The sequence below is a fragment of the Vibrio sp. 10N.261.52.C11 genome (assembly GCF_041471405.1).
GTDB classification, from domain to species: Bacteria; Pseudomonadota; Gammaproteobacteria; order Enterobacterales; family Vibrionaceae; genus Vibrio; species Vibrio crassostreae_C.
Genome location: NZ_JBFROI010000024.1, coordinates 126,040 through 183,710, shown reverse-complemented (window position 1 = coordinate 183,710; position 57,671 = coordinate 126,040). Strand labels below are relative to the sequence as shown.

The 57,671-nt window shown below is 44.4% G+C and carries 45 protein-coding genes and 2 pseudogenes (1 of these 47 running past the window's edge); 24 read left to right on the top strand and 23 right to left on the bottom strand.

Features of this window, described 5'->3' with window-relative positions; translation table 11 throughout:
• The 3 genes from AB4323_RS10140 to AB4323_RS10130 all read left to right on the top strand — a co-directional run.
• Nucleotides 1–2 carry a 2-nt sliver of a hypothetical protein gene (locus AB4323_RS10140; protein WP_102428589.1) on the top strand. 451 nt of this gene lie to the left of the window's left edge, so a 2-nt sliver of its 453-nt coding sequence is all that appears in the window; the start codon falls outside the window, past its left edge; the stop codon is cut by the window's left edge — 2 of its three bases fall inside, at nt 1–2.
• Nucleotides 3–103: 101 nt separating this feature from the next.
• Entirely contained in the window at nt 104–2,131 is a 2,028-nt protein-coding gene (locus AB4323_RS10135; protein WP_372152311.1) for an alkaline phosphatase family protein, read from the top strand.
• 153 nt (nt 2,132–2,284) lie between these two features.
• Nucleotides 2,285–2,734 (top strand): TerB family tellurite resistance protein, encoded by a 450-nt coding sequence (locus AB4323_RS10130; protein WP_372152308.1) that lies wholly within the window; start codon nt 2,285–2,287, stop codon nt 2,732–2,734.
• Nucleotides 2,735–2,856: 122 nt separating this feature from the next.
• On the opposite strand, the gene AB4323_RS10125 is transcribed toward AB4323_RS10130, so the two are convergent.
• Nucleotides 2,857–3,387 carry a 3'-5' exonuclease gene (locus AB4323_RS10125; RefSeq protein WP_017060438.1) on the bottom strand — a complete coding sequence of 177 codons (531 nt, stop codon included), beginning with the start codon at nt 3,385–3,387 and terminating at the stop codon, nt 2,857–2,859.
• Between the two features lie 87 nt (nt 3,388–3,474).
• Nucleotides 3,475–5,013, bottom strand: a complete 1,539-nt coding sequence (locus AB4323_RS10120) for a sensor domain-containing diguanylate cyclase (protein WP_102428586.1) — start codon at nt 5,011–5,013, stop codon at nt 3,475–3,477.
• A 350-nt stretch (nt 5,014–5,363) separates the two neighbouring features.
• Here AB4323_RS10120 and AB4323_RS10115 point away from each other — a divergent pair, with 350 nt between their 5' ends.
• The 3 genes from AB4323_RS10115 (at nt 5,364) to AB4323_RS10105 (ending at nt 10,948) form a co-directional block, all read left to right on the top strand.
• Nucleotides 5,364–5,996, top strand: a complete 633-nt coding sequence (locus AB4323_RS10115) for a DUF2760 domain-containing protein (RefSeq protein WP_017091262.1) — start codon at nt 5,364–5,366, stop codon at nt 5,994–5,996.
• Nucleotides 5,996–7,954: an Hsp70 family protein gene (locus AB4323_RS10110; protein ID WP_372152306.1), complete on the top strand. Its 1,959-nt coding sequence runs from the start codon at nt 5,996–5,998 to the stop codon at nt 7,952–7,954. The genes AB4323_RS10115 and AB4323_RS10110 overlap by 1 nt, the downstream gene beginning before the upstream one ends.
• Nucleotides 7,955–8,107: 153 nt before the next feature.
• Nucleotides 8,108–10,948, top strand: a complete 2,841-nt coding sequence (locus AB4323_RS10105; RefSeq protein ID WP_372152302.1) for an Hsp70 family protein — start codon at nt 8,108–8,110, stop codon at nt 10,946–10,948.
• Nucleotides 10,949–11,105: 157 nt separating this feature from the next.
• On the opposite strand, the gene AB4323_RS10100 is transcribed toward AB4323_RS10105, so the two are convergent.
• From AB4323_RS10100 to AB4323_RS10065, 8 genes are all read right to left on the bottom strand, one after another.
• Nucleotides 11,106–11,321 carry a hypothetical protein gene (locus tag AB4323_RS10100; RefSeq protein WP_105059341.1) on the bottom strand — a complete coding sequence of 72 codons (216 nt, stop codon included), beginning with the start codon at nt 11,319–11,321 and terminating at the stop codon, nt 11,106–11,108.
• Nucleotides 11,322–11,589: 268 nt separating this feature from the next.
• A complete protein-coding gene (locus tag AB4323_RS10095) occupies nt 11,590–12,063 on the bottom strand; it encodes a DUF2947 domain-containing protein (protein ID WP_017060433.1) in 474 nt (157 codons plus the stop codon).
• A gap of 152 nt (nt 12,064–12,215) precedes the next feature.
• Nucleotides 12,216–12,803 (bottom strand): ribosomal protein S5-alanine N-acetyltransferase, encoded by a 588-nt coding sequence (rimJ, locus tag AB4323_RS10090; RefSeq protein WP_065584184.1) that lies wholly within the window; start codon nt 12,801–12,803, stop codon nt 12,216–12,218.
• A gap of 18 nt (nt 12,804–12,821) precedes the next feature.
• Nucleotides 12,822–14,366 carry a transcriptional regulator TyrR gene (tyrR, locus tag AB4323_RS10085; protein WP_372152299.1) on the bottom strand — a complete coding sequence of 515 codons (1,545 nt, stop codon included), beginning with the start codon at nt 14,364–14,366 and terminating at the stop codon, nt 12,822–12,824.
• Nucleotides 14,367–14,489: 123 nt separating this feature from the next.
• A complete protein-coding gene (locus AB4323_RS10080; protein WP_372152297.1) occupies nt 14,490–15,542 on the bottom strand; it encodes a YcjF family protein in 1,053 nt (350 codons plus the stop codon).
• 14 nt (nt 15,543–15,556) lie between these two features.
• Complete coding sequence (locus tag AB4323_RS10075; protein ID WP_372051713.1) at nt 15,557–16,930, bottom strand: YcjX family protein; 1,374 nt, start codon at nt 16,928–16,930, stop codon at nt 15,557–15,559.
• A 199-nt stretch (nt 16,931–17,129) separates the two neighbouring features.
• Nucleotides 17,130–17,315 carry a hypothetical protein gene (locus tag AB4323_RS10070; protein ID WP_004734731.1) on the bottom strand — a complete coding sequence of 62 codons (186 nt, stop codon included), beginning with the start codon at nt 17,313–17,315 and terminating at the stop codon, nt 17,130–17,132.
• 164 nt (nt 17,316–17,479) lie between these two features.
• On the bottom strand, nt 17,480–18,997 hold the full coding sequence (locus tag AB4323_RS10065) for a fumarate hydratase (RefSeq protein WP_017068776.1): 1,518 nt from the start codon (nt 18,995–18,997) through the stop codon (nt 17,480–17,482).
• Nucleotides 18,998–19,251: 254 nt separating this feature from the next.
• Between AB4323_RS10065 and pabB the strand changes: the two genes are divergently transcribed.
• On the top strand, nt 19,252–20,631 hold the full coding sequence (pabB, locus tag AB4323_RS10060; protein WP_017065426.1) for an aminodeoxychorismate synthase component I: 1,380 nt from the start codon (nt 19,252–19,254) through the stop codon (nt 20,629–20,631).
• A 162-nt stretch (nt 20,632–20,793) separates the two neighbouring features.
• Here pabB and AB4323_RS10055 read toward each other — a convergent pair whose 3' ends face one another.
• Together AB4323_RS10055 and AB4323_RS10050 are read right to left on the bottom strand one after the other, a co-directional pair.
• Nucleotides 20,794–22,512, bottom strand: a complete 1,719-nt coding sequence (locus AB4323_RS10055; RefSeq protein ID WP_102428579.1) for an ATP-binding protein — start codon at nt 22,510–22,512, stop codon at nt 20,794–20,796.
• A gap of 1 nt (nt 22,513) precedes the next feature.
• On the bottom strand, nt 22,514–23,056 hold the full coding sequence (locus tag AB4323_RS10050; RefSeq protein WP_065584176.1) for a heme NO-binding domain-containing protein: 543 nt from the start codon (nt 23,054–23,056) through the stop codon (nt 22,514–22,516).
• Nucleotides 23,057–23,359: 303 nt separating this feature from the next.
• On the opposite strand from AB4323_RS10050, the gene AB4323_RS10045 reads away from it, so the two are divergent.
• The 3 genes from AB4323_RS10045 (at nt 23,360) to AB4323_RS10035 (ending at nt 27,004) form a co-directional block, all read left to right on the top strand.
• On the top strand, nt 23,360–23,959 hold the full coding sequence (locus AB4323_RS10045) for a CoA pyrophosphatase (RefSeq protein WP_372058516.1): 600 nt from the start codon (nt 23,360–23,362) through the stop codon (nt 23,957–23,959).
• Nucleotides 23,960–24,268: 309 nt separating this feature from the next.
• A complete protein-coding gene (locus AB4323_RS10040; protein WP_102320452.1) occupies nt 24,269–25,522 on the top strand; it encodes an aromatic amino acid transport family protein in 1,254 nt (417 codons plus the stop codon).
• Between the two features lie 120 nt (nt 25,523–25,642).
• Complete coding sequence (locus AB4323_RS10035; protein WP_017060420.1) at nt 25,643–27,004, top strand: L-serine ammonia-lyase; 1,362 nt, start codon at nt 25,643–25,645, stop codon at nt 27,002–27,004.
• Nucleotides 27,005–27,123: 119 nt separating this feature from the next.
• On the opposite strand, the gene AB4323_RS10030 is transcribed toward AB4323_RS10035, so the two are convergent.
• Nucleotides 27,124–28,266, bottom strand: a complete 1,143-nt coding sequence (locus tag AB4323_RS10030; protein ID WP_017060419.1) for an amino acid permease — start codon at nt 28,264–28,266, stop codon at nt 27,124–27,126.
• Nucleotides 28,267–28,347: 81 nt separating this feature from the next.
• On the bottom strand, nt 28,348–28,545 hold the full coding sequence (locus AB4323_RS10025; RefSeq protein ID WP_048611631.1) for a hypothetical protein: 198 nt from the start codon (nt 28,543–28,545) through the stop codon (nt 28,348–28,350).
• Between the two features lie 501 nt (nt 28,546–29,046).
• Here AB4323_RS10025 and AB4323_RS10020 point away from each other — a divergent pair.
• Entirely contained in the window at nt 29,047–30,669 is a 1,623-nt protein-coding gene (locus AB4323_RS10020; RefSeq protein WP_017068771.1) for a methyl-accepting chemotaxis protein, read from the top strand.
• 94 nt (nt 30,670–30,763) lie between these two features.
• Here AB4323_RS10020 and AB4323_RS10015 read toward each other — a convergent pair whose 3' ends face one another.
• A complete protein-coding gene (locus AB4323_RS10015; protein WP_372058517.1) occupies nt 30,764–32,254 on the bottom strand; it encodes a SulP family inorganic anion transporter in 1,491 nt (496 codons plus the stop codon).
• 557 nt (nt 32,255–32,811) lie between these two features.
• On the opposite strand from AB4323_RS10015, the gene asnS reads away from it, so the two are divergent.
• Nucleotides 32,812–34,212, top strand: coding sequence for an asparagine--tRNA ligase (gene asnS / locus AB4323_RS10010; RefSeq protein WP_017060416.1), 1,401 nt, complete (start codon nt 32,812–32,814; stop codon nt 34,210–34,212).
• A gap of 133 nt (nt 34,213–34,345) precedes the next feature.
• Here asnS and AB4323_RS10005 read toward each other — a convergent pair whose 3' ends face one another.
• Both AB4323_RS10005 and AB4323_RS10000 read right to left on the bottom strand, forming a co-directional pair.
• Nucleotides 34,346–34,552: a hypothetical protein gene (locus AB4323_RS10005; protein ID WP_004734707.1), complete on the bottom strand. Its 207-nt coding sequence runs from the start codon at nt 34,550–34,552 to the stop codon at nt 34,346–34,348.
• Between the two features lie 127 nt (nt 34,553–34,679).
• Nucleotides 34,680–36,083: a PLP-dependent aminotransferase family protein gene (locus AB4323_RS10000; RefSeq protein WP_372058518.1), complete on the bottom strand. Its 1,404-nt coding sequence runs from the start codon at nt 36,081–36,083 to the stop codon at nt 34,680–34,682.
• Nucleotides 36,084–36,301: 218 nt separating this feature from the next.
• Between AB4323_RS10000 and AB4323_RS09995 the strand changes: the two genes are divergently transcribed.
• From AB4323_RS09995 to AB4323_RS09985, 3 genes are all read left to right on the top strand, one after another.
• Nucleotides 36,302–36,601 carry a hypothetical protein gene (locus AB4323_RS09995; RefSeq protein WP_017060414.1) on the top strand — a complete coding sequence of 100 codons (300 nt, stop codon included), beginning with the start codon at nt 36,302–36,304 and terminating at the stop codon, nt 36,599–36,601.
• A 249-nt stretch (nt 36,602–36,850) separates the two neighbouring features.
• Nucleotides 36,851–38,392, top strand: coding sequence for an HD-GYP domain-containing protein (locus tag AB4323_RS09990; RefSeq protein ID WP_372152294.1), 1,542 nt, complete (start codon nt 36,851–36,853; stop codon nt 38,390–38,392).
• Between the two features lie 202 nt (nt 38,393–38,594).
• Complete coding sequence (locus tag AB4323_RS09985; RefSeq protein WP_019822582.1) at nt 38,595–39,785, top strand: amino acid aminotransferase; 1,191 nt, start codon at nt 38,595–38,597, stop codon at nt 39,783–39,785.
• A 123-nt stretch (nt 39,786–39,908) separates the two neighbouring features.
• Here AB4323_RS09985 and AB4323_RS09980 read toward each other — a convergent pair whose 3' ends face one another.
• The gene (locus AB4323_RS09980; RefSeq protein ID WP_052878179.1) at nt 39,909–40,550 is read right to left on the bottom strand and encodes an outer membrane beta-barrel protein; all 642 of its coding nucleotides are present in this window, start codon (nt 40,548–40,550) and stop codon (nt 39,909–39,911) included.
• A 150-nt stretch (nt 40,551–40,700) separates the two neighbouring features.
• On the opposite strand from AB4323_RS09980, the gene AB4323_RS09975 reads away from it, so the two are divergent.
• Together AB4323_RS09975 and AB4323_RS09970 are read left to right on the top strand one after the other, a co-directional pair.
• The gene (locus tag AB4323_RS09975; protein WP_048609207.1) at nt 40,701–42,590 is read left to right on the top strand and encodes a DUF294 nucleotidyltransferase-like domain-containing protein; all 1,890 of its coding nucleotides are present in this window, start codon (nt 40,701–40,703) and stop codon (nt 42,588–42,590) included.
• A gap of 5 nt (nt 42,591–42,595) precedes the next feature.
• The gene (locus tag AB4323_RS09970; RefSeq protein WP_017060409.1) at nt 42,596–43,312 is read left to right on the top strand and encodes a 3'-5' exonuclease; all 717 of its coding nucleotides are present in this window, start codon (nt 42,596–42,598) and stop codon (nt 43,310–43,312) included.
• A 210-nt stretch (nt 43,313–43,522) separates the two neighbouring features.
• Here AB4323_RS09970 and AB4323_RS09965 read toward each other — a convergent pair.
• From AB4323_RS09965 to AB4323_RS09950, 4 genes and pseudogenes are all read right to left on the bottom strand, one after another.
• Nucleotides 43,523–45,247: pseudogene (locus AB4323_RS09965) on the bottom strand (GGDEF domain-containing protein); the annotation flags it as partial.
• Nucleotides 45,246–45,590: pseudogene (locus AB4323_RS09960) on the bottom strand (maltose/maltodextrin-binding protein); the annotation flags it as partial. The pseudogenes AB4323_RS09960 and AB4323_RS09965, both read right to left, overlap by 2 nt.
• Before the next feature lie 351 nt (nt 45,591–45,941).
• Entirely contained in the window at nt 45,942–47,036 is a 1,095-nt protein-coding gene (serC, locus tag AB4323_RS09955) for a 3-phosphoserine/phosphohydroxythreonine transaminase (RefSeq protein WP_017065411.1), read from the bottom strand.
• 163 nt (nt 47,037–47,199) lie between these two features.
• Nucleotides 47,200–48,462 carry a DUF945 family protein gene (locus AB4323_RS09950; RefSeq protein ID WP_372152291.1) on the bottom strand — a complete coding sequence of 421 codons (1,263 nt, stop codon included), beginning with the start codon at nt 48,460–48,462 and terminating at the stop codon, nt 47,200–47,202.
• A 183-nt stretch (nt 48,463–48,645) separates the two neighbouring features.
• Here AB4323_RS09950 and AB4323_RS09945 point away from each other — a divergent pair, with 183 nt between their 5' ends.
• From AB4323_RS09945 to AB4323_RS09935, 3 genes are all read left to right on the top strand, one after another.
• A complete protein-coding gene (locus tag AB4323_RS09945) occupies nt 48,646–50,589 on the top strand; it encodes an ATP-binding protein (protein ID WP_017060404.1) in 1,944 nt (647 codons plus the stop codon).
• Nucleotides 50,582–51,079 carry a response regulator gene (locus tag AB4323_RS09940; protein WP_017065410.1) on the top strand — a complete coding sequence of 166 codons (498 nt, stop codon included), beginning with the start codon at nt 50,582–50,584 and terminating at the stop codon, nt 51,077–51,079. The genes AB4323_RS09945 and AB4323_RS09940 overlap by 8 nt, the downstream gene beginning before the upstream one ends.
• Nucleotides 51,080–51,365: 286 nt before the next feature.
• Complete coding sequence (locus AB4323_RS09935; protein WP_017065409.1) at nt 51,366–51,908, top strand: hypothetical protein; 543 nt, start codon at nt 51,366–51,368, stop codon at nt 51,906–51,908.
• A 149-nt stretch (nt 51,909–52,057) separates the two neighbouring features.
• Here AB4323_RS09935 and AB4323_RS09930 read toward each other — a convergent pair whose 3' ends face one another.
• Entirely contained in the window at nt 52,058–52,639 is a 582-nt protein-coding gene (locus AB4323_RS09930) for a TfoX/Sxy family DNA transformation protein (protein WP_017060401.1), read from the bottom strand.
• Between the two features lie 358 nt (nt 52,640–52,997).
• Between AB4323_RS09930 and AB4323_RS09925 the strand changes: the two genes are divergently transcribed.
• From AB4323_RS09925 to panP, 4 genes are all read left to right on the top strand, one after another.
• Nucleotides 52,998–53,918, top strand: a complete 921-nt coding sequence (locus tag AB4323_RS09925) for an HDOD domain-containing protein (RefSeq protein ID WP_017066065.1) — start codon at nt 52,998–53,000, stop codon at nt 53,916–53,918.
• A gap of 54 nt (nt 53,919–53,972) precedes the next feature.
• On the top strand, nt 53,973–54,878 hold the full coding sequence (locus AB4323_RS09920) for a lysine exporter LysO family protein (protein ID WP_017071961.1): 906 nt from the start codon (nt 53,973–53,975) through the stop codon (nt 54,876–54,878).
• 174 nt (nt 54,879–55,052) lie between these two features.
• The gene (locus AB4323_RS09915; RefSeq protein WP_017066066.1) at nt 55,053–55,580 is read left to right on the top strand and encodes a hypothetical protein; all 528 of its coding nucleotides are present in this window, start codon (nt 55,053–55,055) and stop codon (nt 55,578–55,580) included.
• A 118-nt stretch (nt 55,581–55,698) separates the two neighbouring features.
• Nucleotides 55,699–57,342 (top strand): pyridoxal-dependent aspartate 1-decarboxylase PanP, encoded by a 1,644-nt coding sequence (gene panP, locus AB4323_RS09910; RefSeq protein ID WP_017060397.1) that lies wholly within the window; start codon nt 55,699–55,701, stop codon nt 57,340–57,342.
• Nucleotides 57,343–57,671: the final 329 nt, after the last annotated feature.

Genomic DNA, 57,671 nt, shown 5'->3' with positions numbered 1-57,671 from the left:
AGAATTTGAAGCATCAACGCTTGGAACCACAAAGCCAGACACGAACAAGCTCGAAACAAAAGAACACCACGACGACTAGCCACCAACGATTTTAGGTACCGTATTGAAACCCTCTACGACATCATCTCTTCCCCTGTTACTCGCCGGACCCATTTTAAGAAAAACCACCGCGACTGAAGTAGTACTTTGGTTAGCCACCAGCTCGCCTCTTACAGGCAGAGCCGAGCTTCATACTCAAGAAATAGACGATTCTGAAGCAGCACAAGACCAGCCGTTTTATACCTCATCGCTTGAAGAACATGATTCGATTCAAATCGGTACACATGCGTGGATAACGCTAATTCGCTTACAAGGTGAGTTTCCGACTAATACGCTGCTTGAATATGACATTCACACAGAGTCAGGTTCACTAAAAGAGCTCGCCCCTCACCTTGTTTACAACGGTAAATCTCGCGTTGAGTTTAAGATATCGACCTCAGCTGATTACATTCTTCATGGCTCTTGCCGCAACCCGCATCATCCAAGCAAAGACAGCCTAGTTGCAGCCGATAACAAGATGGCCGATCAAACCGTCGCTGAAAGACCCGACATGCTGATGATGAGCGGCGATCAGATCTACGCCGACCATGTGGCAGGCCCAACACTTGATGCTATTCAACAAGTGATTCACCTGCTTGGCCTTGTAGGCGAAAGCTTACCGACTGACTCGCAAATTAAACAAATCAACAACAGTGACGCTCTGTATAACAGTGAATACCACTTATACCAGCGTCATCACTATTTGCCGCACCACACAGCTTCAGAATCCATGCTCGATAAGTTATTCCCGAACCGTGGCGTGCCGATTTTTAGCTCTACCGATTGTGAAAACCACTTGGTCACGCTGTCTGAGTTTATCGCGATGTACTTATTGGTTTGGTCTCCGACACTGTGGCAATGCGTCAATCGAGAGCGTTTAATTGAGAATAACTTCACTCAAGGTGGACGCCAATTAACACCGACTGAGCAGCAACAATGGCGTGATGAAAGCGTCATCATGGATGATTTCATTGCTGGCTTACCGCAAGTGCAACGTCTGTTCGCGCATATTCCAACGTACATGATCTTCGATGATCACGATGTGACGGATGATTGGAACCTTACCGTGGGTTGGGAGCATGCCGTCGACCAAAACCAGTTCGCGACCCAAGTCATTGGTAACGGCCTTGCGGCTTACTGGATGTGTCAAGGTTGGGGTAACAAACCGGAGAGCTTCGATGAAACGTTTATCGAGCAAGCAAAACAGCTTTTTGTCGCTCAACCGCTCATTACTAAACAACCGCGCATTAGTAAACAAACTCATAATGAAGCCGGCAATGCAGCGACTACTCACTCTATTGGCAACATCGAGCCAGACAAGCATCAAGCCTTCATTGAGATGTTAAGTCGCTTTGAAGGTTGGCATTACACAATAGATAGCTCACCTAAAGTCATTGTGTTGGATACTCGTACGCGTCGTTGGCGTTCAGAGTCACGCATGAATAAACCTTCAGGTTTGATGGACTGGGAAGCCCTGATTGAGTTTCAACATCAGTTAATGAATCAAGATAAAGTGGTGATCGTTTCTGCTGCACCGATGTTTGGCGTGAAGTTTATTGAAACACTGCAAAAGATGGCGACCACAATCGGCAAGCCATTAGTGATAGATGCTGAAAACTGGATGGCACATCCGGGCAGTGCGAATACGCTGATCAGTATCTTTACACATACCAAAACACCAACCAACTTTGTGGTACTTTCTGGTGACGTTCACTACTCCTTCGCTTATGACATCAAGCTTAGGTATCGTCGCAACAGCCCGAACATCTATCAAATCACCTGCAGTGGCATTAAAAATCAGTTCCCTGCTCCGCTGCTTAAATTCTGCGATGTATGGGACCGTCTGTTATACAGCCCTCGCTCAGTTTTGAACTACTTCACTAAGCGTAAACGCTTGAAGATCGAAAAGCGAAGCCCTGACAATCAGACCTTCTATCGCCTTTCAAACCGCAGTGCGATTGGAGAATTGAGGCTAGACACTGATGGGAAACCGCAATCGATCACGACACTCAGTGGCGACGGTAAAATTACCCGTTTCCCAGAGCCCGATTGATAAAATGCTCCTTATCGCTCGCGTATCCGTAATGTCAGTTTTTAGTAAAGACGCTTGCGATCACACTCTGTAGACCCAATAGTTATGCTTATGGTTATAGTTGATAGCTATCAGCGTTACGGAACTCGATACAAATTTTAACTGGAGCTCGTTATGTTCAATTCTCTCACATCAATGTTTAAACAATTGATTGAAGGCCAGGACCTAAGCAAAAACCAAGGCACATCACCTAATATCGCCATCGCGAGTTTGTTGTGTGAAGTCGCGGGTGCCGACCATCAGATCAATGAATCAGAAAGAGTCGCTAAGCTACGCCTTCTGCAGCGTTTGCTGGATTTAGATGAAGAACAAGCAAAGGTACTGCTCGCGCAAGCAGAGCCGAAAGTAGAGCAATCAGTATCGCTGTATGACTTTACATCGCAACTCAGAGACCTATCTCAGCCAGTGCGAATCGACTTAATCAAAGCGATGTGGGAAGTAGCGCATGCCGACGGGGAAATTGACCCTATCGAAGATTCTGTGATCCGTAAAACAGCAGAACTGCTCTACGTCGACCACTGTGACTTCATCAAGAGTAAGTTAAGTGTTTTAGGCGAAAATTAGTGCCTGAAATAATGAATTGGAAACTGAAATAAATAAAAGCGACGGGTTAAGAAACCGGTCGCTTTTTTGAATCGGTAAACTGAAAGCTGACTAAACAGGGCTGAGAGGAGCTAAAAATTTAGCTACAACATAGTTAATGTGAGTTTCGCAAGATTATAAGCATCGACATAACCCGAGTGCTGACGACCTTCCCACTCAATATTTTTGGCTTCTTGAGCAGCGCGGTGACCAATGCGTTTGTCTTTCAAGCGATTCTGAACACGGTAAAGCGTTGCGATGTTTAAGAACTCGCTAAACGGAGGTTCAATGCCTTTCTCAATACACTCTTTGTGTAAGATAAGGTCGTCGCGTCCCCACGCTGCGTAGATTTTCTTTGGGCCACCGAAGTTCTTAATCATCGACTTGATAACAGACTCTAATGGGCGACCCTGCTTTTCGATTTTACGAGGGGTAATGCCCGTTAACTCGGCGCAAAATAGAGAGACTTCGTCTTTTTCGGGCTTAACGTAATATTGCGCGCGCTTCACGATGGTTCCAGATACAAGATCGATCTCAGCAAGACCAATTTCAATGATCTCCCCTGTTGTTCCTACACCGTCTTCGCTCCAACAGCACATTTCCAAATCGAAACACACCACTCGATTGTGATTCATACGTCGCCTAATTCTCTCGTCAAAAATTTCGTGAAATTGTACATGAGCCTAATAAAGAACTCGACCCCAGTTGCATCAAGTGCTCATTTAGCCTGCAATTGTGACTCGATTTCGGCCATTTGACTTACTTAGGTATAACATGCTGTCAGTTTTTTGAAGGAGCGCTTCAATGTCTTCATTAGTGCGGATGGTAGCCCCGATGCTTAGAGTGCAACTCAATAGCTGGCCAGAATGCTCGCAATGAGACTCACTCACCGTATCTAAAATACATTCTAAATAGCGAGACAATGAGTCATGTTCAGTGATGCTCGAAATGATACCGAACTCATCCCCTCCCATCCGGAATAGGTTATCTCCAGACTTCAAGCTCACTGAGATAACCTTAATCACATGGATAAGTAACGCATCACCGGCTGGGTGCCCAAACTTATCATTGATCTCTTTAAACTTATCAACATCAAACACTATTAAGCTAAACGGCTTATCGCTTTGTATCGATTGACCAAGCATCTTATTAAAAGCTCGGCGATTATAAATTTCCGTTAAACTGTCATGATTGGCAAGAAAGCGAAGTTCTTCTGTTCTTTCATCAATCATTCGATATAAGCGCTCTTTCTCTCGAATTTGCAGGTTCACAATATAAGCAAGCAGTAATGAGATAGTGGTACCAACTATGCCGATTCCCGCCAACACTAAGTAACCATTAAATGAAATACATGCATCTATCTTGAAGTCGATAATCCATTCACGGTTAGTTAATGTAATCGTCTTTGTAATGTGCTGCCCAGTTACCGCTTCATAACCATTGGTTTCGAACATTATCGGGGCATCTTCAGCTTCAAAACCGCTATCGGTAACACGCACATAAACGTCCATATCGCCGACAGTAGATGCCAGAAGTTTCTCAAAATAGTATGTGGTACGAACAACACCAATCACAACCCCTAACAAATTGTCCGTTTGACCATCAAACACAGGGTGGTAGACCAACATTCCGCTCTTAGGTGTGTTGCTGTCTAAACCATCTTGCAATAGACGAACTTTGTCTGAAATATTCGCTTCACGTGTTTTTTTAATGTTCTCAATGACCAGATTAAACCGCTCACGAGAAGAGTAAAAACCCAAAACACCGTTGTTCACTGGATCATTCGGATAAATATCTGTCGCGATAAATACGGGCTCGCCATCCAAGACATAACCATAAGTTTTTGGCCCATGTTTAGGGATAGTAAACATTCTATAGGATGGGTATTGAGCTTTCATTTTGGCGGTGTGCTCGGCGATATCTTCTACCGCTACTTTTTGCATCCACTGCAATCCGATCAGGCTTTTCGAGCCGTTAATCGTTTGCTGAGCAAAACGATCAAATCGGTCCCGACTATCGACATCATTAGAATAGAAAAAATTCGCACCGGAACCGATATAAGCGACATCGTTATCAATAAACGCTTTTAAACTGAGCGTTTGATGCTGAGCAAAGCTATCCAGATTCTCATTCAAAGACCTATTTTGATTCGCCGCAACCAAAACAAAACACAACACCGTCATCAAAAATGTGGCAAAAAAGACAACTAACGGCAAAGTTCGTTTCTTCAACCCTGTTATAGGGTCGGTAGTGTGGGGCATACAGCTTCCCATATGATGTTATTTTGAGTCGAAAGTATACACTGCCGGAATGCTAGGCTCTATTTATCTTTGACTCTCACAATGGGATAAAACTAACACTATTTACAACCCATGGACATTTACGGCTAATAAACCAACAAATCTCGATTAACTTTCAAGCTAACTCACCAAAAAGCCAGTTTATTGAAAACATTAAATAAAGCCCTTAAGCCTTGAATATGCTAGTATCCACCCATATTTATAGCTTGAAAGTGACCATTTCGGCCTTATGCCACTGAGTTTCTTTCCAACCTGTATATTCCTTTAAACCGACGAATATACCGTTAAATCAATTTTAAAGAGAAATCACTATGATCGTTGATTTGAACCTAATCCCACAAACGTTTGATATGCTTCACGCAGGCCTAACTGCATCAAGCGTTTTACTACTGCTAATTGCCGTTTCTCGTAAAACCAAAGTGGTCGAGAAAGTCGTAGAAAAACCAGTAGAAAAGATCGTTGAAGTTGAAAAGCCAGTTGAGAAAATTGTCGAAGTAGAGAAAGTTGTTGAAGTTGAACGTGTGATCGAAAAAGTAGTAGAAGTTGAATCTAAGCTGGCAACAGCACCAACAGATTCTGCAATGCAGCTACTGTCTATCATGCAGCAAGAAGCTCGTTTGATTGACTTCCTAAAAGAAGACCTAACATCATTCTCTGATGAAGAAGTTGGCGCGGCAGCTCGTGTTATTCACACTGGCGGTCAAAAAGTATTAGCCGATTACGTAACGCTGTCTCACATCCGCACTGAAGATGAAGAAACACGTATCACTATTGCTGAAGGTTTCAACCCTCAAGAAATTCGCCTAACTGGCAACGTAACGGGTAATGCGCCATTCAACGGCACACTGGTTCACAAAGGTTGGAAAGCAACTGACATGAACCTGCCTAAGCTTGCTGAAAACTACGATGCATCTGTAATTGCACCGGCAGAGGTGGAGCTATAATGAAACACCAAAGTCATTCAGCTCAAGAGCCATCTTCTCAAGAGCAAAACCAGGTACCCAAGTTCAGTGTTGGTATCGATTTAGGTACTACACATTGCGTTTTGTCTTACATAGACACAAGCAATGAAGACGCTCGCGTTGAGGTGATGCAAATCCCTCAACTGACGGCGCCAGGTACAGTAGAAACTCGCAGCCAACTTGGCTCGTTCCTATACCAACCGCACGAACATGAAATGAATGCGGGCTCTCGCGTTCTTCCTTGGTCTTCAGAGCCAAAAGCGCTAGTGGGTGCAATTGCTCGTAACCTTGGTTCTAAAACCCCTATCCGTTTGGTAGCAAGTGCAAAATCTTGGTTATGCCACGGTGGTGTTAACCGTCGCGATGCTTTCCTTCCTGCAGGCAGCCCTGAAGAAGTTGAAAAAGTATCTCCGCTTAAGACAACTGAATTGTACCTTGAGCATCTTAAAGACGCATGGAACCACGCAAACCCAGAACACAAACTGGCAGACCAAGATGTAACGATCACGGTTCCAGCTTCGTTTGATCCTGCGGCTCGTGACCTAACAGCAGAAGCTGCACGTAATGTTGGTTTCGCTCACCTAACGCTTCTTGAAGAGCCACAAGCGGCTCTGTACAGCTGGATTGATAACAGCAACGACACATGGCGTGATGAAGTTAACGTTGGTGACATCGTTCTTGTTGTCGATATCGGTGGTGGTACAACCGACCTTTCGTTAGTTGAAGTAACACAAGATGACGGCAACCTAAGCCTGAACCGTATCGCAGTAGGTGAACATATCCTACTTGGCGGCGACAACATGGACTTAGCACTGGCTTACCGCTTGAAGATGAAACTGGCGCAAGAAGGCAAAGAACTGGCTCCTTGGCAGGTTCAAGCAATGACTCACGCATGTCGTGATGCGAAAGAAGCACTGCTTAACGATGCTGAACTGCAATCTGTGCCTATCGTTGTTCCAAGCCGTGGTTCTAAACTGCTTGGCGCAACACTGAAAACAGAACTGACTCAGCAAGAAGTTCAACAAACATTAGTGGACGGCTTCTTCCCTAAAGTTGCTGTAACTGAGCACCCTGTACAAAAGACGCGTGGCGCACTGACTCAAATGGGTCTGCCTTACGCTCAAGACGCAGGTATTACTCGTCACATTGCCGCATTCCTTTCTAAGCAAGCGAACGCGCTTTCTGGAAATAGCGAAACGGCTCAGCAAGATTTCAACCCGTTTGCAAACATGCCCGGTATGCCCGGTACGCAAGGGTCAGAAGCGCCAGCGGCAGACTTCATCAAGCCAACAGCAATCCTGTTCAATGGTGGTGTTCTAAAATCGAACCTACTTGCTGATCGTCTTTCAGATACGATCAACGAATGGTTGATCAATGCTGACGAAGAGTTCGCAAAACAGCTTTCAGGTTTAGATTTAGACCTAGCGGTTGCAAGTGGCGCTTCATACTACGGCGCAGTTCGTCGTGGCCAAGGCGTTCGTATCCGCGGTGGTATCGCTTCTTCTTACTACGTAGGAATTGAAAGCGCGATGCCAGCTATCCCAGGTATGGCTCCTCCGATGGAAGCTTTGTGTGTTGCACCATTTGGTATGGAAGAAGGTTCAAGCGTACAAGTACCTAGCCAAGAATTCGGTCTAGTGATTGGTCAGCCAGTACACTTCCAGTTCTTCGGTTCAACCATTCGTCGTGAAGATGAAGCGGGTACGCACCTTGATCACTGGGCGCCTGAAGAGCTTGATGAGCTTCCTGAAATCCAAGTGACATTGCCGGTTTCTGAAGGCCGTCGCGAAGGTGAAGTGGTTCCAGTGACTTTGGCTTCTCGCGTTACTGAGCTAGGCACCTTACACCTAGAAGCGATTGCTACTGACAACGGTCAGAAGTGGCACGTTGAGTTCGATGTTCGTGAAGACTCGAATAACGACTCAAACGAACAAGCATAATGAATCAACGGCACCTTAGCGGGTGCCGTTACTTTATCAATGCATTTCTCAATCTAGTCCTGCCTGTTTCTCAGGAATGACGTTTACGAATAACAACAATAAGACCAAAGCTATCAAAAAACTGGTCATCACTCTGGAAGAATAAGGTTTTGTATGGCAACTCCTCGTTTTTTAGTCGGCATTGACTTAGGTACAACCAATACGGTTGTCGCTTACTGTGAAATCAACGACGACCTACAACATGCTCCCGTTTCTCTTTTCGATATTGACCAACTCATCGGCCCCGGTGAAGTGGTTCGCAAGCCCCTACTTCCATCCTTTCGTTACCACCCAGCACAAGGTCAAATCTCCCCTTCTGACCTGACGATGCCGTGGGAACCAAGCCCCGTTGAAGGCGATATTAAGAACGTTATCGTCGGTGAATGGGCTCGTGAATTAGGCGCTAAGGTTGAAGGCCGCCAAGTATCGAGTGCTAAGAGTTGGCTATCACACCAAGCGGTTGATCGTAACTCCGACATTCTGCCTTGGGCTGGCGCAGCTGATGTCGATAAAGTCTCGCCAGTTGTGGCGAGTGCAAGCTACCTCAACCACATTCGCCAAGCATGGAACTACCGTAACCCGAGCAACAAGCTGGAAGACCAAGATGTTGTGGTTACCGTTCCTGCTTCCTTCGATGAGACAGCACGTAAGCTAACACTCGAAGCCGCAGAACTGGCGGGCTTAGGTAAGATTCTATTACTCGAAGAGCCGCAAGCCGTTTGTTATGACTGGTATGCCCGTCACCAACAAACCGCAGCAGATGAACTTCAACAAATCCCACTGATTCTAGTGTGTGATGTTGGAGGTGGTACCACCGATTTAAGCTTAATTGAAGCCAAATTCGATGCGAACAGCGACGGTAATAACGAGCTCGCACTCGACCGTATTGGTGTTGGTGAACACTTGATGCTCGGTGGTGACAACCTCGATTTAGCGCTTGCTCACCTCGCTGAGCAACGCTTCAATCAAAACAAAAAGCTCAATGCCTCTAGCCTAACCAAACTGATTCAACAGACTCGCGCCGCAAAAGAGAGCCTGCTTTCTGCCAATGCGCCCGATGATGTAAAGATCACCATGCTGGGCAGCGGTTCAAAACTGCTTGGCGGTACTAAGAGTATTGGTTTAACTAAACAAGAAGTCCATCAAATCGCATTGGAAGGTTTCTTCCCGCTTTCTGAGTTTACTGAAACACCCGACAAACGCCGCAGTGCTGTGGTTGAGTTTGGTCTGCCTTACGTGGCTGACCCTGCGGTGAGTAAGCACGTTGCAGAATTCCTAGCAACGCACCAACAAGTGTCTAAAGCCGCATTGGAAAACTCAGACTCTATTGAGTTCGATGACACCAAACCTGCAATTCCAGTTGGCGTGTTGCTCAATGGTGGTGTGTTTAACAGTGAACTGGTAACAGAGCGAATTACTCAGCTACTGGGCAACTGGAACGGTTCTCCTATCACAGTGCTTGATAACCCTCATCCAGATTGGTCTGTTGCCCTTGGCGCGGTTGCCTTTGGTAAAGCACGCCGCGGTGCACAGCTGAAAATCGGTGGCGGTGCTGCCCGTTCTTACTTCTTGCATCTGCAAGAGAAAAACAAGATGGGTAAAGCGCTTTGTCTGCTTGCCAAAGGAACCGAAGAAGGCCAAGAGATACGCTTGAACAGCCGTCGTTTCTCGCTGACTTTAGGTGAGCCAGTACGATTTAATCTTCTGACTTCAACACACGATCAAATTGCTCATGACACCGCCATTCAAAACGGTGTGATGGTCAATGTGGATGCCGACTTGTTCTCCCCTCTCCCACCGTATATTTCTACGCTGGAAGGCTCAGGTACTGCAGAGCTCCAAGCCAACCAAAAAGAGCGTGTTGAAGTACTGCTCGCTTGTCAGTTAACCGAAGTCGGCACATTGAAAATGGAGTGTGTGAGTATAGAAGATGACTCTAAGCGTTGGTTGCTTGAGTTTGAAGTAAGAAACAAGCAAGGCGATGAATCTGATACCTCCGCGCTTCACCCAAGATTGGAAGAGTGTAAGGAGTTGATTTCTCGTCTGTACAGCGGCAACAAGAAGAGTGCTGAATCGAAAGAGATCAAAACACTATCGAAAGATCTTGAGAAGCGACTAGGTAAACGCGATGAATGGGACTTCACGACCCTTCGTCATCTATTTGATACCTTCTCATTAGGTCGTAAACGTCGTCGCCGCTCAGAAGCACACGAGAAGAACTGGCTGCGTTTGGCGGGATACTCGCTACGTCCTGGCTTTGGCGATCCGACTGACTCATGGCGTATCGAACAGATTTGGGGCCTTTACCAACAGAACATTCAGTTCAAGAACCACCAAGGCTGGACAGACTGGTGGGTATTCTGGCGTCGTGTCGCTGGTGGGCTAAACCAAGAGCAGCAAGAGAGTATCTTGGCGGACATCGCTAAATACCTTCACCCAGGTGCAATGAAGAACCCTAAGACAGCCAAAGATGCGCAAGATAATGGTTATGAAGCCATGGTCCGTTTAGCGGCGTCACTTGAGCGACTTGAGGTTGAAGACAAAGTGCTGCTGGCAAGTTGGTTCTTAAGCAAAGCGATCAACCATAACCAATTTGAACAAGCGCACTGGTGGGCTCTGGGTCGATTGGCTTCAAGAACACCTTTGTATGGTAGCCAACACAGCGTGATTCCTAGAGAACAAGCTGAACAATGGTTACCGAAACTGCTTGAGCAGAACTGGCATAAAGAGCAGATGATAGCCTTTGCTGCGGTGATGATTTGTCGCAAGACTGGCGACCGACAGTTTGATATCTCTGACGATTACCGTAATCAAGTGATTGAGAAGCTAAAGCAGAGCAAGGTTCCAGAGTCTTGGTTAACGCTGGTTCGTGAAGTAACTGAGCTGTCCGAGAGCGAATCTAAGCGTGTGTTTGGTGATGCTTTACCAAGCGGCTTGAGCCTAATCAACAGCTAGGGCTGAATGCAGATATCGCTTCTAAGCAGCTAGAAAAGAAAAAGCCACTTTCGATACATTGAAAGTGGCTTTTTTATTGGTGGCTAAAGGCTGGTGTGTGTCGTTGGTACTTAGCTTTCGGGTTAAGAGCCTCAGCCGTGTTACAGTTAATCATTGTTTAATGTTTCGTTCCGTTTGGGTTGATAGTAAAGTCTGTATTCTCATAGATGTCAGACAGTTTTTTTGGTTTCTTTTCTTTTGCTCCTTTATTGGATTGATTATGAGTTTCGCTCAAAAGCCATTCCTCATGCATTTTTGCTGAATCCAAGAATTCTGGATCCTCCATTGCTTCCTTGCGAAGTTTATTTACACGTTCGAGAGTATCCCAAATCATAATACTTCACCTCCACTAAGGCAGTAATATAAAGATAGCTCAACCCCATAAAACTTCAACTAACCCAATGAGATAGCGATCTCAATTTCGTAATTTACCCACTTTGAACACATGAAAATGGTCACCTTTAGCTGGGCTCAAACAATGGGTATTTCCCCATGTTCTTCGAAGATCATTAGGCACAAAAAAAGCGAGCTCAATGCTCGCTTTTTGTTTGTCTATCTGTTGTTCGAAACACAAACACTCACTCGATTAAATCACACCGAGGTTAAGCACGGTTACCGATTTTTACCTTGCCATTGGTAGCAAACCAAAGGGCTTCTGAACGACGGCGACCAATTAAAATCGGGCCATCATCGTAGAACAAGAAGTTCTTCCAATGCTTCTTGAAAATCGCCCATTTAGTTTCAAGAACATTGTATTTTTCGTAACAAAAATAAACAGTTACGTCATCTTGCCAATCAATAAAGTTAAGAATTTCTTCTGGCATTTCTGGCTCATCCGCTTCCCAATGCGCCATCCAGCTGATCTCTTCATTCCAGTTCGATGCTTTGCTTGGCCAGTCTTGCGAGCTCAGTCGTTCTGCGTCTGGACTTTGAGGGCTCACGTTCTCTTTCCAGAACTGAGATGCTCTCGCCTGTGTCATTGGCTTAATCTTTTCCAAGTCCTCTGCCGGCAGCGGCATTGACTGGTGTGTGAAAATCCATTTTCTTTGGTATTCGTCCAAAGTTGTGTATGACATCAAAATTCCTCAAATATCTTCTCAGGCTGATGGATTTACCATGCCTATCTGTTCTTTTTGATGCAGTGACGGTTTCATTTTATCTATGTCGTCACTGCCTCTAAATCTGTATTTACGCTTAATTGGTACTTACGCCTAATGACTATTGATCTCTATACAGCGCGTCTATCTTCCCAGTTTGGGTTAACTAATGCCGTCAGTATATGGTCTTCCCATTTACCGTTAATCTGTAGGTAGTCTTTAGCAAAACCTTCTCGGACAAAACCAAGATGTTCTAATACACCAGCACTGCGTTCGTTGTGAGGCATGTAGCCCGCCATTAAGCGGTGCATGTTCTGCACATCAAACATGTAGTCTTTGGCCATGTTCAAACCTCTGCGCATGTAACCGTGGCCCTGTGCACTTTGCGCCAATGAGTAACCGACATTACAAGCGTAGAACGGGAAACGAGACAAATTACTGAACGATATGGTGCCTAACATTTCATTAGAGTCAGCGTTAATCAGTAAACAGTAATAGCCTAGCCCCATTTTATGAAGCTCGTTTAACTTGATCAGTCGCTGCGCCCAACTCGCTCTATCAAAGAACGCGTCTTCGCGAATCGGTTCCCAAGGTTTCAGATACTCTCTGTTAACCTGAAAGTACTCGCTGATCATGCCAGCATCATCGATTTCAGCCGTGCGTAGAATCAGATTACCATCATGCTTATAAATGCGCTCTGGTGTACTCAAATCTTCCATAATCTTGTTCTTATTCGATCAGTTCTTTCTGATACCGTAATCACGAAGCTTATTCGCAATTGAGGTATGAGATACATTCAAACGTTTTGCTAGCTTACGGCTTGATGGGAAAGACTGATAAAGCTTCTCTAGAATCTGAGATTCATAGTCTTTCATGATTTCATCGAGCGAGCCGTCTAAGCTCAGGTTCGCCATTCCAGCCGTCATTGTTTCAAGCTGTGGCAAATGGAATTGCTCAACCGTTAGTGTGTCTGAATCTAGCTCTGTTAGTGCACGTAGAACCATGTTGTCTAACTGGCGAATGTTGCCCGGCCATTGGTAATTACCAAGCTGGTCGATCAGCTCTTGAGTCAGTTTTGGTTTTAACATACCTAACTGCTGCGCGTACTTTGCAACGAACAGTTCCAACAGTGGCGCTACGTCGTTTGAGCGTTCACGCAATGCAGGGATAGACAGAGTCAGTACATTCAAGCGGTAAAACAAATCTTCACGGAACGAACCCGAGTCGGCTAATTCAGAAAGACGGTGGCGCGTTGATGCAATAATACGAACATCCGCGTGCATCTCTTCTTCTTCACCAACACGACGGAATGAACCATCTTGTAGGAAACGCAGCAGCTTGATTTGAAGATGCGGGCTCATCTCGCCAATTTCATCTAAAAATACGGTACCGCCATTCGCTTGCTCGAAAATGCCTTTATGACCTTGCTCATGGTTGAATGAACCCGGCGCATGACCAAACAATTCCGTTTCCGCTACGTCATCAGGCATCGATGCACAGCTTAGAATCAAGAATGGGGAAGACGATCGATTTGAACGGTTATGACACGCTTTCGCCAGCATCTCTTTACCCGTACCTGTATCGCCTTCAATTAATAGAGGCTGATCCAGCATAGCCAATTTCTTAGCTTGGCTGATCAAGGCTTTATGGCGATTAGAGACACCAACAAAGTGTTCAAAACCCAGGTTGTTCTGTTCTGGGATTGAATCTGGCGAGTTCATCTCTTGATTACAAGAACGAATCGTCATTACTGCACTTGCCAGTACCGCTTCGTTGACATCACCACCAAGGTAAATCGGCAGGATCTCAATAGAGAAATCTAAACCATCCAACACGACAACTTCACGATGGCGCGTTACATCGCCTTCGATCCAACGAGCAAAGTTAAAACTAGGAACAAACGTCGCTAGCGGTTCACCGATGACTGCGTCTTCTTGCTTATTAAAAAGGTTCAATGCAGCGTGGTTAGCCATATCGACTGAGCCTTTAAGGTCAATCGCAATAACAGGATCAGGTAGGTTTGCCAGCAGAGCAATCAGCTCTGTGTTATGCCTTTCGCTTGGCATAAATTGGATTTTACGTACATCCTTCACACCTGAAATTCGGCGAATTTCAGCCATAAGTTCACTAAAAGCATCAAAATCAATATCAGGGCAGTTTAGATAAATAATACCTTTAACATCAATTTCGATTCCTCTTAAATCAATGCTTTTTGAGGCCAAGATATCGAGCAACTCACGCGTTAAGCCGAGTCTGTCTTCACACAATACTTCAAGACGCACAAATAGTCCTATTATAGGTGTCAGGATAAGTTGACAGTAGTGTGGATTAAGCTCTGAGTTCAGTCAAGAAGAAGAGTAAACATATGTTTACTCTTCTTCTCAAACTATTGAGCTTCAAATGCTTTATTTAAGAGTGATACGCTTTATTTCAGAAAGGACGGCTTTGCGGAGGTCTGCCAGTTTTACTTTTCGTTCGTTATGCCAAGGCATAGGACGCAGCAATGTCATGGCTTTTAAGCCCAGTCTTGCAGTAAGGATACCGACACCTAGCCCCTGCCCTGCTCGAGCTGAGACTTTGCCTGCAAGATCCATCGAGACGAGATCCATACTTGCATCAATCGCGAGCTCACTTGCTCCTGCAGCGGCCATGTTGATTAACACCAGTTTAAATAGCTTAATGCGAGACCAGTAGCCAAGCTCAATGCCATACACATCAGCAAGCTTGTCTATCATGGTGAAATTTCGCCAAGCCACCAACAACATATCAGCCGCCGCCAATGGACTCACCGCGACCAAAGCCGCCGATTCGGTCGAAAACTTAGTGACGATTTGAGTCGCTACTTTGTCTTGTTGACTCACGACTAACGCATCGTACATATCCAACACTTCTGCATCACTGTGTGCAGGGTTAATGCTGTTTCGCCACTTATCGTACGAAGGAGACTCAGCGATAATGCCGCCTTGCTTGGCGATGTTTTCACAGAACGCTTTGCCCTTGCCGACACTTTGACTTTGGAGTAGCTCTTCACTCTGCTCTTGCACACTAAAGTGATCTTTAAGTGAACGCAGTTTCCACAGCTCTTTGCCTATTACGCCTAAACCCAATGAAGCAATGGCAGCAATGAAGCCTGCCCAACCTAACGCCAGCCAGTCAGCCGATTGAATCGCGGTAATGACCGAATCAATTGCCTGCCATCCAACTAGGCCAGAGAAAGCGACCAATAAACCCGTTCCAAACCACTTCTTCTTTTTGCTCGGTCGAATCACTTGTTCCAATTGCTGCTCAGCTTCACCATCAAGATCAGCTTTCACTTGCGGTGCGACAGGGACAAATTTCTCTTGCTCTGTGAACAGTTGTTGAGCGCCTAAATCCGGGCCAACGTCACTCTTGTCTTGCTCATCAAAAGAGGTCTTCAACGGTTCATTAAAGACCTGCTTTGTTTTTAATTCACTCATTTTGATTGCCTCAATTACTTCAACTTGTCGCCAATGAGATACTCTAAAACCTTGTCGACTCTTAGATGTTGGCAAGGCTCATCGGAATGTTGCTCCATCGGTCTAAAGCTCGTGAAATCAAACTGGTTGGTTTCCCAATACTGTTTATTAGGCAACTTACGCGGCACCTCTCCCGGATACATGGTTTGAGGGACATTATCCAAAGTCACACCTTGCAACGCCGGAACATTGTCTGAGCCAGACGAGATATAACCCGCGCTGGTCGCTTGAATAGACGCGATACTCATACAACTCATGTCGATGTGTTCAAACGCCGCCTGCTGCCAAGCCGGATGTACCATCTGTTGTAAAAGTGACACCAAGTTCGGATGTTGATCCGGTGTCACGTGGTCAGCCTTGGTGGCTGCAAACAAGATCTTGTCGATCTTCGGCGCAAATAAACGTCTTAAGATATTGCTTCGACCGTACTTAAAGCTCTTAAGTAACTGTTCTAACGCGCCACGCATATCCATGAAAGAGTCATAGCCCGCATTAAGTGGCTGTAAGCAATCCACCAACACGATTTGTCTGTCGAACGTCGCGAAGTGATTCTTGTAGAACGCTTTCACGACCTTCTGTTGATACTCTTCATAACGCGCTTTCAGTACCGCATAGTTACTTGTTTTTGAGAACTTACCCTCAGGTGCGAGACACGGGAAGAATTGCAACACAGGCGCGCCTTCAAGCTCACCCGGTAATACGAATCGACCCGGTTGTACCCAATGCAGTCCGTTACTTTTACAAGTATGAAGGTACTGGGTGTAGCTATCGGCAATCGCGACCAGTTTCTTTTCGTCCGCTTCTGCTAGCAAATCGATATCACCACGCATTACGTTCCACTGTTGCGAGTAAGTTTCTCTGTCGCCTTTCAATGCGGCAAACTGAGATTGGCTCCAGGTATCGAAGTCCATATCCAGTAACGGCAAATCAAGCAACCATTCACCTGGATAATCGACAATATCGAGATAAAGGGTGCTGTTTTTACTCAGTAGCTTCTTTGCGCCCTTCGCAGGCTTATATTTGATGGCTAAACGAATCTCACTGACATCACGCGTTGGTACCGGCCATTCTGGTGGCTGTGCATTCAACGACTCCATCGCTTCATCATAAGAGAAGCGTGGAATCATCATGTTGTGTTGCGGGATGCGCTTTGCGCCAATAATTCTTCCATCTCTCGCAGATGCAAGCAGTGGCAAGTTTTTGTGGGTAGACGTATGAAGAAGCTGATTAACCAGCGAAGTAATGAATGCTGTCTTACCCGCACGAGAGAGCCCCGTGACCGCTACTCGAATATGAGAATCCGTTCCTCTGCTTATAAAGTCACTCATTTCTTGAGTTAGGTGTTTCATTAGAACGACTCCGTGATAGTTAGGCTAGCTGGTTATGATAATAGAAAGGCAAGCCTATGTTCTTTCCCCGTTGGGATAGTTTGTATGCTTTTGCTTATGTTGATGAGTATGCAATACACATTCTTAATGCTAGATGAATAAAAGCCCCTGACTACATTCATAATCAGGGGCTTTAGAATTTTTGCACGATATCCGACGTCTAATCGTCTTCAATCAACTTGTAGATAACAAACAGTGCAATCTCTGCAATTAGCCAAAGCGCACATGTAATCGTCACGTATTTATTATCAAAGATACTGATCCCTTTCAAGATCAGGTCGTAGCCAACAAAAGCACCAATCACCACTGCCAAGATAATCTGTAGGATCTGAATAAAACGAGGCATTCCTCTCTCCTATGTTCTTATATCAAACTATGTGTTTATCACTATATCATTGATAATAAGACAAAAGTGCAGATAATGCTGCACTTTTGTCTTTAACTTTCTGTCAAAAATTGCAATTCAAACGCTGAAGTTAGCGACAATTACGATTTTTTGGCGTCGATTAATTACGCTTTCTCAGCTTCAGCAATCTTCACTTTCCACGTGTCAGGGCCGATCTGGTGTGCGTTCACGCCGTTAGAGTCAACCGCTACCGTTACAGGCATATCTTCAACTTCAAACTCGTAAATCGCTTCCATACCGAGATCTTCAAACGCAACAACGCGTGCTTTTTTAATTGCTTTTGCGACTAAATAAGCTGCACCACCAACCGCCATTAGGTAAACCGCTTTGTGCTCTTTGATTGATTCAACCGTTGCAGGGCCACGTTCCGCTTTACCGATCATGCCCATAATGCCAGTTTCGTTCAGCATCATGTCAGTGAACTTATCCATACGTGTTGAAGTTGTTGGGCCCGCAGGACCTACCGCTTCATCACCTACAGCATCAACAGGACCCACGTAGTAAATGAACTTACCTTTGAAATCAACGCCAGCTGGTAAGCCTTCGCCGCTTTCTAGCATGCCTTGAATACGTTTATGAGCAGCATCACGACCGGTTAAGATCTTACCTGACAGAAGAACCGTTTCGCCGGTCTTCCACTCTTGTACGTCTTCTTTAGTCACTTCATCAAGGTTAACACGACGTGTATTTGCGCCCGCTTCCCAAGTGATGTCTGGCCACTCTTCTAACTTAGGTGGCGTTAGCTCTGCTGGGCCGCTGCCATCTAGTGTGAAGTGAACGTGACGCGTTGCTGCACAGTTCGGGATCAAACATACAGGCTTAGAAGCAGCATGAGTTGGTGCTGTTTTGATTTTTACATCAACCACAGTAGTGAGACCTCCAAGACCTTGTGCACCAATGCCAAGCTTGTTTACACGGTTGAAGATGTCTAAACGAAGCTCTTCTTCTGCGTTCTCAGGACCTTTCTCGATAAGCTCTTGGATATCGATGTGTTCCATCAAAGATTCTTTCGCTAGCACAGCTGCTTTCTCAGCCGTACCGCCGATGCCTATACCTAGCATACCCGGTGGACACCAGCCTGCACCCATTGTTGGCAGCGTCTTCTCTACCCATTCTGCAATATCATCAGAAGGGTTCAGCATAACCATCTTGGTTTTGTTCTCAGAACCGCCGCCCTTAGCCGCGATTTGAATTTCAACTTTGTTGCCTGGAACCATATTAATGTGGACAACCGCTGGTGTGTTGTCTTTGGTATTAATACGCTTACCTGCAGGGTCCATTAGGACAGATGCACGCAATGGGTTATCTGGGTTGTTGTAAGCTTGACGAACGCCTTCATCAACCATCTGTTGTACTGTTTGATCCGTTTCCCACCTAACATCCATACCGATGTTCACGAAACAAGTAACAATACCCGTATCCTGACAAATTGGACGATGGCCTTCCGCAGACATGCGCGAGTTGATAAGAATCTGAGCGATCGCATCTTTAGCTGCTTGGCTCTCTTCTTTCTCGTACGCTTTTTCTAGGGCTTGGACAAAGTCTAAAGGGTGATAATAAGAAATGTACTGAAGTGCGTCAGCGACACTGCTGATCACATCTTGCTTACGAATAACCGTCATTGCATGCCTCTTTATTGTTCTGGTTCCATGTGGGTTCACAGTTTGACTATATGTGCCAAATCGAATTAGGTGGTTTAGCTTTTTATTGTGTTGAGCTGTATTTAGTTGCTTTAGCAATCGCTTGCATAGCTTTAAACTAAACCACTTGGATTACTCCGTTCTAATCAAGAACCCATTTTATTTTCAATTTATGATACTCTTGCTTCCTCTCACACGCCATGCAGTGATCGAACTCTTTGTCACAAATTAAACAAATGAATAACAACGAATTTCGCTCTATCCAAATCAAGCCGCTTGAATATCAATCAACTTTAGCTAAACAGCTGTTTTCCCATATTGAAAACCTGCCGTGGGCAATGCTATTACGCTCCGCTTCAGAAAGCCACGTTGATAGTCGATACGATATTTTAGTTGCTCAACCCATCGCCACCTTCGAGACAATCGGTGCAGAAACGACCGTTAATGTTAATGAGACGTGCGAGGTTTCAGACTCTGATCCTTTCGAACTACTCGACCAATATCAGCAACAATTATTGCCTGCGACTAAAGAGCACACTCAGTTGCCATTCGTTGGCGGCGCTTTAGGCTATTTTAGCTATGATTTAGGGCGCAGAGTCGAGACACTTCCATCACTCGCAAAGCGTGATATTGAAGCACCTGACATGGCAGTTGGCTTGTATGAATGGGCTGTTATCGTTGACCACCAATTGAAAACGGCGTGTATTGTCGGTAGCAATATCGATGAACATCATGATTGGCTAATGCAGCAGATGGCTCAATCACACCTATCACATGCGCCCTTTGGGTTAACCACACCGTGGCAATCCAATATGAGCGAAGAGAGCTACGCCACTAAGTTCGATAGTGTTCAAGAGTACCTGTTATCCGGGGACTGCTATCAGATTAACTTAGCTCAGCGCTTCAATGCCCAATACCAAGGTAGTGAATGGCTGGCTTATGACAAGTTAGAACAGTACAACTCAGCGCCCTTTTCGGGTTTTATCCGTTTGGCCGACTGCGCAATCATCAGTGTTTCGCCAGAGCGTTTCTTAGAACTCAAAGACAACGTCATTGAAACCAAGCCAATCAAAGGCACACGACCTCGTTCTGAGGACCCGATGATTGATAATGCCAACGCGCAAGACCTAGCAAGCGCCGATAAAGATCAGGCGGAAAACTTGATGATCGTCGACCTACTTCGTAATGACATTGGCCGAGTAGCAAAACCGGGCACAGTGCATGTACCAAAGCTCTTCGATATTGAAAGCTTCCCTGCCGTGCACCACTTAGTGAGCACGATACGAGCGGACCTTGATGACCAATACTCTGCAACTGACCTTCTGAGAGCCTGTTTCCCTGGAGGCTCGATTACTGGCGCACCAAAAGTTCGCGCGATGCAGATCATTGAAGAGTTAGAACCGCATCGACGTTCAGCGTACTGCGGCAGTATTGGCTACATCAGCCGAAATGGCAGAATGGATACCAGTATTACCATTCGTACATTAGTCGCCGAGAACAACACGCTTTATGCTTGGGCTGGCGGTGGTGTGGTATTTGATAGTGATTGTGCTTCTGAATACCAAGAAACACTGGATAAGCTGAGTCGAATTCTACCGGTACTTGAAGATTGCTAAACCTAGTGTCATTAACTGCGAGTTCCGCGACTTAATGACGAGTTCCGTAGCTTAACGGCTAGCAAAAGTTCGATATAAAAAGAAACCGAAGGATCGTAAGATCACTTCGGTTTTTTAGTCTGTAAGTTAGAGTACATAACTCACAACGCTTTATTCGCGTGTTTAAGCGACCTTCACCGCTGAGACACCCCACTTCTTGAGCATCTCTTTCAGATCGTTGGCGGTGTAAGGCTTACTCAAAATGTCATCCATTCCACACTGAATACAACGTTCGCGTTCTTCCAATGTCGTTCCGGCGGTCAGTGCCACAATAGATTTAACGTAACCCTTCTCTCTTAGCTTCTCTGTTGCTTCAAACCCGTCCATAACAGGCATTCTGCAATCCATGAATACAATGTCGTATTCGTTGTCTGACGCGAGCTCAAACCCTTCGACACCATTGCTTGCGATAGCTGGTTCAATCTCATGTTTACGAAGCATCTGTTGGATGATGATCTGGTTCATCTTAATATCATCAACCACCAGCACTTTAAGTAGTGACAATTCCGCCTCATACTCAAAGCCCTTGGCGACACTATCACTCTCTGCCGGAACATCGACAACTTGAAGAGGAATCGAGATGGTAAACGTCGTGCCTGAACCAACGACACTGGTCACCCCAATATCACCATTCATCAGAGCCACCAGTTTGCGACAAATCGCTAACCCAAGTCCTGTACCCTCATAGTTCCGACTACTTGAGTTATCTGCCTGCGTAAAAGGTTCAAACAGCGTCTTATGCGCCGATTCAGCGATTCCGACTCCGGTATCTTCTACAGAGAAAACAAATTGGTTTTTGTCCCACTCAATATCAACATTCACATGCCCTTCTTCTGTAAATTTAATCGCATTACCTATTAAGTTCACAAACAGTTGTGTGATGCGCTCTAAATCGCCTTGGAAATGGGAGGGAACGTTTGACGTAACACTGATATTGAATTCGAGCTGCTTCTCAATTGCTCGATTGACGAAGATGCTTTCAATCGTGTTTCTCAAATCACGTAGGGCAAATTTCTTTGGAATAAGCTCTAACATCCCTGCGTTAATTTTGCTGTAATCCAATAGATCATTAATGATGGTTCGGAGAAACTCTCCAGATTGGCTCAGGTTGTTCACTATCTCACGCTGAGAGCTATTCAGTTCGGTATCACTGATCAACTCGGCACTGCCTAGTAAGCCATTAAGTGGAGTTCTTAACTCATGATTAATCATGGCCACAAAGTCACGCGTTGCCCTTTCGGACTCTTCCGCTCGTTTACGTGATTCAATATTTCGGTTGATTGCTAGTTGATGGGTTAAGGCACTGCAGATAAGGTCCGTGACCAACAACAGTTGGCTTTGGATAAACTCGTAGTCTTGGTCTAACAACCTGACTCTGACGATTAACGCACCAACTATGACTTTTTCAACCTCTAAGGGCACGGTCAGTAGGTTGTCTTGCCAATGAGGTTCTTGAATGTCTTGCTCTAACACCTCGACAGTCTCATCGCCATAATCATAGGTCTGTAACTGAGGGATGAGCTTGGGAGGTAGAATCAAACGACTGGCTTCGATTAAGTAACTGTTAGTCACGTTGGTCGTTAGTTCAGATAGCATGACATCATCGAGATCATTTCTTAGAAACGCGCGCCCAAAATCAATCAACAGGTTGTCGATTTGTTCTTGGAATTCAATGCGGCGTATATTCGCGTTGGAGCGCTTTTCTAACTGACGCAAAGCAAGCTCAAGCTGTTGGTTAGCCTCGAACAGTTCGAGGCTCTTCTGTTCCAACAATCCTTCAGCCGCTTTCCTTGCCGCGATTTGACGCTTAAGCTTCTTCTCTAGGGCAGATGCCAGATCCATATTACTTTTCTACTTTGAGATTAAACCTAACCACGCTTTGGTCATCATTTTGTGGCGTCATCTCCACCGCGATAGATTCACCGTGGTATTCAGCACATCCTTCAATAAGCCCTAAGCAAACATGAGACATACACCTTGCGCTTTTGTAGTCAAAAACAAGTTGTGCTTCGTTCGTGGTGATAAAACTGAATTCAGGTGGCTCAGCATCTGGATAGAGCTTCTTCACTTCAACATGAATGTAACGCTCTACGTGCTGAATAAATTGAAAGGTGGTATTGCTGTGAGCAAGGCTCGCTTTATTCGGTAATGAGGCCAGTAAGTTCTTAAATACAGACTGCCCAAACACGCGTTGCAAGCTTGCCGCATCAATATCGGTTTTCTTACTCAAGTTGATAATCAACCTGACAAGGTCTTTGTGGTCGTAACTGCCGACCGACGTATAGATTCCTTCATCTTCTGACATTTCTAGAACTTCTTCCAAAAGCTCTAGCCCAAACTTGTCTTCAACAAGCTCTAAAAATTCGGTGAATATGATTCCTTTCATCTCATACCTTTTCTTCTATTTCTTTTTAGAATGGTCCACTAAGTTATTGTTATCAAATTCTTAAACAAAAAATCTACGTTTCGTCACCCAATTTTATGACATCGATAACGCTTACTCGCCTGTATGCACATATTGAATATAGCAAAAATCGTCATTTTGAGGAGATTCATCGGTAAACAGCCCCTCATGACGCCCAATTAATAACTAAAAGAGGGAAAGTGAATGAAGAAAAACTCAATATTGGTAATCAACCCACGGTTATGTCTATAATTAAAATCATAATAATCAATATATTGGCTTGATATGAATAAAGAAAACTTCCTTCAGCAATTCCAACTTAACCCTACCGTTGGCTATCACCCAGAGTCAGTAGAGCGTGTTTCGCACATCAGTGGCGAGCAATTACGTAAAGCGGCAGTGGTGGTAGGTTTAGTTGAAAGAGAAGATGGTTTACATGTCATTTTTACTAAAAGAGCGGCTCATTTAAAGCATCACCCCGGCCAAGTCAGCTTTCCTGGTGGTAAACACGAACTTTCTGACCCTTCTATGCAATTCACTGCACTCAGAGAGCTCCATGAGGAGGTGGGAATTCGATCGGATCAAGTTAAAATTGTTGGGCAATTACCTACATTGAGTACTATTAGTAAATTTTCTGTGACGCCGATTGTTGCCATGGTCGATCCTGACTATGAAGCCATCATTGATGAGAACGAAGTTGCCTCAATTTTTGAGGTGCCCGCTACCTATGTTTTAGACCAAGCCAAGTTACACAGCCACACTGTTAACTTTAAACAAATCAAGCATCGTGTTTTTGCGATGCCCTTCCAAGAGCACCTAATTTGGGGCGTTACGGCGCAAATCATCCAATCACTGCAGCAACATGTAGTGCAACGAATTACATAGAAACTACGTTTTGTTTAATCTCTGTTAACAAAATCCAGACTTTCTATGGAACAGATTTATTAATGCAATTTTACGCAAACGTTTCCCTGGTATAAATCTATACAACCCCGCCTTTCGCATAAATAAAAGTAATACCAAGCATAAACATAAATCACCTGTGGCACGCTATTTTCGTGATCAAAAATCCGTTTTTCGCATATCATGTGACACGCCGTTTCATTACATGATTTAGATCTATTTTTTGCAGAAGAAAATTCTGCAGAATTAGCCCCGACTTATTTCCTGTTCCCAAAAAATGAGTAATTTAACATGAACACAACAACTTCTTCGGCAAATGCCGTTAAAGATTCAAGCAAGTTTAACTATAAAGATTTTACCTGGTGTTTATCACTATTCGGTACAGCAGTTGGTGCTGGCGTACTATTCCTTCCAATCAAAGCTGGTGCGGGTGGTTTTTGGCCATTAGTTATCCTAGCTCTAATTGCGGCACCAATGACTTGGTTCGCACACAAATCTCTAGCTCGTTTCGTACTGTCTGCTAAAAACCCTGAAGCTGATATTACAGACACAGTTGAAGAGCACTTCGGTAAGACTGGCGCAAACATTATTACTTTTGCTTACTTCTTTGCTATCTACCCGATCGTTCTTATCTACGGTGTTGGTATCACAAACACAGTTGATTCTTTCCTAGTAAACCAAATGGGTATGGAATCTATTCCACGTCCTCTTCTTTCTGGTGCACTTATCCTTGCTATGACAGCAGGTGTTGTATTCGGTAAAGAGCTGATGCTTAAAGCAACTTCAGCAATGGTTTACCCACTAGTATTCATCCTACTAGCGCTATCTTTTTACCTAGTTCCTGATTGGAACACTTCAATGATGGACGTAAGCCCAGAATGGTCAACAATGCCTTCTATTATCTGGCTTGCTATTCCAATCATCGTGTTCTCTTTCAACCACAGCCCAATCATTTCACAGTTCTCTAAAGAGCAACGTCGTGTATACGGTGATGACGCAGTTAAGAAAACTGACGCGATCACTGGCGGCGCAGCAATGATGCTGATGGGTTTTGTAATGTTCTTCGTATTCTCTGTAGTTCTTTCTCTATCTCCAGAGCAACTAGCAACAGCACAAGCACAGAACATCTCTGTTCTTTCTTACCTAGCAAACGTACATGAGTCTCCACTTATCTCTTACATGGGTCCTCTAGTAGCGTTCGCAGCGATTACTTCTAGCTACTTCGGTCACTTCCTAGGTGCTCACGAAGGTCTTGTTGGTCTAATCAAGTCTCGCTCTGGTTCTTCAGTAAGCACTATCGAAAAAGCATCTCTAGCGTTCATCGTTGTTACTACTTGGATTGTTGCGGTAGTTAACCCAAGTATCCTAGGTATGATTGAAACAATGGGTGCTCCAATGATTGCAGCTATCCTGTTCCTAATGCCTGTATTCGCGATGCAAAAAGTACCAGCAATGGCTAAGTACAAAACTTCAGCACCTGTACAAATCTTTACAGCTTTATGTGGTCTAGCGGCTATTAGTTCTGTAATCTACGGCGCTCTTTAATCTCAAGCCCTTTTTATAAGATGGCATCCATCTTATATCACGAGATTAGACAAAAAATATAATGATAATAAATGAGCCTCCCTACTCCCCTTGGGAGGCTCTCTTTTTGAGGTAATCGCTATGATTAGTGTATTTGATATCTATAAAATCGGTGTTGGTCCATCGAGCTCACACACAGTTGGACCAATGAAAGCGGGTAAAGAATTTATTGATGACCTACGTTCAATGGGAAAATTGCGCGACATCACTAAAATCACCGTGGACGTATATGGATCACTATCACTGACAGGGAAAGGTCACCACACAGATATCGCAATCATCATGGGTCTTGCTGGCAATACTCCTGAGCGTGTTGATATCGATTCTATTGCTGGCTTCATTGCTCGCGTAGAAGAAACTGAGCGCCTTCCTGTTGGCATGCACTGTCATACAGTATCGTTCCCACGCGATGGCGGTATGAACTTCCACACTAGCAACCTTTCTCTACACGAGAACGGCATGAGCATTCATGCATGGGTTGGTGACGAAGTTGCATACTCAAAAACGTACTACTCAATTGGTGGCGGTTTCATCGTTGACGAAGAGAACTTCGGCAAAGAAGAAGAAAACCCAATCAAAGCACCTTACGAATTCACAACAGCTGAAGAGCTGGTTAATCAGTGCAAAGAAAGCGGTCTTTCTATCAGTACACTGGTTATGAAAAACCAAGCAGCGTTCCACTCAGACGAAGAGTCTCGCACTTACTTCGCTAACATCTGGAAAACTATGCGTGAGTGTATGGATCGCGGTATGAATACTGAAGGTATCCTGCCTGGTCCACTACGTGTTCCTCGCCGTGCAGCAGCACTTCGCCAACAGCTAATGACTTCAGAAAAAACAACCAATGATCCAATGTCGGTTGTTGACTGGGTAAACATGTTTGCTTTCGCAGTAAACGAAGAAAATGCAGCTGGCGGCCGTGTAGTAACGGCACCAACAAACGGCGCATGTGGCATCATCCCTGCTGTATTGGCTTACTACGATAAGTTCATCCAAACAGTGACAGAGAAAGATTACATCCGTTACTTCGCAGCTTCTGGCGCGATCGGTGGTCTTTACAAGCGTAACGCTTCAATCTCTGGTGCTGAAGTTGGCTGTCAGGGTGAAGTTGGTGTGGCATGCTCTATGGCTGCTGCTGGTCTTGCTGAGCTTATGGGTGGTAGCCCTGAGCAAGTATGTATGGCTGCAGAAATCGGCATGGAGCACAACCTAGGTCTAACATGTGACCCAGTTGCTGGCCAAGTACAAGTACCATGTATCGAGCGTAACGGTATTGCTGCAGTTAAAGCAATCAACTCGACTCGTATGGCGCTTCGTCGCTCTTCTGCTCCTACTGTTTCTCTAGATAAAGTTATCGAAACAATGCTAGAAACAGGTAAAGACATGAACGCTAAATACCGTGAGACATCTCAAGGTGGTTTGGCTGTTAAGGTTGTTTGTTAATCATTCTGAATTAATAAACCGATAATAAAAAAGGAACGCCGCGGCGTTCCTTTTTTGTATCTGAAGCTTTTGGAGCTAAAGCTTGGTGACTGATTGATTCAACCGACCAAATTGTTTTGTTAAATCACTTGCGAGATAAGCAGGAAACAACCAAACAGCAGTGAGAACAACATCATTGCGCTGCCACCTTCTGCTCGGTATCGGTCATCAGCAACTTTCATGAAACGCTGTTTGTGGACCATAACCAGAGGAACAAACACCGCTAGGAACACCAAGATGATACCTGCGTAATTCAGTACTTGTAGGAACTTGTCTGCCGCAAGCAATGAACCAGCCAACGGCAAGATAAAGCTAATGCAGTACGTTACCGCTGTATTTTGGTTGAACATGTCTTTGTTCTGGTTGAACAACGCCATCGCCACACCAAAGAAAGAGGTCAACAACGCCAAGCCCGTGAAGGTAGACAGAACGTTACCCACCCAAGGAGACTGAGCCTCAAACGCCGCCATCAAATCTGATACGTTCTCAAAGCTTCTGAATTGCTCTTCACTCAAGTTGCCCACTACCGCAAACAACCAACACAAGTAACACACTAATGGGATCAGAGAACCGATGATCACCATGTTACGCAGCTGTTTGTCTGTCGCTTCGTGGTTGTAAGAAACCAAGGTTGGAATCACCACCATAAAGCCAAAGCTCGTAAACAGGATGGCACTGGTTTTGATTAGGTCAACGTGGTCATGGCTGGTTACCTGCATCAAGTTTTCTTGAGTCATGCTCGGCGCTAAGAAGGCCATGGTTGCAAACAAACTAGCAAGCATCACGAAGAACAATGCTCGATTGAGCTTATCAATCACACCAGTACCACTTGCGACTACTGCGCCAGCAAGCAAGGTAAACACGGTTTGGCTGGTAGTCGCGGTAATTTCGACGCCAAAGTTAGACAGTAACTTACTCAGCAAGTCACCTGCGCCCAGAATGTAAGCCATTAATAGGCAAATCAACAACGCGTATAGCAAGCCGTTGGTAAGCAACTGACCTTGTTTACCCAAGGTTTTTCGGGCAATAGAGTTTAATCCTAGACCGCCACCCGCTTTGATGGTCGCTTCTAGAAGTAGTAATGCTGCGTAAGTCGTACCGAAACAGATCAGTACCATAAGCAGTGTGCCGTAAAGCAATCCGAATTGAGCTAATACCATTGGGATCGCAAGCATACCAGCACCGAGAGCGGTACCAGCGATAATTAGGGAGCTACCCATCATTTTAATATTCATTGTTTTTAACTTATTTGTTTAGTTTTTATAGATGTGAGTCTTCGTTCATCGAGCGGATGACAAAGGAGTTCAGATAGAAATAAAGTTATAAAACGAATAACAATAGGAGCGATAAGCGGTAAAGAAGCGTGCAGAGACGTTGTCGAACAGGGCGTTCAAAGGGGAGCTTGTCTTAAAAGAGGTAAAACGAGAAGCGTGAGTAAGCATTAACTGATGTGGTGAACCTTCCGTAGGTTCAATAATCGGTGATGTAATCTTGAATTTCATGTATGTGTCCAATAAGTCACATTCCATAGTATTTGAAGCAGCGTATCCGTTGCTGCCCTACCTCTATCATAGAGGTCTTTTCATCTTATCGAATGAGCCTCGAAACACAACGCTATAACCACAATTTTTGCTATTAAATTGAACAAAACAACCACTTGGATATAAATTGACCACTAAGTCGTCTAAAACAATAGTCTTTATTGATAAAAGACAAGCGGACAAATACATCGAGCTAATTAACAACCTAGGCTTTTCTAATTATCAGCACAATCAAAACTCGATGCTGCACTTCAATTTTCCCAAAACAACAGTCTGTTTTAAGAACAGCGAGGAGCTTGAAGCGCGTTCCATTTCAACATCAGACACAACACAAACTCGCTACATCACAGAAACATAACCACAACCGGAGTGTGGTCACACAATTCGTTATACCCCATAGGTGGTAGGAATTCTTACTAGTACAGTATTTGCGTCATTATAATTAATAAAAACAAACACCTTATGCGCTCAACAATCACCTTTAAAATCCTAGTGGCCCTCGCCATCGTGTTCACCTTTTTGCTGGCAATATCGACCTATTTCCAATATTCGCAACAAAAGCAACTTGTAAACTCAGTGTTAAGTGAGCAGCTTCACGACAAAGCAAGTAACTACTTCGATAGCCTCAATATGATGATGCTCACCGGCACCATGGCACAAAAAGAGACCCTTCGTCAGAAAGCACTGGCTCAAGAAGGCATTGAAGACGTTCGTGTTTTACGCGCCGACGCTGTCAGCAAGTTATATGGCCCAGGTAATGACAACCAAACACCGGTTGACGATATTGATAAACGAGCGCTAGCGGGCGAAACCGTTATCGAACCTTTTTCTGCTGATTGGGGCAAAGGCTTGGTTATTGCTCTGCCAATGAAGTCGAGTGAAGATTACCGAGGAACCAATTGTGTCGCCTGTCATATGGCACCAGAAGGTGAAGTCTTGGGTGCGATTCGTCTCGAATATAACCTTAACCATGTTAACTCGCTGATTAACACTCAAACCATGGCTGCTATTGGCATTATGGCAGTGATCTCGTTTGCCGGATTTGTCCTTACGATGGGATTAATTCGTAAGATTATCGTGCGCCCGCTGCAACAGACTTCTCGCTTTATGACCCAAGTCAGCAACGATAAAAACCTATCCACTCGCCTGCCGGAACAAAGCAAGGATGAGATTGGCACGCTGGCTAACTCCATCAACTCGTTCATGGGAACCGTATCCGACAGCTTAGAAAAGGTACAAAACACCTCGCACAAACTGAATGCGTCTGCCAACCAACTGACTAGTGTCGCGCAAATTACCGAGCAAGCCGCCAGTGACCAGCAAAGCGAAACCGCCGAAGTGCAACATAATGTCGAAGGAATACAGGCACAGCAAGTCAATGTAGAACAAGCGACTTTAACGGCTTCAGAGCTTATTAATCACACCGCAGATGTGGCATGTAAGAGTGCCAACCAAGCACACGACGCAAGCAGTGAGATAAAAAACCTCGTTAGCAGCATAGAAGAAGTGAAACACAAAATACTGACACTCAATGAGCAAACCGGAGAGGTCTCTTCAATATTGAGTGTGATTCGTGGCATTGCTGACCAAACCAATCTTCTGGCCTTGAATGCAGCAATTGAAGCGGCACGTGCGGGAGAACAAGGTCGTGGGTTTGCGGTGGTGGCTGATGAAGTTCGCCATCTTGCATCACGAACCGCTGAAGCAACAGGCAGTATTGAGTCAATCATTCATCAGTTCCAGCAAGGCAGCGAAGAGTCGCTGACTTCTGCCGATCGCGTTTGCGAACAAGCCCATCAAAGCTCAACCGATATCGACGCACTTTCAATTGAAATGAATGGTGTGGTCGAAGAGATGAAACAGGTGCTGGCTCACGCACAGAATATTCAGCAGCAAACGCAATCCACCACACAAGCGACTCAAGATGTTCAACAAAAGGTTGAAACCATCACCTCTCACGCCAACAACACATCGCAATCCGCGGCTGAAACTCGCAACATCAGCAATGACTTAGAAGAGCTATCTGATCATCTTGAATCGCTGATTAATCAGTTTACTTTGTCGAGTACAAAGAAGAAGTCGTAGATCGCCAACAAAAAAGCGCTCAACAATGAGCGCTTTATCTTCATAGCAACGTCTAATTCAGGCTTTCAGGCTTTAAAAGAACCGTAAACCAAGATTAGTGCGTAATGGAAACCGCGGTTAAGTCTTTATGCTTGTGATACATCGCGTGTTTGACTATCAGGTTCGCACTCACGCTATCCATTCCTGACACTTCAACGTAAGCCCCTTTTTTACGGAAGTTGAACACAACCTTATCAAGCGCCTCGACCGAGGTATTATCTAAGAATGACGCATCCGATATATCGATGGTCACTAAAGAGGTCGCGTTGTCATAATCAAATAAGTCGACAAACGCATCTGACGAAGCAAAGAAGACATGGCCTTTTACTCGGTGAATGGTGTGCATTTCGTTTGTCACGACTTCATCGGATATAAACACCATGGATTTGCTGGCATGTGCATAAAACAGAGCCGACAGCACCACGCCAACCGCAACACCTATTGCTAAATTATGAGTAAACACCACCACCGCCACGGTTGCTAGCATGGTTACATTGGTTGGCAGTGTGTGATCTTTAAGCTCAACAATGGAACGCCATGAGAATGTGCCGATAGAAACCATGATCATCACAGACACTAAAGCCGCCATCGGTATAAGCTTCAACCAATCAGAAACAAACACCACCATTAGCAACAAAACAACCCCAGCGATCATGCTGGACAATCGGGTTAAGCCACCTGATTTGATGTTAATGATCGACTGACCGATCATTGCGCAGCCCGCCATTCCACCAAAAAGGGAAGCCACGATGTTCGCAACGCCCTGCCCTTTACACTCATTGTTTTTATTGCTTTCAGTATCAGTCAGGTCATCGACTATGGTCGCTGTCATCAAGGATTCCAACAAGCCAACCAGAGACAGAGCAATCGAATATGGCAGGATGGTTGCAAGCGTCTCAAACGTGAATGGAATATTAGGAATCAAGAACACAGGCAGTGAATCGGGAAGCTTGCCCATATCGCCAATCGTTCTCACATCTAAGCCGAAGAGCAAACTAATGATTGTCAGGGTAACAATCGCGACCAGTGGAGAAGGTATTGCGCGACCAAACTTGGGGAAATAAGGAAGCAGATAAATGATCGCCAAACCCAAAGCGACTAACACGTAAACGCTTGAAGGGACGTTGATTAATTCAGGAAGTTGGGCCATGAAAATTAGAATGGCGAGCGCGTTAACAAATCCAGTAATCACCGATTTGGAAACGAAATTCATCAGGTTACCAAGCTTGAGATAACCAGCTGCGATCTGAATGACGCCAGCTAGAAATGAAGCGGCGAGTAGATATTCTAGTCCGTGCTCTCTCACTAAAGTGACCATTAGTAGCGCCATAGCGCCTGTTGCACCGGAAATCATTCCCGGACGACTGCCAACCAAAGCAGTGACGACACAAATACAGAACGAGGCATAGAGCCCTACTTTAGGGTCAACGCCTGCAATAATTGAAAATGCGATGGCTTCAGGGATCAATGCGAGTGCAACCACAATCCCAGATAATGAATCTCCTTTAACGTTTGATAACCAGTGTTTTTTTAAATAATTAAGCATGTAATTCTCTTTTACTTGTACAGCCAGTCCTGCCTTGTTGAGACATAATTTGATCGACTGTTTTTCTTGAATGAGCGAGCGCTCGAAAAGTGCGGGTGTAGAGAGAATGCAGGGGTTAAGGCGGCGTAATTAACACGTAGATATTAAACTCCTCTTGTACTTTAGTGGGAAATTAAGAAGGTGATCAAGTCCAAAATGACTGAATCCGCGCCAATATAGAGTGAGTCTCAACACAATCACACTCCCATTATTGAAAACAAAGGTTTCGATTACGCCATGCTCGTTCAGCAGCTCACATAGGGTGAAAGGTAAGGCTGACGCTAAGATCGAACAAAAAACACACCCTCAAACCTATTTATCGTCAGTAGACACAATATTTCTTTCTCCAAGCAAGAATAAAGGTTGAAGCTGTCGGTATGACAGGTAATATGTTCAATCGATTTAAAAAGTTTATACAACTTAATGTTTCGGCTAATTATTGTGCAAATGTATATTTATTTGCAGCAATGCCAGAGACTTTGAGTTGAATTTGTCCCTCAATGGAGAATGAAATCAACATGACTTACGCGCCTGTAACAGACGTACTTGGCGGCAAGCTAGCGGTAGACAGTGAAGTAACTGTTCGCGGCTGGATCCGTTCACGTCGTGATTCCAAAGCTGGAATCTCTTTCCTTGCCATTTATGACGGCTCTTGTTTCGACCCGATTCAGGCCGTGGTTCCTAATAATCTTAATAATTACGAAAACGAAGTATTAAAGCTAACAACTGGCTGCTCTGTTGAAGTAACGGGTAAGATTGTTGAGTCTCCTGCGAAAGGTCAAGACTTCGAACTAGCAGCAACTGACGTTAAAGTTGTAGGCTGGGTTGAAGACGCTGACACTTACCCAATGGCTAAGACGCGTCACTCTATCGAGTACCTTCGTGAAGTTGCTCACCTACGTCCACGTACAAACGTGATTGGCGCAGTAGCACGTGTACGTAACTGTCTATCTCAAGCGATTCACCGTTTCTACCACGAGCAAGGTTTCTTCTGGACTTCTGCTCCGCTTATTACTGCATCTGATGCAGAAGGCGCTGGTGAAATGTTCCGTGTTTCTACGCTAGACATGGAAAACCTACCACGCACTGAAAAAGGCGACGTAGACTTCAACGAAGATTTTTTCGGTAAAGAGACGTTCCTAACAGTATCTGGCCAACTTAATGCTGAAGCTTATGCTTGTGCACTAAGCAAGGTTTACACGTTCGGTCCTACGTTCCGTGCTGAAAACTCAAACACAAGCCGCCACCTAGCTGAGTTCTGGATGGTTGAGCCTGAAGTTGCGTTTGCAGACCTTAACGATGTAGCGAAACTGGCTGAAGACATGCTTAAGTACGTTTTCGCTGCTGTTCTTGAAGAGCGCCGCGACGACCTTGAATTCTTCGCTTCTCGCATCGACAAGCAAGCAATTACTCGTCTAGAGCAATTCGTTGACGCTGACTTCGCACAAGTTGACTACACTGACGCAATCCAAATCCTACTAGACTCTGGTAAGAAATTTGAGTTTGACGTTGAGTGGGGCATCGACATGTCTTCTGAGCATGAGCGTTACCTAGCTGAAGAGCACTTCAAAGCACCTGTTATCGTTAAGAACTACCCGAAAGACATCAAAGCTTTCTACATGCGCTTAAACGACGACGGCAAAACAGTTGCAGCAATGGACGTACTTGCACCAGGCATCGGTGAAATCATCGGTGGTGCACAACGTGAAGAGCGTCTAGACATTCTAGACGAGCGTATGATTGCTATGGGTATCGACCCTGAGCACATGAGCTGGTACCGCGACCTACGTAAATACGGTACAGTGCCACACGCTGGTTTCGGTCTTGGTTTCGAGCGTCTAGTATCTTACGTAACAGGTATGGGTAACGTTCGTGACGTGATTCCATTCCCACGTACACCACGCTCTGCAAACTTCTAATTCGAAACCTATTCGATATTAAAAGTTAAGAACAAACAAAAACCTCCGCACTTGCGGAGGTTTTTTTATGTTCGGAATAAAACGAGTCCAGATGCTTCTGCGTGCCACTATCTGAGACTCATTATTTCAAAAGCTAATCCACATCTTGGTCGATAGCGTATTTTATTGCAAGACCGCAAATTGCCATCATAACGAATGGGATCGCGGCAGTGGTGTATTCCGCCCACGCCATATCAGCGAATGCTTTTGCCAGCAGTACGTGGCCGAGAATAAGCAGAAGCGCACACACAATAGCGACAATAATCAGCTTAACTTCATTTCCCATAGTCATTTTCAACATAACGGTATCTCCAATATTTGGTCTACCGTTATTGAATCACAACTCTTTGGTCAATTAGGCGTACAGTTACCCCACAAACAACCCGTACAGTTGGAATGATTGTCTTTTTTATGAGGGACTTAAGGTTTTACGAGTGCGTAAGTTGATGTGCCAGTTTGCCAAGCCAGATGAGCGCCTGTTCTTTCTCTTCTGTCAGTTCATAAGAGAAGTTCAATCGTATCGCGTTATCCACTCTGCCATGCTCACTAAACAGATCGCCAGATGCAACGCTAATACCTTGTTCGATAGCCAGTTGATGAAACTGTTGGCTGTCGAATTTTTCAGAAAAGCGAATCCATATCAAGTAACCACCAGCCGGCTCTTCAATCTCTATTGAATGCGGAAAGTACTGCTTAATGACATCGATAAATCGCTCTTTCCTGACGACAAGGTTTTTACGCAGTTTACGAAGGTGATTGTCGTAGCTTTCATGCGTTAAGAAATGAGCGACACCAAGTTGAACAGGAGCGCTACTCGATAACGTAGAAAGAAGATGTAACTTTTGAATCGCGTCGTTAAAACGCGTGTTCACAACCCACCCTACTCGATAACCAGGACACAAACTTTTTGAATACGACCCACAAAGCAAGACGGAATCGGTCTTATCGAAGGCCTTTAGTGGCTTCGGCTTATGCCCTTCGTAATAAAGATCGCCATACACGTCATCTTCAATAATGTAGGTTCCATGCTGTTCTGCAATCTCTACCACACGGCGCTTTGCCTGTTCCGACAAACTGGTTCCCGTTGGGTTTTGAAAAGTCGTCATCAGCCAACACGCTTTAACATCTTGGTTTTGTAGCGCGTTTTCAAACTGCTCTATATTCAACCCATTGATTGGGCAAACGTCCACTTCGATCGGGTTAAGCCCGAGCCTCTCGACAGCCTGCAGAGCACCATAGAATGCGGGAGACTCAATCACGACGTTATCACCCGACTTGGTGACCGTTTGCAGGCTCAAGTTGAGCGCCTCCATAGCACCCGACGTAATCACGATGTCTTGATGATTAACCGTGATCCCTTGCTGCAGATAACGCTGTGCGATTTGCCTTCTCAAGGACTCACTGCCCGGTGGTAAATTATTTATCACACTCGCGCCAGTCATCTTCCTACCCGCGCTGGCAAGGTTTCGAGTCAAGGTAGGTAACGGGAAAAGGTCGGGATCTGGGAATGCAGAGCCGAAAGGAATCACACCTTCGGCTGAACTCGACTTCAAGAAATCAAATAAGCGGTCATTAATGGCTTTCTTTTCACTAACGAGTGGCTGTGCGTAGTCAACGCCGTCCAGCCTTGGCGCTACAAAGTAGCCCGACTGAGGTTTAGCGATGATCCACCCTTCGCTTTCTAGCAACTGGTAGGCTTGTAAGACAGTACTATTGCTGACGTTGTAATTTCGACAACTCATGCGTACCGAAGGGATCTTCTCTCCGGATCGCCACGTATTGTTGGCTATCTGAGTTCGAATATCCTTTGCAAGCTCTTCATAACGCGCCATCTAATTGTACTACCTAGAGAAATTCTGTGAGCCGGTGATTTTATCACTTACGCAAACAACTATTGCTGCTATCCATATGATCGCACCTAATTTCCACAATAGTGTGAATTGGTTCACAGATAACTTTGTAAGCTTTGCTAAGTTTGTACCCAAGGTAGGAGCTAAGTTGGCTTTCTACCTCAATAATTTGATGTAACCCAAAAACATGCGAGATAACAATGAAAAAAATAGAAGCAGACCAATTAAGTTATAAAGGAGAGTCAAACGGTGTTCACAGTTGGACAACACCGAGCGGTCAGCCATATTACTGGCACCCAGATTGGCTCCATATTGCTGAAGATGCGACAGGCTCACATCCAAAGCAAAAGATCGATGTCGAACAAGACCAAGCACCAACGGAAAAACACGCGGTGTCTGCTATTCTGAAACACATCAACCAATGGGCTGCAGACAAACTAGCGTCTCACCCTGAGATTGAAACCGGCTCAATCGAAGCTGAAATCAATCTCAAAAAGTAACGGGGTAAAGTAGATAGCAAACTCAATCACTCGCGATTCTAACCAGTACACAGACTGAATAGCCTCGAACCTCGACCGAGGCTATTCAAGTATCTTCATAAAAATGCTGCAATAACCCCCACCTAGCTAACAAATCTCTAACACAAACCAGTTTCTTGTATCAATCCACGAAAGCTATCGATAGAATTTCCGGTCTTATTCACGTCACTTATGCTAATCATTCGCAATTTTAAAGTCGTGAATCAATGAATGCGTAAATCTAATAAGAATGAGAACAAAGGCTTACCGATGGATACTTCAAATTACAATCAATCGCTAACGACTAAGTTATATGTAATTGCTGGCGTGCTGTTTGGCACCTATGGCAGTCGGGTGTGCCCTATGCTCGATAGCTTAACGACGTTAGAGATTTTCACACAAGTCAGTATTGTGTTTATCTTATTATGGCTCGCACGTCGTTACCCATTGGCGCAACATACCTTGGTCAAGCAAGGCCGATTCGCGCAACTCGATACCCTGCTATTTTTTGCTGCAAGTGTGCCTTTCGCGCTCTACTACAACTTAAGCTATGAATTCACCATAGATAGTAATTTGAAGGTGCTGTTTGGCATGAGTCTATTCGGCTTCTTTACCGGAACCATTCTTCAATTGAATGCCAAGCTCAGCCAAATGGATAAAATGGAGACGACTGGACAATTCGACTTCCAACTGGTTGGTGAAAGAAGTTCACTGGTCAAGCAGATGATAGGCTTGGTTATCGTGCTTCTGGTAACACTGACGACTATGTTGACGATGATTGCTGTCAAAGACATCTTCTGGCTAGAACACAACCCTGACCGCTTATTGGATGGCACCGGCAAGATCAGCGTGATCAAAGAGTTTATTTATTTGGCTGTGGTACTGGGTGGCTACGCGATAACCATCATGACGCTTTGGAGCAAGCTAATTAAGCGTATTCTCCTAAGCCAAGAGCACGCATTAAACAAAGTCACCAATGGCGAGCAAGGCGTTCGCTTACCTATTTTCGGCTACAACGAGCTTGGATCAATGGCATCTATGACCAATACCATGCTTGATAGCCTTGAAACCGCGCAAAACGAAGTGAAAACCACACGTGACGTGGCCATTGTGAGCTTATCGGCATTGGCTGAATCTCGAGACAATGAAACGGGCGCACATATCCTAAGAACTCAAGAGTACGTCAAGGTGCTCGCACAAGAGCTCAGCAAATCAGAAACCCACTCAAGCTTGTTAACTCCAAACTACATCGAGTTGCTCTACAAATCTGCGCCTTTGCACGACGTGGGCAAAGTAGGTGTTCCTGATAGTGTGTTATTGAAGCCGGGCAAATTGACGGACGAAGAGTTTGAGATAATGAAAGGTCACCCCGCGATTGGGGCTGAAGCGTTATCTATTGCAGAAAAGCAGTTGGGAAGTAGCTCTTTCTTAAGAGTCGCAAAGGAGATATCTCTCACTCACCACGAGAAATGGAATGGCAGTGGTTATCCTAATCAGTTGTCTGGTGAAGATATCCCGTTATCTGGCCGTTTGATGGCGTTGGCCGATGTTTATGATGCGCTAATATCGAAACGCGTTTACAAGCCAGCCTTTACTCATGAACAAGCCAAACAGATCATCTTAGAGGGCAATGGGACGCATTTTGATCCGCAAGTTATCCAAGCTTTTCTAGCAGTTGAACCAGCGTTTGTTTCAATTGCCGCGACCTACAAAGATGGCAAAAATGTAGCCAGTGAACTCGAGCGCGAAAGCTTTATTGCTCAACCAGCGTAATCTATTCAAAAACCACTAACTTCTTGCACTCTATAGGTTAATCCGTAGGGTGTTTTGTTATCAAATACCCTCTTTAGTCAATAAATCTGATTGAAATGGATTTTTTTTAGCCTTTCTGTTCACTTCGTATTGTCTTAAAAATTCCATACAGGTATAACTACCCATAGATACTATCCCCTCTCAATTGACATGGATGAAGATTATGTTTGAAAAAGTGTTAGCTGCTCCCGCCGATCCTATCCTCGGCCTTACTGAAGAGTTTAAAAAAGACTCTCGTGCAGAGAAAATCAACCTTGGTGTTGGCATCTACAAAAATGAAGATGGTCAAACGCCTGTACTTAAAACAGTAAAGAAAGCAGAAGCTGCACTTCTTGAAAACGAAAAAACCAAATCTTACCTAACGATTGAAGGTACGGCTGAATACGGTCTAGCGGTTCAGAAACTTCTTTTCGGTTCAGACGCAGAGATCGTTGCATCTCAACGCGCTAAAACAGCACAAGCTCCAGGTGGTACAGGTGCACTTCGCGTAGCGGGTGAATTCATCAAGCGCCAACTGGGCGATGTAAAAATCTGGATCAGTAACCCAACTTGGGCAAACCACAACGGCGTTTTCGCTGCTGCGGGTATCGAGACAGCTCAATACAGCTACTACAACGCTGAAACAAAAGACAAAGACTTCGCAGGCATGGTTGCTGACCTAGAGAAAGCTTCTGAAGGCGATATCGTTCTTCTTCACGGCTGCTGTCACAACCCAACAGGTATCGACCCAACAACTGAAGAGTGGGAAGTTCTTGCTAAGCTGGTTGCTGAGAAAAAACTGCTGCCTCTATTCGATTTTGCTTACCAAGGTTTTGCAAAAGGCGTTGAAGAAGATGCTGCTGGCCTACGTATTTTTGCTCAATACAACAAAGAGATCCTTGTTGCTAGCTCGTTCTCTAAGAACTTCGGCTTGTACAACGAGCGTGTTGGTGCATTCACTCTGGTTGCAGAATCTGCAGACGTAGCAACAACAGCGTTCTCTCAAGTTAAGAGCATTATTCGCTCTATCTACTCTAACCCACCAGCGCACGGCAGTGCTGTCGTTACTCACATCCTTGGTGATGCTGATCTACGTGCTGAATGGGAAGCAGAAGTAGCAGAAATGCGTGACCGTATCCAAGAGATGCGTGAGCTATTCGTAACAACACTGAAATCTGAAGGTGTTGATGCAGACTTCACATTCATCGAACGTCAAAACGGCATGTTCTCTTTCTCAGGTCTAAGCAAAGAGCAAGTAACTCGCCTAAAAGACGAATTCGCAATCTACATTGTTGGCTCTGGCCGTATCAGTGTTGCTGGTATGACTAAGTCGAACATGGGTCCTCTATGTAAAGGTATCGCTGCGGTTCTTTAATCGTAAAGTGAAACCTGTATTTACAGACCAGAAACCTGCTCTTGCAGACCGATAGATATGCAAAAGCCAGCAATTAAGCTGGCTTTTTTGTGTCTCGACTTTCAGGTTTAGATACTTTGTAAGTTAATACTCTAAGAAAAACTCTACACCCAACTCATTGGTTCGTTCGCTACGAATTTTACCTTCACCATCTCGATGTTGGTATGACCCACCAATCGCAAACTTGTTGGTCACTAGATAACGTAAACCTAAGTGATAGATCTCTTCATCAAACAGGTCACTTCGGTTCACTTGCACACTGCCATTGGCAATCCAACGTTTCGCAAAGCCATAGTTAAGCTCAGCTTTTACCCCTTGGATGAACTCAGTGTCTGAAGATTCAGTTTGGTTGGTGTCATTATTTTCAACCTTACCCTTAGTGATACCAAGCAGGTAGTAAGCCACTATATCTAAATCTTTCTTAATGCTGTAACGGTAACCAACACCTGGCATCAGCGTATCAATTCGAGTTGTGGTGTCATCAGGGTGAATAAAGCGTGCGCTGTAGTCTCCCAGCAACAACCAATCATCCGTCATCGCGTAACTGACGCCTAATCCATACGACGAGGCATTGTTATTACTGCCTGCATCTTCATTTAAACTGCCCGAATGCGCCGTGGCATAAATATGGTCGTAATCCAAAATATCCACCGCGTTAGTGTCCGCCCACAAACTTGGAGAAAACATAAAAACCGCAGATACAAAACTAAGCTTCCACTTCGACATTCCTATCATCCTTAAACTGTCACTCCATTAATTGAAAGGTTAGTCTATCCATAAGACTTTAAAAAGGTTTTAGCTCACAGATTGATTTGTGACGGCAAAATATTATCAAATGTTGTACCATGAAATCATACAAACCAATGGATGATCATTATGGATGCTGAGTTATTAGAGATTCAAAACTTTCTGGCACAATACCCCCCTTTCACAGAACTCCCTGAGGAGATGTTGGCGAAAGTGACCAGTAGCGTGGAAATTTCTTATTACCGCCAAGATACCCCTATCATTCACTTTGGTGATCAAATTCATGACTTATACATCGTTCGAAGTGGCGAAGTCGAAGTCTACCGTCGTAAAGGCGAACTCTATAACCGCCTGGATGAAGGTCACCTGTTCGGTCAAATGGGCCTACTGACCAACAACAAGGTGCGTTTCCCAGTTAAAGCGACTGAAGACACCCTACTCTACTGTATTCCTGAGCCTATCTTCCAAGAGCTCTACGACAACTACGACTCTTTTGCCGATTTCGTAGAAGTAGAAGATAACGCACGACTGCGCCAAGCCAACTCAGACAGCAACGACGCTAACGACCTAACAACATCCAAGGTTAAAACGCTACTGACCAGCGAAGCGCCAATGATCGAAAAAACGCGCACGATTCAGCAAGCTGCGACCATGATGGCACAAGATAATGTTTCCTCTTTGCTGATCATCGACCCAGATATCGTTGAAGATGATGAAGATGACTCAACACCCGTGATTGGCATCATCACCGACCGAGATTTGTGTACGCGAGTCCTCGCCGAAGGTCTCGATCCATCGGATGAAGTATCCAGCGTAATGACACCAGAGGTTATCTCACTCGACCATAATGCTTACGTATACGAAGCTATGATGACCATGCTTCGCTATAACGTGCATCATTTACCAGTACTCAAAGATAAGAAGCCGATTGGTATTATCGAAGCGACCGATATTGTTCGTTACGAATCTCAAAACTCGCTGTTATTGGTAAGCAGCATCTTCCAACAACAAAGCATTGAAGATCTAAAGGTGCTTTCCGAGCAAGTGAAAGACAGCTTTGTGCGCTTAGTTAACGAAGATGCCAACGCCCACATGGTGGGTACTGCAATGTCGGTAATTGGTCGTAGCTTTAAGCAGCGAATTATCGAACTGGGTGAAGAGAAATTGGGCAAGGCGCCTATTCCTTACTGTTTCCTCGCACTCGGCTCTATGGGGCGTGATGAGCAGTTGCTGGTTACAGACCAAGATAACGCAATCATTCTTGATGATACCTACGACGAGAAAAAGCACGGTAAGTACTTTGAAGAGCTATCGACCTTCATTTGTGATGGCTTAGACCAATGTGGCTATGTGTACTGTACTGGTGACATCATGGCAACTAACCCAACGTGGCGTATGACTCGTCGCCAATGGGAAGAGTGCTTTGCCGATTGGATTGATGATCCAAACCCGAAAGCCCTGTTGAATGCTTCAATCTTCTTTGACTTAGATGGCGTTTATGGTCGTCTAAAATGGGCCGAGCAATTGAACAGCTTTATTGTTCGACGCGCACGTAAGAACAATCGCTTCTTGGCGTGTCTTGCACGTAACGCACTCAACCGTACACCGCCGCTCGGTTTCTTCAAAGATTTCGTGATGGAGAAAGATGGCCGTCACAACAACTCTATCAACCTTAAGCGTCGTGGTACTGCGCCACTGGCCGATTTGATTCGTGTTCACTCGCTCGCGGTAGCGTCTCGCTCTAAGAACTCGTTCGAACGCTTAGATGACATTATCGACGCTGGTATTCTGCCAAAAGGCCGAGCTCAAGATTTGAAAGATGCGATGGAGTTTATCTCTCTGGTTCGTATTCGTCACCAAGCACACGATGTCGACAACAACATCGAGCCTGATAACAACATCGAGCCAGAGAACCTGTCTGACTTCGAACGACGTAACCTAAAGGATGCATTCCAAATATTAAGTAATGCGCAAAACTTCCTTAAGTTCCGTTATCAAGCCAGCAACAAGTTTAAGTAGGGCCTATGAACAAACTATTCAGATCACCTGCGGTCGATTGGCCATTTAAGTTTGCTCAGAAGCTAGAACGAGCGAGAGACGAGCGCTTAAAGCACTTTTATAGCCAGCCTCTTCCTGCGCCTGATACGCCACTTTCAGAAGTGATGTTCTTGGCTGTCGACTTTGAAACGACGGGGTTAAACCCAAACAAAGACGGCATCATTACCATTGGTTTAGTGCCATTTACGCTCAATCGTATCTACTTACGACAAGCCAAACACTGGACGCTGAGACCCAAACAGAAGTTGGAAGAAGAGTCTGTCGTGATTCATGGCATCACTCACAATGACATCATTGATGCGCCAGACCTTAGCGAAGTGTTGGGAGAGATCTTAGAATCAATGGCGGGACATATCCCAGTGGTTCACTATCGTCGTATCGAACGTGACTTCTTAGATAACGCATTAAAAGTGAGGTTAGGTGAAGGCATTGAGTTCCCAGTCCTCGACACGCTGGAGATTGAATCTCAGATCCAAAATAAACTGGCTGGCGGCTTGTGGAATAAGCTAAAAGGTAAGAAGCCGGCTTCAGTGAGACTGGGTCAGAGTCGTCGTCGATACCATCTGCCCGACTACACGCCGCATCATGCATTAACTGACGCTATTGCGACCGCTGAGCTACTCCAAGCGCAAATTGCTCATCACTTTGACTCTGAGATGCCTCTGAAGAGTTTCTGGCTCTAGCTGAGTTACGTAGGCTAAATACAAACACAAAGCCCATCAACTTCCATTGGTGGGCTTTTTCATTTTTATCGTCTGTGTTTAAGCAACGGTTGGCCCGACTAAGCGCATTTCCCATAAGCGTTTAAACATATTATAACGTCACACCGCAGCAGTTCCGCTCTAATGGACGTCGAAAATCGTGATCGCTATTTGTCAGCGTGATTGGCATTATTACTTCCCAACCACAGACAACGTTTGGTAATAAAGACGCTTTTGCTGATACATATTCTCATCAGCGACTGAGAACAATTGCTCAACGTCTGTTGAATCACTAGAGGCTGCACCAATCGAGAATCTGACAGGAATAGAGATACCCGCTTTAGTCTCGATTGCCTGTTGCTCCTGAGCAATGTACAACTGCTCAGTCATCTTTGCGACATTGAGCGAACTCGACTCACCAGACGTTAAGGTAAGCACCGCAAATTCATCTCCACCCAAACGGTATAGATTACTGGCAGGTGTCAATTCGTGGCTGATTACGTCTACGCAGCGCTGTATCAGCTCATCCCCGATCTCATGCCCATGAACATCATTGGTCGTTTTCAAGCCATTGATATCAATAATGATCAAAGAAATCTGATTTTGATTGTCGTTAATGCTGCGTTTACTGAATTCGAGATCTTCATTAAAAGCTTTACGATTCAAACAGCCAGTCGGCATGTTAATCCGTGTAATATTTTCGAGCTCTAGCCAACCAGCTAACTGTTTTTGGTACATGTCAAAAATCAGAAGATCTTCTTCACTGAGGACATCAAATGAACTTGAACAAAAATACCCGATCGCCGTCCCCTGTGAGTCACAGAGTATCAGGTCAGCCTCGCCAGTCCGGTTAAAATGAAACTGAATCGAATGTTGAACAAGTAATGTCTTTAACTCTTGATCGACCATTTGAGGAATCAACCGATATTCAGCCGCGTGTCTTGATGATGCAAACTGAACGATCTTCAAAATACGATGCTTCTGGGATTCTTCACGCGCGAGCGAATTAGTTAACTTGCTGGTTTTCTCTTCGACTAAGTCCTCTAGCTGAACATTAAATCTTTCGAGTTTATCGTTACTTTCGGTAAACTCACGGACTTGATATTGTATGCGACCCCACAAGGTTTCCAATAAACGACTCAGCGTGACGAACTCTGTAAAACGATGTTCATCCACACTATGAGTCGGTGACTGGTTATGCGAATACGACGTAACAGATTCAGCCAACAAGTTTAACTGCCCTGAGAACCAGCGGCTTAGGAACAGAGCAAACACAATCGAGATGGCAAGCGTCGCCACCAATATTCTGACAAAGACCACCTGAGCTTGTTGCATCTCTAATAAACGCTCACTGTCGGAAATATGATGTTTGACGTTCAGTACCAATTTGTCGGTAAAGAATGTGCTGTCGATAGAGATAATGTTCGCACTTTGTTCAGAAGATTGAGCATCCGTTGAATCAATATAGTTAAACTCAACCGACTCATTTTGATAAAGGAAAGGCGTCACTTTAGTCTTAAGTCTGTCATACCCCATAAGAACCACAAGATAACCCTGCGGCGTGTATGTAGAACCTTCTATCAAACGATAAGGTAAAATCGGCGCGACAAAAGCGATACCTGCAGCGGCATTATCCGCCACTTCAGTTTCGGTAAACTCGGTGTGGAACAATTTCCCTTGCCCATAAACCGATTGAGGACGCTTCAAGCTTTCTAATAACTGGCTCTGCTCAAAATGGTACAAGCTGCCTTTGCTGTCATAAATGGGCTTCCAGTTTTGGTCCAGAATATAAGTCGCGGACACACTCTCCGCTAGCGCATTGAAGCTATCCATCTTGTCCCAAACAACACTCGAGAAAAAGATATTACCACCCGCTTTAATCAATGATCGGTCATGCGAATACCATTGAGTTAGGCTCACCGTTGATGACCACTGCATCAAGCGCTTTTTTCTCATAGCGTTGGGTATCGACCCAAGCATCAGGAAGCGTCGCTAAATCGATATATTCAGTTAGACCTAAGAAGTCAGAAGGAACCCAGATGGCGTCGGGAAAGGTATTGTCTCTAGGATCAGCAACAAGCAGTTCAGAACGAATACTGTTGACGTCAAACGAACGAATTTCTACACGATGATCAGTCATCGCTTCGATATGTTCTTTTACATAATCGGCCGTTTCATAATTAATACCAGCCCATATTTCAAGTGTGGACGAACAAGCAACGGCCGGAAATAGCATCGCAAATAGACTCAATAACCTCACACTTGGTTCCTTGTGGTAAAAATTAGACGTTGGATTTTAATCGCCCATCAATAAACCGGGCGATGCGGCTTATCGCTCACTGCTCATGATTAGAGACCTAGCTTTGGGCGACACGTTATATAGTAAAAAGTGCCTAAATAACAGTTGATACTCTCGCTTTAAGAGAAAGGTCTGCTCATTCTGATACATCCGTCATATCTCTGGATGACTGTTCTTACAATAAATCAACATACCATACCCTTTATTATTAACGACAAAAAAAATGCCGCAAAAGCGGCATCTATCTCGTTCGGTGCATTCGACACAATAAAAATCAAATAAGCAATTTATCAGTCAAAGCCCTATCATCGATTAAGCGTATTTCTCTTCGAAATCTTTCATGAAGCTAACCAGCGCTTGAACGCCTTCCAGAGACATTGCGTTGTAAAGTGAAGCTCTCATTCCACCTACTGCTCTATGGCCTTTCAGTGATTTCAGACCTGCAGCATCAGCCAATTCTAGGAACTTGCCATCTAACTCAGGTTTCGCCAGTTGGAACGGCACGTTCATTCTAGAACGGTTTGCAGTGTGAACATCGTTTTTGTAGAAAGCTGAGCTATCGATTGCATCGTAAAGCAGCGCTGCTTTCTCTTTGTTCACCAACTCCATCGCTTCAACGCCACCTTGAGCTTTCAGCCACTTGAACACAAGGCCTGATAGGTACCAAGCGTACGTTGGTGGTGTGTTGAACATTGAGTCTTTTTCAGCAAGTACTTTGTAGTTCAGAATACTCGGCAACACGTCGTTTGCGAGTTCGAGTAGATCATCACGTACGATTGCAATGCAGATACCCGCTGGGCCAATATTCTTTTGCGCGCCCGCGTAAATAACACCATACTGAGACACGTCGATCTTACGAGACAGAATGTTAGATGACATATCCGCTACGATTGGCTTATCCGTTTGAGGAAGTTCGCTGATTTCAATACCATCGATGGTTTCATTTGGACAGAAATGTACATACGCTGCTTCCGGGTCGATTTTCCAATCTTTAGCTGGAACAACCGCTGCTTTGCCATCAATTGACGTCTTCGCGTTGAATACATCGATTTCGCAATATTTGCTCGCTTCAGTCACTGCGCTTTCTGCCCAGTAACCCGCATCGATGTAAGTCGCTTTCGTCGCATCACCTAAAAGGTTTAGAGGAACAGCAGCGAATTGAGCACGAGCGCCCCCCTGACAGAAAAGAACTTTGTAGTTGTCTGGGATGTTCAGAAGATCACGTAGGTCCTGTTCGGACTCGTCAGCAACTTGAATAAATTCCTTGCTGCGATGGCTGATTTCCATCACGGAAGTCCCTAAACCATTCCAATCAATAAAGTCCGCTTGCGCTTGTTTCATTACCGGTTTAGGCAGTGCAGCTGGGCCAGCACTGAAGTTGAATACGTTATCTAATGTAAGTTCCATGGGGATGATTGCTCCTGCTAAATAATAACTATGCAAGTAATACCATGTTTTACCCAACATAAAAACAACAAAAGAGGTCTTAAGACCTCTTTTGTTTTGTACCGTATAAAATGTTTAAGCTTAACCTGCTAAATCACCCTATCAGTATTCACGCCTGCTCTGTTTATTGAACAAAAACCGGCATAAGTAGAGCGATTAATGGAATTTCTTGTCCATTTTCGAACACTAGGTTTCCATTTTCTAAGTCAGCGCTGATTTCATAACCACTGTCTGTTTCCTTGATCATTTCCATCACAAGCAATTCATCGATACCTTCACGGATGAATGGATACTCTTCAACAAGTTCATTTGAGAAGCTAGAGTGAACGTTGCCCGTTAATGCAGGCATGATCATCGAAGGGTTGCTGCTGATGTTTTCGGTCCCTTCCGGCACGCTCACCAACCACTTAGATTCGAACTGTCCCTTACCTAACTCTAACGACATGTTGTTCATTGAAAGGTCGAAACCTTTAGCAAACAGGATATCGATAAATGGAATGATCTCTGCAACGTCTTCTTGCGTCATCACAGGATTAGATTGGTAAATCTCAAAGATTTTCTCAAACGACTCGCTATCCAACTTCGACATTTCAAAATCGACGTTTAGGTTGTTCAACTGGCCTTCACTGGTCTCGATGTTTGCGATATCCAGCTTGAGGTTGCTGCGCAGACGCTTAGTTGCTTCATCTAGATGTGATTCAAAATCGTACTTAGAATTTTCAATGGTCATGAAAGGCTGCATTGCAGAATCTGAAACCAAGAAGCTATCGATAGTAAAATTCTGAGTACCTAACCAGTAGCCTTTCGCTTGTTGGCCTGAACCCACACCTTTCAGATTAGACAGCGTTACCTCTTCACCGGTTTCAAAATCAATTTGAACTGAAGGGATTGAAAGCTCGTAATCAACTTGGCCTAAAACAGTCACATGGCCAGAAAGATTCGATTTAGTGATCGAGACCGAAGTCCCATTCTCATCAGAACCTTGGTGATTGAACTGGCTTAACTCAAAGTTAAAGTCAGTGTTGCCGTTTAGCTCAGTACTAGTGGTCAGAGTTAAAGGCAGAATATCGGTATTCTCAAACGTCGACAGTGCATTTAGACTCACCAAACCATGGCTAACCGCACTATTTATGACAAACTCACTCGGCAACCCATCAATCGCAAGTTGCTCTTTCAGGTTTTCATCTATCACAGTTAAACGAGTGGTTACGTTGGAAGACAAGTAACCTCTATCGTATTCCACGATCTCAGCTTGAATGCTTGAATTGTTAAGCTTTGCAACGCCATCGGTAATCGCATTTTGTCCAATTTGCCCAACCGCTAGCGGCCAACAAAGTGCCAGTGAGATTGCTCCGCCAATAGCACCAATTTTTCTTAACTGTTCCATGAGTTCTCTTTCTACACGTGTCTATTTTTTTTAGTCTAACCCATCAGTAGCAAACAAGAAACATTGAGTTAAATCAGTCTATTGCTCGATACTTCGATTGCCTCAATAAATTAACGGCTAGCTCTCATCCTTATTCGGCGGTTCTTGCTAGGCTAAAGACGTCGCTACTATTAAGGTTGAGCTGTGAATCAATACGCTGTTATCTGTTTGGACAATAATCCGGTTAGCATTGAAAGAATACGTTCGGAGCTGGCTCCGTTGGCTTCTGTATTCGATATTTATACTGCCGAGAACATAGAAGACGCACATCACGCATTAGAAGATATTCATGATCACAACCAAACCGTTGCCTTGGTGATCACTCATCATCATTCTGAATTTAATGGCGTGCAATTCCTGATTGAACTTCAACAGCTGCCCCATAGTAATACCGCAAGAACGATATTAGTCAGCGCTTCGTCAGACATTCAATCCATTTTAACCGCTGTGAATGAAGGTAGGCTCAACCACTGTTTAACCAAACCGGTTCAAGATCAGGTTCTGTTCAAATCAGCGCAAAAAGAGCTGACCTCTTTTGTTATCCAATACGACTCAGAAAACCTGCTCTCTTACAGCGATGCATTGGATCAACAACGCTTACTCAGAGCGCACATTGAGCAAAAGATTCACTCTTTCCAATCGGGTTTCATTCACGACTACCACCAGCTTTCTGATAATGCCCTTGCAGAACGTGTCGTCAGTGCCTTACAAGATGTGTTTTCAAAAGATGACAAAACTAAGGCCATTCGTGACTATTCCCCCGAGCATCTACTCACTGTGGAAGGCGAAGACAATCGCTTTTTATGGCTGATCATTGAGGGTGAAGCAGCTCTTTATAAGAAAGATGAACTTGGGCAACAGCGGGAAGTGGTACGTCACTCCAAAGGGAACATTGTTGGCGGGATGTCATTTGTAACAGGCGAGCCTTCGTTTTCTACGGCGATCACCCTAACGCAGACTCGCGTTATCAAACTGGATAAAGATAGCTTTGCTCAGGTGATGCATTCAAACAATACCCTGCTGCCTTTATTTACCAATCTATTGCTCCGTCATTTTAATCGACGTTTGCAACGCAGCATCACCAATAAGATCAAACTGCAGCAGACACTAGAATCATTAGAGTCTGCACATCAACAACTGATCGAGAAAGAGAAAATGGCGATGCTCGGGCAGCTAGTCGCGGGAGTCGCACATGAGCTGAATAACCCGATTGCTGCCATATTAAGAAGCATCGAAACTCTGTCAGACCATCTCGACCAAATATTGGCAAACCTATCCGTTCCAGAGTCCAATAAAGGGACTGACGTACTGGCACATTCAAAGTTAGCTAAGCCACTATCAACAGCCCAAGAAAGACAGCTCGTAAAGCATCTTACGTCGACGATTAATGACCGTGCTTTAGCAAAAAAAGCCGTGAGACTAAACCTAAGCCAAGACTCTACGGTTCTAAACACATTAAAGGCGTCCCCTGTCGCAGGCAAAGAGCTGCTCAATGACTTAGAGCATTACCATTATGTTGGAAACTCTATCCGCTCAATTCAAGTGTGCAGCAAGCGTATTGCCGATATGGTCAAAAGCTTAAAAAGCTATGCTAGAGAAGATGAAGAAGTTCGCCACTACACAGATATCCACGAAGGGCTTGAAGATACCTTAGTGATCTTCGAAAACAGGCTTAAACACCACCAACTCGAAAAGCATTACGATACCGACTTACCGCCTTTATTGTGCCAGTCGCTCTCGCTGCAACAAGTGTGGACCAACCTTATCTCCAATGCGCTCGATGCCCTATCTGAACGAGGAAAAGTGACCATCACCACTTCTCAACAGACAAAAGGCGACGACGCGTTTCTTGTGGTGCAAATCTCCGATACTGGCCACGGCATTGCCAAAGAAGACATCAACACCATTTTCAACCCAAATTTCACGACTAAAAAAGAAGGCAACTTTGGTTTAGGGATTGGGTTATCCATTTCTCAACAAATCGTTTCGGCTCATCAAGGGTTTATTTTGGTGGAGTCAGAGGTAGGCAGCCATACAAACATGCAAGTGTGGCTTCCATTCAAACAAGAAGGAGCACCTCATGAATAAGTACCTAATTTTATGTGTCGATGATGAACCTGAAGTTCTCAATAGTGTCCTTCAGGACTTGGCGATATTTGAAGAGAACTTTCTGGTTGAAGGTGCAGAGTCGGTCGATGAAGCCAAGCAAGTAATCAAAGAAATGGGACAAGATGGTATTAAGCTCGCGTTAATCTTATGCGACCACATCATGCCAGAAGAAACCGGCATTGATTTTCTGATCGAACTCAACCAACACGACGCTACTAAACCAACGCGTAAGCTGTTGCTCACCGGGCAAGCTGGGCTAGAAGATACCGTCACAGCCATTAACAACGCAGCACTTGATTTCTATATTTCAAAACCTTGGCAAGGCGACCAACTGAGAGACACGATTACTCAACAATTGACTGACTATGTCATTGCCAACGACAAGCAATTGCTTAACTGGACTTCGATCTTGGATACCGAGCGCATACTGACTTCAATGGCGGATAAACGCACCAGTTTTGGTGAATAGCACTGATTGGTTAATGGATACTGAGAAAAGCGGCATCCGATATAAGAACCGTCCGAATGCATACAAATTTTGGATAATTCGCTCGTCTATTTTTCTCATTCGCCCTAAACATGAGATCTCCGTTACATACTGATCCTTAATTTGCTTGTTTTTTAACTAAATGAGTAAGGTTTTACATTTTAAAGGATTACTTTTCCGTGAGTTAGATTAAACTGTCTCAATGTTTATGGTTTGCCGATTTGTCTCAAACCAAAGGAATTAACACTAATATAGGTTTACGGTCGTTATGCGCAAAATTCTACTTACTACCGCTATGCTATTGGCTTCTGGTCAAGCACTAGCTGTTGATGAACAACCACAGGTAATGAGCAACTTTAACTATGATTACTTTGAAGCACGTATCGGTGCTAGCCCAGTAACATTTGGTGGTGCGTTCAGTAAGTCCATTCACCCGAACGCTCACGCTATAGCACGTATCGATTCAGAATTTGAAAGCGATTACGACTCAGCTGTAGGTCTTGGTTTCCACGCTCCATTAAACAACTGGGCAGACCTAACAGGTGAAATGCTAGCTCGTATCGTTCAACCTGAGAACTCAAGCTCTACTGATATCGGTATGGAAATCAACATTGGTGTTCGCCAATGGCTTGGTCCACAACTAGAAGTTGGTGGTAAAGGTGGTTACGTTTCTATCGATGACAACGATGATTGGACAGGTTCTGTTTACGCGCGTTTCCACTCTACAGAGCTTTTCTCTCTAGGCGCTGAAGCTCGTATTAACGACTTCTACGGTGACCAACTTATGTTCACTGCTCGCTTCAAGTACTAATACTTAAAGCCAAGCTAGCTCTTAACGAGCACTTAGCCTTTTGATACTTAGTCTTTTAAGAAATCCGACTAAGACAGAAACAAAAAAACCGAGGACATTCCTCGGTTTTTTTTATTGACAGTAATCTTAAGCATATAAGGCAAACTTCTTTAGTGGCAGCTCTTCAGTAATTGCTGCTTGCGTGGCTCTTGTAATAGTTTCCAGTGAATACCATCAATTGCACCCGCAAATTTCCAAAGTAGTTTTAGGTCAACATCGTTTCCGTACGCTTCGCGAACCTTATTAAACACTTCAGGTGCGCCCAACTGCATAAACATTGAAACATCATCCACACCCGCCTTTTTAACCATGCGCTCTAACGTAAGCTGCATGTTTGGTAGATCTCTTAATCTACGGCTAGCTGATGACTTCTTGAAGCTACGCTGCTGAATTGAATTATCGATTGAAGTACGAATAATACTATCCAATTCAGGATGTTCACAGGTAAACAGATCCGTAATGTCGTAATAGTTTACGGTTGCTGTTGTCTGCTTCTTTACATGACGATACTTTTCACAATCAAGATCGGTCAGTTTTTTATCTAATGATTTTCCACCTCTAATGAATAAACAACCTTCACTCAATAAAGCGAACATAGCGTCATTTTGAAAGAGGCCAATACCTCCGAACATAGAACGTTTTTGATGCTCACCAAATTGATTCACGTAATTAATAAATGCTGTCTCGGTCATATCCGTTGATCCTTAATCAAATTACCCCGATTAGGTTGATCACCAGACAAGCAGCTTGTTATGCGAAAAATTTTAAATCTATTTTTTTATTCTATAGGTGAATATTATGGTTTCGTTTTCCACCTTTAAATAAATGATACTTCGAAAAGAAAAATAAGTCTGGACTTAGTTCACATCAATCAATTGAGTATTCCGGTTTTTCATGATTGACTTCACAGTAAACTATCAAACCATGCTTGAATTTGGACACCTAGTGATACACCGGTTCAAATTATTAAAGGTTATGTAGACGGGTGAGTATTGCCTCGCAGCATCGTGGCTTGTAAAATGGCAGGACAGACCTGTTTTTACTTTTTATATGAATCATTTATCGTTTTTCTGGCTACCTCAAAATAAGACTCTTCTCTTAAAGGGTCTAGAATCAGAGTTTGCCCAACTTGTTGGACATTCTATCTCAGCGGGAAAAATAACACTTCCTCCTATCCCTAACGTTGTACTGAAGATTCAATCGCTTTGTACCCTTGAATCAACTGGGATTGCTGACGTTGCCGAGTGCTTACTCGAAGACCCAGGCCTCGCTGCTATTGTCATTCGTGTGGCTAACTCTGTCGTCTTTAACCGACGTAATATTACTTGTGTTGATATTATGACGGCGGTGTCGCGCCTTGGCATATTAAGAGTACGTGACATCGTGACGGCTCAGGCTATTGAGCAACTCAAACACTCAGTCAACCTCAGTAAAGAATGTAATAAGGTATTGGTTCAGAGCGCTTCTGTATCAAAAGAGCTGGGCGCTACTATGGTGCTTGTTACCAACAGCTTCAAAGAGCTCTCCCCTACTGAATACCGTTACCTTGAGCATGAAAAATCGCTGCTTGTTGGATTACTGGCTGATATTGGTTTGTTCTGTTTGGTTAGCGAATACCACCTCTACCTCGAAAATGGCAATTACCTAGATCACGACATCGCTCTACAAATCTTCCAAGGCCAATGTTCTGCTACCAGTAAATTGGTGCTTAACCGTTGGGGCTTCGACAGCGACTTTATTGATGTGTGCAGCAATACCATCAATAACCACGAACAGCGTGAAGTCTCTTACTTAGATATCGCTCGAATCGCTAACCACCTGCTGATGTTCAGAAACAAGGACGAGAACATCGATGATCACGAAGTTGAACTTAACGTGACAGGTGCAGAGGTGCTTTATAAATTAAGCAACTTGAGCAAACATGATTTTAATGCAAAGCTAAGCGACGTGATCAATACTAGCGGCTTCTAAGTCACTGTTAAATTACAAGTAAGTGTAATATGAAGTAAATGCAATGGGGAAAGCATGTTTACAGGGATGATCTTTATATTTGCGCCACTCGTCGTGGGGTATCTTTTTGCAATTTCGAACGCTCAGACATTAGAATTTATCAACCGCTCAACATCGCGGTTGATCTACGTGATTCTGGCGTTAATGGGACTAAGCTTAGCCGCCCTCGATAACCTAGGCAGTAACCTGCAGACAATCCTTCTATATACCGTCACTTTCTTTGTCTGCTTAAGCGTATGTAACCTAATGGCACTGCCCGCTATTGATAAGTTATTGCCACTCAAAACCGACAGTAGCAAGAAGAAGCTTCCCCTCTCTTCTATGGCGATGGAATCTGCAAAACTCATCTTAGTGGTAGGTTCAGGGCTAATCGCTGGCTTAGTGCTGCCTATTGGCCTTGATTGGGTTGATACCGCAAGCGAATGGATTCTGTTTGTTCTTCTATTCTTTATCGGCATTCAGCTGCGTAATAGCGGACTCACACTTCGTCAGATCTTACTCAACAAGCACGGTATGGTTATCGCAATCACCATTATCATCACCTCAATGTTAGGTGGTGTAATCGCGGCTTACATCCTAGATATCCCTCTGTTCAAAGCCTTGGCAATGTCTTCTGGATTTGGTTGGTACTCTCTGGCTGGTATCTTAATGGGTGACGCCTTTGGTCCTGTCTATGGTGGCGCTTCTTTCATGCTTGAGCTGTTAAGAGAGTTAGTTGCCTTGGTACTGATTCCAGTGCTAATTCGCAGCTACCCATGCACTTCCATTGGTTATGCTGGTGCGACTGCGATGGACTTCACCTTACCGGTCATTCAAACAACAGGCGGCGTTAGATGTGTGCCTATCGCTATCGTCAGTGGCTTTATCCTCAGCTTGCTTGTTCCGATATTGATGTTGTTCTTTGTATCTCTTGCTAACTAGATCGCAGGAATAGCGTTTGTTTTAGATTAGAATGCAACTCGAATACCAATGCCCAAGACACCGATACAGTTACCGAAATAAAAAGACACTAAGTGTCATTGCTCAACAAATAACGATCACGGTAACCTGTAACGACAAAGTTATAAAAAGAATAAACTTACAAAAGGAACCACTATGAAACGCCTTTGCGTCGCATTACTGCTAGCTTCAACTTCTACTTTCTCTTTTGCAGCAGATTCAATGTCTGAGACAAACCAGTGCCAAGCAAAAAAATATGATGCGTACATCGACGCTTCTTTGAATTGGTATGCCGACCTTGCTGCATTAACCTCTGAGCAATATCCAGAGCTAACAGAAGTGAGTGAGTGGTTCCTAGAAGGTCGTAAGCACCACTTTGAGCTTAACCGTGCTGCGGTTCACTACTACTTAGTAAACGACTCAAGCAAAGTGGCAACAGAGCAACCTGTAGAAGGTTGGTTGCAACTTGAGCAACACGACATTAAAACGCTATCAACACGTGATGATGAGCTTGGTAAAATCGCGAAAACAACATTCGATGACCGCCAATCAACGCCTCACGCTCAAAACTACGAACTACGTTCTGCCTTTGCAGAGCTGCTTAGTCACCCTAAGCAAATCGACTCAGCGCTGCAGCGTTACAACCAGTCGATCAGTAAACTTGAAGCGATTAAGTGTAAATAACCCCGCATTTAATATGCTTTTTTGAGAAGTTGGATTTCATAATTAAGACGGGACATTGTTCCCGTTTTCGTTTAGATTGTCCCGCTCGCGTCAATATTAGAAAAATAACTCGCTTGCTATGGTTACGGAACAAAAAACAGCAGATGTTAGCTTCGACAGTCTTCTACGTATCTTCACGGTACCTGAAGGCCCAGATTCAACACTCACTCAAATTGAAGACAAACTTTCACGAAACCTGAATCAATTCTTACGTGAACATATTGTGGCTGAAGAAAAGCCGCTGCGTGAAATTGAGAAAGATTTTTCAAATGCTCATATCCCAGAGCAGCCTGAGTTTGTTTCTGAACATACTGAGCATCTCCTCGATTCTCTTGTGTCTCATTCGGTTCACACGTCTTCGCCAAGTTTTATTGGCCACATGACCTCTGCGTTGCCGTACTTCCTGATGCCGCTTTCAAAAATCATGATTGCGTTGAATCAGAATCTAGTAAAAATCGAGACCTCAAAAGCGTTCACTCCCCTAGAACGTCAAGTTCTGGGCATGTTACATCGCCTGATTTATCAAGATAGTGACCAGTTTTATTCTCGTTGGATGCACAGCGCAAACCACTCTTTAGGTGCGTTTTGTTCTGGCGGTACCATCGCGAACATTACAGCGCTCTGGGTTGCACGTAACAACGCACTAAAAGCGCAAGGTTCGTTCAAAGGTGTAGAAAAAGAAGGCCTGTTTAAAGCCATGAAGCACTACGACTACGAAGGCCTTGCCATCTTAGTCTCTGAACGTGGCCACTACTCTCTGAAAAAAGCCGCGGATGTCCTTGGTATTGGTCAAGAAGGTCTAGTGTCTGTTAAAACAGATAACGACAACCGTATTTGTACTGATGATCTAAGACTCAAGATTGAGCAACTCAAGCAGAACAAGATCAAACCTTTCGCCGTCATTGGTGTGGCTGGTACAACCGAAACCGGTAATATCGACCCGCTAAGAGACATTGCTGAGGTGTGTGCCGAATCCGATTGTCATTTCCACGTTGATGCTGCTTGGGGCGGTGCGACTCTAATGTCTAACAATCATCGTCATCTGCTTGATGGTATTGAACTCGCGGATTCAGTCACGATTGATGCGCATAAACAGCTTTATATCCCTATGGGTGCGGGCATGGTTCTGTTTAAGAAGCCAGATGCGATGACTGCGATTGAACATCATGCTCAATACATTCTTCGTAAGGGCTCAAAAGATTTAGGCAGCCATACGTTAGAAGGTTCTCGTTCAGGCATGGCAATGCTGGTTTACGCCGCAATGCACATCATTAGCCGCCCAGGTTATGAACTGCTGATCGACCAAAGCATCAACAAAGCGCGCTACTTTGCCGACCTAATTAAAGATCAGAGCGACTTCGAGCTGGTTTCAGAACCTGAGCTTTGCCTACTGACTTATCGCTATGTCCCTGAGTCAGTCAAAGCGGCACTGCTTAAAGCTGAGCCTGAACATCGTGTCGAACTGAATGAGTTGCTCAATGAGCTGACTAAGTTTATTCAGAAGAAGCAGCGTGAAACAGGTAAGTCTTTCGTGTCACGTACACGCTTAAACCCTGAAGCATGGGTACATCAGCCAATCATCGTTTTCCGCGTGGTATTAGCAAACCCACTAACAGGCAATGACATTCTTTCGTCAGTGCTTGAAGAACAGCGTGAGATCTCTAAACTAGCACCAAACTTGATGGGCAAAATCAACAAACTGGTTACGCAAATCAACGCATAGTCATTCAATTTTAGTTGCATCAAATTGAAAATTTCTTTCTTTTTGATGTAACTAAGCTGTCAGTTCATACCCATTTTGCATTCTTTTTGCTCAAACTCTCTTCCAATTCTGTAGTTTTCTAAAATTTTGTTGAGGTTTGTCATATTCTTAAGCATTCATGCCCTGTTTTTGTATTAGTAAATAGTATGTTGGGTTTATACTGACTCTATGGTGCTAGTTAGCTTGATATCTATTTGACGCAGCAGTATTTACGAAACCGAATATACATCGGCTTTGTGTTTACTGATATTTGCTTCAGCCATACCCCCTGGTAAAAGATATTAACTAGC

Excerpts from the sequence above, each read along its gene's own strand:
- AB4323_RS10130 (WP_372152308.1), top strand. The coding sequence starts at position 2,285 with ATGTTCAATTCTCTCACATCAATGTTTAAACAATTGATTGAAGGCCAG.
- AB4323_RS10125 (WP_017060438.1), bottom strand. The coding sequence starts at position 3,387 with ATGAATCACAATCGAGTGGTGTGTTTCGATTTGGAAATGTGCTGTTGG.
- AB4323_RS10120 (WP_102428586.1), bottom strand. The coding sequence starts at position 5,013 with ATGCCCCACACTACCGACCCTATAACAGGGTTGAAGAAACGAACTTTG.
- AB4323_RS10115 (WP_017091262.1), top strand. The coding sequence starts at position 5,364 with ATGATCGTTGATTTGAACCTAATCCCACAAACGTTTGATATGCTTCAC.
- AB4323_RS10110 (WP_372152306.1), top strand. The coding sequence starts at position 5,996 with ATGAAACACCAAAGTCATTCAGCTCAAGAGCCATCTTCTCAAGAGCAA.
- AB4323_RS10105 (WP_372152302.1), top strand. The coding sequence starts at position 8,108 with ATGGCAACTCCTCGTTTTTTAGTCGGCATTGACTTAGGTACAACCAAT.
- AB4323_RS10100 (WP_105059341.1), bottom strand. The coding sequence starts at position 11,321 with ATGATTTGGGATACTCTCGAACGTGTAAATAAACTTCGCAAGGAAGCA.
- AB4323_RS10095 (WP_017060433.1), bottom strand. The coding sequence starts at position 12,063 with ATGTCATACACAACTTTGGACGAATACCAAAGAAAATGGATTTTCACA.
- rimJ (WP_065584184.1), bottom strand. The coding sequence starts at position 12,803 with ATGGAAGATTTGAGTACACCAGAGCGCATTTATAAGCATGATGGTAAT.
- AB4323_RS10080 (WP_372152297.1), bottom strand. The coding sequence starts at position 15,542 with ATGAGTGAATTAAAAACAAAGCAGGTCTTTAATGAACCGTTGAAGACC.
- AB4323_RS10075 (WP_372051713.1), bottom strand. The coding sequence starts at position 16,930 with ATGAAACACCTAACTCAAGAAATGAGTGACTTTATAAGCAGAGGAACG.
- AB4323_RS10070 (WP_004734731.1), bottom strand. The coding sequence starts at position 17,315 with ATGCCTCGTTTTATTCAGATCCTACAGATTATCTTGGCAGTGGTGATT.
- AB4323_RS10065 (WP_017068776.1), bottom strand. The coding sequence starts at position 18,997 with ATGACGGTTATTCGTAAGCAAGATGTGATCAGCAGTGTCGCTGACGCA.
- pabB (WP_017065426.1), top strand. The coding sequence starts at position 19,252 with ATGAATAACAACGAATTTCGCTCTATCCAAATCAAGCCGCTTGAATAT.
- AB4323_RS10055 (WP_102428579.1), bottom strand. The coding sequence starts at position 22,512 with ATGGATCTGGCATCTGCCCTAGAGAAGAAGCTTAAGCGTCAAATCGCG.
- AB4323_RS10050 (WP_065584176.1), bottom strand. The coding sequence starts at position 23,056 with ATGAAAGGAATCATATTCACCGAATTTTTAGAGCTTGTTGAAGACAAG.
- AB4323_RS10045 (WP_372058516.1), top strand. The coding sequence starts at position 23,360 with ATGAATAAAGAAAACTTCCTTCAGCAATTCCAACTTAACCCTACCGTT.
- AB4323_RS10040 (WP_102320452.1), top strand. The coding sequence starts at position 24,269 with ATGAACACAACAACTTCTTCGGCAAATGCCGTTAAAGATTCAAGCAAG.
- AB4323_RS10035 (WP_017060420.1), top strand. The coding sequence starts at position 25,643 with ATGATTAGTGTATTTGATATCTATAAAATCGGTGTTGGTCCATCGAGC.
- AB4323_RS10030 (WP_017060419.1), bottom strand. The coding sequence starts at position 28,266 with ATGATGGGTAGCTCCCTAATTATCGCTGGTACCGCTCTCGGTGCTGGT.
- AB4323_RS10025 (WP_048611631.1), bottom strand. The coding sequence starts at position 28,545 with ATGAAATTCAAGATTACATCACCGATTATTGAACCTACGGAAGGTTCA.
- AB4323_RS10020 (WP_017068771.1), top strand. The coding sequence starts at position 29,047 with ATGCGCTCAACAATCACCTTTAAAATCCTAGTGGCCCTCGCCATCGTG.
- AB4323_RS10015 (WP_372058517.1), bottom strand. The coding sequence starts at position 32,254 with ATGCTTAATTATTTAAAAAAACACTGGTTATCAAACGTTAAAGGAGAT.
- asnS (WP_017060416.1), top strand. The coding sequence starts at position 32,812 with ATGACTTACGCGCCTGTAACAGACGTACTTGGCGGCAAGCTAGCGGTA.
- AB4323_RS10005 (WP_004734707.1), bottom strand. The coding sequence starts at position 34,552 with ATGTTGAAAATGACTATGGGAAATGAAGTTAAGCTGATTATTGTCGCT.
- AB4323_RS10000 (WP_372058518.1), bottom strand. The coding sequence starts at position 36,083 with ATGGCGCGTTATGAAGAGCTTGCAAAGGATATTCGAACTCAGATAGCC.
- AB4323_RS09995 (WP_017060414.1), top strand. The coding sequence starts at position 36,302 with ATGAAAAAAATAGAAGCAGACCAATTAAGTTATAAAGGAGAGTCAAAC.
- AB4323_RS09990 (WP_372152294.1), top strand. The coding sequence starts at position 36,851 with ATGCGTAAATCTAATAAGAATGAGAACAAAGGCTTACCGATGGATACT.
- AB4323_RS09985 (WP_019822582.1), top strand. The coding sequence starts at position 38,595 with ATGTTTGAAAAAGTGTTAGCTGCTCCCGCCGATCCTATCCTCGGCCTT.
- AB4323_RS09980 (WP_052878179.1), bottom strand. The coding sequence starts at position 40,550 with ATGTCGAAGTGGAAGCTTAGTTTTGTATCTGCGGTTTTTATGTTTTCT.
- AB4323_RS09975 (WP_048609207.1), top strand. The coding sequence starts at position 40,701 with ATGGATGCTGAGTTATTAGAGATTCAAAACTTTCTGGCACAATACCCC.
- AB4323_RS09970 (WP_017060409.1), top strand. The coding sequence starts at position 42,596 with ATGAACAAACTATTCAGATCACCTGCGGTCGATTGGCCATTTAAGTTT.
- serC (WP_017065411.1), bottom strand. The coding sequence starts at position 47,036 with ATGGAACTTACATTAGATAACGTATTCAACTTCAGTGCTGGCCCAGCT.
- AB4323_RS09950 (WP_372152291.1), bottom strand. The coding sequence starts at position 48,462 with ATGGAACAGTTAAGAAAAATTGGTGCTATTGGCGGAGCAATCTCACTG.
- AB4323_RS09940 (WP_017065410.1), top strand. The coding sequence starts at position 50,582 with ATGAATAAGTACCTAATTTTATGTGTCGATGATGAACCTGAAGTTCTC.
- AB4323_RS09935 (WP_017065409.1), top strand. The coding sequence starts at position 51,366 with ATGCGCAAAATTCTACTTACTACCGCTATGCTATTGGCTTCTGGTCAA.
- AB4323_RS09930 (WP_017060401.1), bottom strand. The coding sequence starts at position 52,639 with ATGACCGAGACAGCATTTATTAATTACGTGAATCAATTTGGTGAGCAT.
- AB4323_RS09925 (WP_017066065.1), top strand. The coding sequence starts at position 52,998 with ATGAATCATTTATCGTTTTTCTGGCTACCTCAAAATAAGACTCTTCTC.
- AB4323_RS09920 (WP_017071961.1), top strand. The coding sequence starts at position 53,973 with ATGTTTACAGGGATGATCTTTATATTTGCGCCACTCGTCGTGGGGTAT.
- AB4323_RS09915 (WP_017066066.1), top strand. The coding sequence starts at position 55,053 with ATGAAACGCCTTTGCGTCGCATTACTGCTAGCTTCAACTTCTACTTTC.
- panP (WP_017060397.1), top strand. The coding sequence starts at position 55,699 with ATGGTTACGGAACAAAAAACAGCAGATGTTAGCTTCGACAGTCTTCTA.